Genomic DNA, 57,671 nt, shown 5'->3' on the forward strand with positions numbered 1-57,671 from the left:
ACGGCGGGATGCGTCTGCTCGCCGAGGTCGTCCTGCTCGACCACGACCCGGGCGAGACAGCTGAGGTAGAGCGACAGCCAGCCGATCACGTCGCCGCGATGCCGGCTCAGTGACTGGTTGCGCAGCTGCCGCAGCTCTTCCAGGTGCTCGAGACCTTCCTTGAACTCCGGCGGCTCGAGTCTGGACGTCAGCATCCCTCGGCGCTGGGCCGAGAACGGCCCGGTCCACAACAGGTATCCCAGCAAGGGATCCTCGCGGGTCCACGCCAGCTCACGCTGCACCAGGCCGGCCGAGAAGCAGCAGTTGTAGACCTGCAGTCCGCGGCATTCGTCGTACTGGTGCCAGACTCCGGGGCGGAGCAGGATGACGTCGCCGACCTCGAGTCGCTGGCGGCCGGCCAGGCTGTGGTGGACCCCTTCGCCACCGGTGATCAGCGCGATCTCGAAGAAGCTGTGGGTGTGCAGGGGATGCGTGTTCTCGTGCAGGTGCGGACCCGCGTGCACCAGCGTCCCTTCGACGAAGTGCAGCAGCGTTCCGGTATGGGTCACCGGCTCGTCGGCCATGCCTCACGATACGGGCCGAGGTGCGTTTTGTGCTACCACGAGTGCACATCGGGCTAGCCCCTGGCGATTGGCACCTTCAGGATCGGGGGACAGGCGAAACGTCCTCGCCGTCAATCCGGAACAGACCGAGGCCCTTCGTCACAGCAGCCAATGAATCGTTTCACACGCCGGTTGGAGTCTCATGTCGAACCTCGCCGCACCCACCCGTCTCCGCTTCGAGCACCGCACCGATTCCGGGCCCGTGCTGGGCATCGGTACCGCGACGCCCCGGCTGTCGTGGCAGATCCCGACCGCCGACGCCGGGTTCACGCAGACGGCGTACGAGGTGGGGATCCGGACCGGTACGGCGGAGCAGGTGTACACCGTCCAGTCCCCCGACCAGGTCCTCGTCCCCTGGCCGGGCGACCCGCTGACGTCGCGTCAGGCGGCCGAGGTCCGCGTCCGGGTCCGCGACACCGAGGACTGGAGCGATTGGAGTGAGCCCGCGACGGTCGAGGCCGGTCTGTTCAGCGCCTCCGACTGGACCGCGCGGTTCGTCAGCCCGCGGGACAACCGCAACGGCTCCCCCGCTCCCCTGATCGCCGGTCAGCTCGACCTTCCCGGTGACGTGGTGAAGGCCCGCCTCTACTCCACGGCCTACGGCATCTACTTCCCGGAGCTCAACGGCGAGCGCGTCGGCGACGAGGAGCTCGCCCCCGGCTGGACGGCGTACCAGGCGCGGCTGCGCTACCAGACGTACGACGTGACCGCGCTCGTCCGGTCCGGTGAGAACCGGCTCGAGTTCCTGGTCGGCAACGGCTGGTACCGCGGCCGGCTCGGCTTCCACGGCAAGAACGCCTTGTACGGCGAGCGCCTCGCCGTCCTCGCCCAGCTCGAGGTCACCACCGCCGACGGCCAGGTGCACACCTTCGGCAGCGACGACACCTGGACCGCCCGCGAGAGCGCCGTCACCGCCGACGACATCTACGACGGTCAGCGCACCGATCTCCGCCGGACGCCTGGTGAGGCCGTCGGAGTCGACGTACTCGACGCCGACCTGAGTGGGCTGGTCGCGCCGGACGGGCCGCCGGTGCGGATCACCGAGGTCGTGCCCGCGGTCGAGCTCAGTACGTCCCCGTCGGGGGGGACCCTGGTCGACTTCGGCCAGAACCTCGTCGGCCGGGTCCGGCTGAAGGTCCGCGGCGGCGCCGAGGGCGACGAGATCGTCCTGCGGCACGCCGAAGTGCTCGAGAACGGCGAGCTCGGCGTCCGCCCGCTGCGGACCGCCAAGGCGACCGACACCTACGTGCTCGCCGGGCCCGACGAGGTCACGCTCGACTCGCCGCTCACCTTCCACGGCTTCCGCTACGCCGAGGTGACCGGGGTCGACGACCTCCAACTCGCGGATCTCGAGGCCGTCGTGGTCGGCTCCGACCTGCGCCGGACCGGCTGGTTCGAGTCCTCGAGCGAACTGCTCAACCGCTTCCACGAGAACGTCGTGTGGGGCATGCGCGGCAACTTCGTCGACGTCCCCACGGACTGCCCGCAGCGCGACGAGCGGCTCGGCTGGACGGGTGACATCCAGGTCTTCTCCCCCACGGCGAGCTTCCTGTTCGACACCGCCGGGTTCCTGTCCAACTGGCTGGCCGACCTCGCGGTCGAGCAGCAGAAGGACGGCTCGGTGCCGTTCGTCGTCCCGGACATCCTCCGGCACAACGGGCCGGCCACGGCCGCCTGGGGTGACGCGGCAACGATCGTGCCGTGGGTGATCTACGAGCGCTCCGGTGACGCCGCCCTGCTCGCTCGGCAGCTGCCGAGTATGCGCGCCTGGGTGGACCGGATGGTCGAGCTGGCCGGCGACGACCTGCTGTGGTCCGGCGGGTTCCAATTCGGCGACTGGCTCGACCCGACGGCGCCGCCGGACAACCCGTTCCGCGCGAAGGCCGACCCGGACGTGCTCGCCACCGCGCACCTGGCCCGCTCGGCCGAGGTCGTCGCCAAGGCCGCGGAGGTCGTCGGTGACGCCGAGCTGGCGCGTGAGTACGGCGACCTGGCCGCCCGCGTCCGGCAGGCGTTCGCGGCCGAGTACACCACCGAGGGCGGTCGCGTATTGAGCGACGCGGCAACCAACTACGCCCTCGCCCTCCAGTGGGCGCTGCTGCCGGCCGAGAACCAGCGCAAGCGCGCCGCCGAACGCCTCGCCGACCTGGTCCGCACCGCCGGCTTCCGGATCAGCACCGGATTCGTCGGTACGCCGCTGATGGCCGACGCGCTGGCCGATTCCGGACATCCTGACCTCGCGTACCGGCTCCTGCTAGAGACAGGCTGCCCCTCCTGGCTGTACGCAGTGACCATGGGTGCCACGACGGTCTGGGAACGCTGGGACAGCATGCTGCCCGACGGCAGCATCAACCCCGGCCAGATGACGTCGTTCAACCACTACGCCCTCGGCGCGGTCGCGGACTGGATGCACCGCCGCGTCGCCGGCCTGGCCGCGGGCGACCCCAGCTACCGCACGATCGTGGTCCGACCGCTGTACACCGCGCACCTCACGAGCGCGTCGGCCAAGCACCTCACGCCGTACGGCGAAGCCGCGGTCTCGTGGAGCCGGTCCGGCGGACAGGTCCGGCTCAGCGTGACCGTGCCGGTCGGCGCGCGGGCGCAGGTCGACGTACCGGGTGCGGACGCGCCGGTCGAGGTCGGTCACGGGACGCACGAGTGGACCGCCGACGACCCGGCCGCGGAGACCCCGGCACTGCCGGCCGACCCGAGCATCCGGCAACTGATGGACCACGAAGCGAGCTGGGCCGAGATCGTTGCCGCCGCCAAGGACAACGACATCGTCGCCGACGACGCCGAGCTCGCGGCCAAGCTCGAACGACACCTCGACCGGCCGGCGAGCCGGCTGGTCGAAGCCGTCAGCCCGCGCGACTTCGGCCCCAGCGCCGAGGCCCTGCAGGCCAAGCTCGACGCACTCCTCGAGACCACCTGACCCGACCCACCGACCCCCGCCCCGCTGCAGATGCCCGGTAGAAACACCCCTTGGAGGTCATGATGACGTTCCGCCCAGGTAAGGGAGGACTGGCCGTCCTCGCGGTCTGTTCGCTCGCGCTGACCGCGTGCAGCGCGGGCAGCCTCGGTTCCAGTGACGACTCGGGCGGTGGCGGCTCGGTCGAGATCACCTACCTGATCGGCAATCAGGAGCAGGATCTCAAGGAGGCCCAGCAGCTCAGCAAGGATTTCACCGCCAAGAATCCGGGCATCACGATCAATCTGGAGACGCGGCCGGCCGGCAGCGAGGGCGACAACATCGTCAAGACCCGGCTGTCCACCGGCGACATGACCGACGTGTTCGCCTACAACACCGGGTCGCTGTTCCAGGCGATCGCCCCGGACAAGAACCTCACCTCGATCAACGACGAGCCGTACATCGGCGACCTGGACGAGAACTTCAAGAAGACGGTGACGTCGGGCGACAAGGTGTACGGCGTCCCGTCCGGCGGGTTCATGGGCGGCGCGGTCCTGTACAACATCCCGGTCTACACCAAGCTCGGGCTGCAGGTGCCGACGACCTGGGCCGAGTTCATGGCCAACAACGCCAAGATCAAGGCGGCCGGCGGCGGGGTGGCGCCGGTGATCCAGACGTACGGCGAGACCTGGACCTCGCAGCTGTTCGTCCTCGGCGACTTCCACAACGTGGCCGCCACCGAGCCGGACTTCGTCGACAAGTACACCAAGAACCAGGCGAAGTACGCGACCTCGCCGTCGGCGCTGAAGGGCTTCGAGCACACCCAGCAGGTGCACGACCTCGGTTACCAGAACAAGGACTTCGCCTCGGCGAAGCTGCCGGACGGCCTGAAGATGCTTGCCACCGGCAAGGGTGCGCACTACCCGATCCTGTCCGGGGTGGTCAACGACATGATCGCGACCAACCCGAACGCGGCCAAGGACGTCGGCCTGTTCGCGCTGCCTGGTGACGACGCGAGCAAGAACGGCCTGACCGTCTGGACGCCGGGTGGCATCTACATCCCGAACACCACCACCGGCGACAAGCTGGAGGCGGCGAAGAAGTTCCTGGCCTTCGTGGCCAGCCCCGACGGCTGCAAGTCGCTCGCCAGCGCGGGCGTGCCCACCGGGCCGTACGCCGTCGAGGGGTGCGAGCTGCCGGCCGACGTACCGCAGTCGATCAAGGACATGCAGCCGTACCTGGACAAGGAGGGTGGCTCGAGCCTGGCGCTGGAGTTCCTGTCGCCGGTCAAGGGCCCGTCGCTGGAGCAGATCACCGTCGAGGTCGGCTCCGGCATCCGCAAGGCCAAGGACGGCGCGGCCCGCTACGACGAGGACGTGAAGAAGCAGGCGCAGCAACTGGGACTGGCGGGCTGGTGAGGTCCAGTGACCATTACCTCGGCTCGGCCGAAGTCCCGGAGTGACTCGACCCCGGCCGCGCAGGCGGCCGGGAAGAGGTTCTACACGCCGTACTCGTTCTGGTTCTACCTGCCCACGGCGCTGCTCTACAGCGTGCTGTTCCTGATCCCGACGTTCGCGTCCTTCTACTACAGCCTGACCCGGTGGACGCTGTTCGACTCGAAGTTCATCGGGTTCGACAACTTCGTGATGTTCTTCCAGGAGCCGGCGCTGGTCAAGGGCTTCACGAACACGCTGATCTTCGCCGTGGTGACGTCGGGGTCGAAGGTGGTCCTCGGGCTGCTGCTCGCCGTCCTGCTGACCTCGCGGATCGTCGGCCGCGGGTACCTGCGGTCGGTGGTGTTCTTCCCGGTGCTGGTCAGCACGATCGGGGTCGGCATCACCTTCACCGTGCTGATGAATCCCGACCGCGGCATCATCAACGGCGCGCTCGCCGTGTTCGGCATCGACGGTCCCGGGTGGCTGACCGACCCGCAGTGGGCGCTGATGTCGATCGCGCTGGTCGACGTCTGGAAGGGCGTCGGGCTGGCGACGCTGATCTACATCGCCGGCATCGTCTCGATCCCGCGCGAGTACATGGAGGCCGCGCGCGTGGACGGCGCGGGCGCCTGGGAGTCGTTCCGGCGGATCGTGCTGCCGCTGTGCAAACCGGCCACCGTCACCGTCGTCATCCTGTCGCTGATCGGCGGCCTGCGGTCGTTCGAGCTGATCTGGGCGATGACGCGCGGCGGTCCCGGGTTCACCTCGGACGTGATCGCGTCGGTGATCTACAAGCAGTACCAGGCCGGGTTCTACGGCCTGTCGACCGCCGGCAACGTGATCCTGTTCCTGGTGGTCACCGCGATCGTCCTGCCGCTGAACTGGTTCCTGAACCGCAAGGAGGTGGACCTGTGAGCACCGCGGAGCTCGTCAACCACAAGCCGGGCCGCAGCTACCTGCTGAGCGCGGTCGCGATCGTCTCCTCGATCGTGGTGTTCGTCATCCCGTTCGCCTTCATCGCACTGACGGCGGTGAAGGACCGGCAGCAGGCGGCCGACCTCGACTTCTCCTGGCCGCACCAGTTCCGGATCGTGCAGAACTTCATCGAGGTGCTCGAGGCCCGCGACTACATGCTGGTGATCGCCTTCATCAACAGCACGATCCTGACCGTGGCCAGTGTGACCGGCATGGTCGTCCTGGCGGCGATGGCCGGGTTCGTCCTGCAACGGCGCAAGAGCCGGTGGAACCCGTTCATCAACTTCCTGGTGCTGTCCGGGCTGATCATCCCGCCGGCCGTTGTACCGACGATCTGGGTGCTGCAGAAGCTCGGACTGTTCCGGACGATGCCGGGGTTGATCCTGATCGAGATCGCGTTCGGGTTGTCGTTCTGCATCCTGCTGTTCCGGGCGTTCGTCGCGACCATCCCCCGCGAGCTCGACGAGGCCGCGATCATCGACGGGGCCGGGCCGTTGCGGTTGTTCTTCCGGGTGATCTTCCCGCTGCTCAGATCGGTGATCATCACCGTCGTGGTGGTGCAGTCGGTGAACGTGTTCAACGACTTCGTGAACCCGCTGTACTTCCTGCCGGGAGACAAGAACGCAACCGTCCAGCTGACCTTGTACAACTTCCAGAGTCAGTTCAGCACGCAGTACAACCTGCTGTTCATGAACATCCTGCTGATCACGATCCCGCCGCTGATCATGTTCCTGTTCTTCAACCGGCAGATCGTCGCCGGGATGACGTCCGGAGCCGTCAAGGGCTGACCCCACCGGGGTCCTCGCACTCCCGCGAGGACCCCGGTCCCGGGTCAGACGTTCGCGTAGTACGCCTCGACCGCCTCGTGGTCGACCGAGCTGTCGGGCTTGATGCCGAGCGCCTCGTAGTGCTTGCGCCGGGCCCGCATGTCCGCGAGCAGGATGGCCCGGGCGTGTACGGCGACCTCGTCGGCGACCTCGGCGGGTACGACGATCACGCCGTCGTCGTCGCAGCCGACCATGTCGCCGGGGTTCACCTGGGTGCCGCCGCAGGAGATCGTGGTCTGGGTCTCGACCACCTTGATCCGGCCCGGGATGATCGTGCGGCCGCGCGACCGCGAGCAGATCGGCGTCCGCTGGGCGACGATCTCGGCGGTGTCGCGGCAGTACCCGTCGGTGATGATCCCGGACGCGCCGGCCTTGACCGCGCCCATCCCGTTCTCCGAGCCCCAGAAGCCGACCTCGCGGCCGCCGCCCGCGTCCATCACCACGACGTGACCGGGCTCGAGGTCACCCGGCAACTTGACGTTGCCGGTCTCCTCGAACCAGATCCGGTGCGCCTCGACGATGTCCTGGGTGCTCTCCAGCTTCCACATCGGCCGGTTGGACGGCACCGCCCGGATGGTGGCCGCCTTGCCCCAGAACTTCATCCCGAGCCACAGTGGCCGGACATCGGGCGACATCAGGCCGATGTCGAAGTACCCGATGCCGTCGAGTGCGTCGGCCACGTCCACCACGCGCAGATGCTGGTACAGGCTGGACAGGTCGTTCGGGTTCGCAGTTTCCGTCATCAGGTCTGACCCTTCGTTCGGTAGTAGTGAGCGGCGGTGCCTCCGAGCACCGCCGCGAGCTCGTCAGGCCCCGCCACGCTCCGCTCGACCGTCGAGCGGAGCGCCGACCAGGCCTCCTGGTACGACGCTTTCAGCAGGACCACCGGCCAGTTCGAGGCGAGCATCAGCCGGTCGGCGCCGAAGCACTCGACCGCCCAGCCGACATAGCGGCCGATGTCGTCCGGCCACGCCGGCAGCGCGGTGAGCAGGTCGATGCCGAGTGACACCTTCAGCGCCACCCGCGGGCAATCGGCCAGCCGGCGGAGTTGACTGGCCCACGGCTCCCATCCGCCGGTGTCGATCGGCGGCCGACCGAGGTGGTCGACCACGATCCGCAACTCCGGCACCGCCTCGGCGAGCGCGACGACAGCAGCCGTCTGCTCGGCCGTCACCGGTACGACGTCCCAGCTCATGCCGGCCGCCGCGAGGTCGGTGAACAACGCGATCGAGTCCGGCGTGTTCAGCCAGTCGAGCGGATCGCGTCCGACCAGGCACCGGACCCCGTTGAACCCGCTGCCGATCCGCTTCCACTCCGCCCTGGCCGCGGCGGCGTCCGGCAGCGGCAGCCAGCCGACGACCGCACCGACGTACGGCGCCTCGGCGGCGTACTGGAGCAGCCGGTCGTTCTCCGCCGGCTCGTCGACCGACTGGATCAGGACTGTCTGATCGACACCGGTGGCGGTCAACTCGGCGGCCAGGTCGTCCGGCGTGTAGTCGCGGGCGATCGCACCGTGCCGGTCGTCCCGCCACGGCTGCTCCTGCGCGGCCACCCGCCAGAAATGGTGGTGCGCGTCGACGACCGTCATCGTCCCTCCCACTCGGCTCGTTGTTTGTTCAGAAAGGCCGCCACACCCGCCTGGAAGTCGCGGCTCCCGTAGACGGTCGCGAGTACGTCGTCCGCCTCGGCGTCAGGTCCGTCCCGCAGGACCCGCCGCTCGATCTCCTTCAGCGACGCGAGCGTGAGCGGGGCGTTCGAGCAGATCCGCGCCAGCAGCTCGTCAACGTGCGCGTCGAGCGCGTCCCGTTCGACGACGTCGGCGACCAGACCCGCACTCGCCGCCTCCGTTGCCGAGAGCAAGCGAGCCGTCAGCAGCATGGCCATCGTCCGGCCGGCCCCGAGCCGCTGCTGCAGGCGAGCCAGGACCGCGGGCGGCAGCGTGTTGCCGAGAGTCCGCGCGACCGGTGCGCCGAAGACAGCGTCCGGAGTGGCGACCACGAGGTCGCTGCACGCGGCCAGCGCCAGCCCGGCGCCGACCGCGGGTCCTTCGACGACCGCGACCACCGGCACCCGGATCCGCAGCAGCGAGCCGATCACCCGGCCGACGCGATGCTCGTACTCGACGCCCTGCTCGCCGGTGGTGAAGTCGGTGAACTGCCGGATGTCGGTGCCGGCCGCGAACGCCTCGCCGCCGGCACCCCGGAGTACCACGACCCGGATCCCCGGGGCCCCGGCGACCGTCGGCTCGATCTGCTGCAAGGCGTCGTACATCGGCCAGGTGATCGCGTTCCGCCGACCAGGGTTGGACAGGGTCAGGCGTAGGATTGCGCCGTCACGTTCGACCGCCAGCGAACTCATTCGCCGAGGACCTCCTCGGTGTGCTCGCCGAGCAGAGGTGGGTGCCGCCGGATCCGGGCCGGCGTGCCGCTCATCCGCACCGGCGAGCCGAGCACGCGGACCCGGCCCTCGACCGGGTGGTCGACCTCCTGCACCATGCCGCGGGCGCGGACGTGCGGATCCTCGTCCAGCACGTACCGGTAGTCGCGGATCGGGCCGGCCGGGACACCGGCGCCGAGCAGCAGGGCCACCCACTCGTCGGTGGTCGCGGTCGCCAGCCGCGCCTCCAGTTCGGCGGCGAGGTCGTCGCGGTTCGTCATCCGGTCCGAGTTCGTGACGAAGCGGGGATCGGTCAGCAGGTCGGTGACCTCCAGGGCCGCGCACAGTCGTTGCCATAGGCGCTCGTTGTTCGCGCCCAGGGTCAGGTAGCCGTCCTTGGTCCGCAGCGCCTGGTAGGGCGCCGACATCCGGTTCGCCGAGCCGAGCGGCTGCGGCACGTTCCCGGTCGCCCAGTACTCCGTGGACTCCCACACCGACATCGCCAGGGCGGCCTCGAACAGCGACGTCTCGACGTACTGTCCCTCCCCCGTCCGCTCGCGGGCGTGCACGGCCGAGACGATGCCGAGGGCGCAGAACATGCCGGCGCCGAGATCGCCGACCGGCAGACCACACTTCACCGGCGTGCCGTCCGGCGTACCGGTGATGCTCATGACGCCGGACATGGCCTGCGCGATCAGGTCGTAGCCGGGGCGCTCGGCGTACGGGCCGGTCTGGCCGAAGCCGGAGACGCTGGCGTAGATCAGCCGCGGGTTGCGCGCGGCGAGGGTGTCGTAGTCCACGCCGAGCCGCTTGGTCACGCCGGGGCGGAAGTTCTCCACCACGACGTCGGCGGTCTCGGCCAGCCGGAGGAACGCGGCCAGGTCGTCCGGGTCCTTCAGGTCGAGGCAGACGCTGCGCTTGTTCCGGTTGAGCGCGAGGAAGGCGCGGCTGTCCTCGCCGTGGACGGCGTACCCCCAGGACCGCCGGGTCTGGTCGCCGGTGTGCGGGTTCTCGATCTTGATCACGTCGGCGCCCAGGTCGGCCAGCAGCATGGTGCAGAACGGGCCGGCCATCACCTGGGTGAGGTCGAGCACCCGCAGTCCGTCCAGGGCACCGGTCGTGCCGGCCATCAGCCGCCCAGCCCCGCGTTCGCCTCGGTGAAGAACGACTCGACCGCCTGCTCGACCGTCTTCTTGCCGAACGCGATCTCCTCGTAGGACCGGGTGAAGGTGGACTCGAAGGTCGCCTGGTAGCCCGGCGGGTAGAGGATCGTCGGCGGCTTCTTCGCCACGATCTGCTGGTACAGCGCCAGTTCGCGCTTCTTCAGGTCCGGCAGCTCCGGGTCGTCCAGCTGGGCCTGCAGCACCTTCTGGTTGGTGGCGGCCCCGTTGTCGGACTTGAACACCGCACCGGCCTCCGGATCGTTGGTGAAGAAGTCGATGAAGGCGGCCGCCGTCGGCACGTTGTCACAGTTGGTCGGGATCGCGAACCCCGAGGTGAACATGGCGTTCCCGCCGCCGGACGGGCCGGACGGCATCGGCAGCGTGGTCAGCTTCTGGCCGCCGCCCTTGGTGGCCAGCGTGCCGGAGGCCGGCGTCAGCGCGTTGCCGGGGATGCTGTCGGTCAGCAGCTTGCCCTGGGCGATGAAGCCCTGCTCGGCGCCCTCGGGCTCGTCGGCCTGGGCGTCCGCGCCCATGGTGGTGCCGGCCTTGCGCAGCTTCTCCCACATCGTCCAGTACTCGGCCAGCGACTCCTTGGTGAAGCCGAGCTTGCCGTCGTCGGTGAACAGCTGCTTGCCGTTGGCCAGCTGATAGGCGATGAAGAAGTTCGGCAGGCCGCCCCGCGACCCGGCCGCGAACGTGCCCTGCGGCAGCTTGGCCGAGGCGCGCGTCATCCAGTCCGTGTACTGCGCCCAGGTGTAGTCCTCCGGGGGCAGCCCGACCCCGGCCTGGGTCGCCAGCGTCTCGTTCACGCCGACGGCGTCGTACGCGGCGCCGTACGGGAGGAAGTACAGCTTGCCGTCCGGGCCGCGGCCGGTGTCGACGACCTCCTTCGGGATGTCATCGACCTTGATCGCGCCGGACTCGATCATCGGGTCGAGCGGCAGCAGCACCTTGCGCTTGGTGTAGTCGTTCAGCTGGCGGCCCTGCAGCTGCATGACGCAGGGCAGGGTCTTGCTGGACGCCTGGATGTTCAGCTTGTTGAAGTAGTTGCCGAAGTCCGCGTTCTGCCGGTCGATGGTGACGCCGGCGTGCTCCTTGACGAACAGGTCCGCGACCGCGTTCGTCTTCGCGGCCCGGTTCGCGCCGCCCCAGAAGGTCAGCTGCAGCTCGCCGGTGACCTCGCCCTTGCCGTCCTGGCCCGTACCGCCGCCGGCGGTGTCGTCGGTCACCGAGGTGCCGTTGCACCCGGCCACCACCAGCAGGGCCGCGCAGGCCAGGGCCGTCGTACCGAATCGTGTTCTCATCAGGATCTCCACAGGGTTACTTGAGGCCGGTGGTCGCGACGCCCTCGATCAGCAGCTTCTGGGCGACCAGGAAGAAGCCGACGATCGGTGCCAGCGCGAGGGTGGACATGGCGAACAGCGAGCCGTACGCCGACTCCCCGGTGACGTCGAGGAAGGAGTTCAGCCCGAGCGAGACGGTCCACAGCTCGGGGCGGTTCAGGTACAGCAGCGGGCCGAGGAAGTCGTTCCAGCTGTTGATGAAGGTGAACAGCGCGGTCGTGCCGATCGCGGGCAATGACAGCGGGATGATGATCCGGTAGAAGGTCCGCCAGTGCCCGCAGCCGTCGATCCGGGCGGCGTCGTCGAGCTCGCGTGGCAGCGTGCGGATGAACTGGACCATCAGGAAGATGAAGAACGCCTCCGCACCCAGCCACTTCGGCACCACCAGCGGCAGGTAGGTGTTCATCCAGGCCAGCTCGTTGAACAGGATGTACTGCGGCACCAGCGTCACGTGGTACGGCAGCAGCATCGTGCCGAGCAGCAGCCCGAACAGCACCCGCTTCAGCGGGAACTCCAGCCGGGCGAAGGCGTACGCCGTCAGCGAGCAGGCGAACAGGTTCCCGGCGATCGACAACGCGGTGATCGCGACCGAGTTCAGGAAGTACCGAGAGAAGTCGAGCTGGCCGGCGCTCCAGCCGTTGCGGTAGTTGTCGAACGTGTAGTTCCGGCTCAGCAGGCCGAGGCTGTTCATCACCTCGGCGGTCGGCCGGAACGACGCGGCCACCATCCACACCACCGGGTACAGCATGACCACCAGCACGGCGATCAGTACGGCGTGCCGGACGATGCCGATCACCAGCGGGTTGCGGGTACGACGCCGGCCGAGCAGCGGGCGGGCGATCGACGCTGTCGTGGTCGTCATCGTTCGTCTCCGTAGTAGACCCAGCGTTTCGCGGTCAGGAAGAGGAAGCCGGTGAAGGCGGCCAGCACGATCACCAGCGCCCAGGCCATCGCGGAGGCGTAGCCCATCTTCAGCTCGGCGAAGCCCTGCTGGTACAGGTACAGCGTGTAGAACAGCGTGGAGTCGGCCGGGCCGCCGGAGCCGCGGCTGACCACGAACGCGCCGGTGAACGCCTGGAACGCGTGGATCGTGTCCAGCAGCAGGTTGAAGAAGATGAGTGGCGTCATCAGCGGCAGGGTGACGCTGAAGAACCGGCGGATCGGGCCGGCGCCGTCGACCGCGGCCGCCTCGTGCAGCTCGGCCGGCACCTGCCGGAGCCCGGCCAGGAAGATGATCATCGTCGCGCCGAAGGCCCACAGGTTCAGGGTCACGATCGTCCACAGCGCCGTCCCCGGGCTGCCGACCCAGCTGCCGTGCTCGATCCCGAACACCCCGAGCACCTGGTTCACCAGACCGGTGCCACCGAACATCTGCCGCCACAGGACCGCGATCGCGACACTCGCGCCCATCAGCGAGGGCAGGTAGAACAGCGCGCGGTAGCCGGACAGGAAGCGGATGCCCTTGTTCAGCAGGAGTGCGAGGGCCATCGACACGATCAGGAGCAGCGGGACGGACACGGCGACGTACACGAGAGTCACCCGGACCGACGACAGATAGCGCGGGTCCGCGGTGAACATCCGGCGGAAGTTGTCCAGCCCGATCCAGCGCGGGGCGCTGAGCAGGTCGTAGCTGGTGAACGCGAGGTAGGCGGAGTACAGCATCGGGCCGAGCGTGAGCAGCACGATCCCGATCAGCCAGGGGCTGAGGAACACGTAGGCGGTCAGGCCTTCGCGACCGGTGCGGGACTTCACGACACCTCTCCCTTCCGGGCGTGCGCCTCGACCTTCTCCGCCAGGTGCTGGGCGAGCAGACCGGCCACTGGGACCTGGACGTCACAGTCGCGGGCTGCCGCGACGACGTCCCAGAGGTCCTTGCTCCACGGCCGGTCCTTCACCGGCGTGCCGGCCGAGTCGTACGCCGCCGCAACACGGTCGAAGAAGCCCCAGTTCCGGGTGATCCACGAATCGCCGGTGCTGGTCGACACGGCTTCGAGCACGGTCTGCTCGTTGACGTCGTACGCCGCCGCCAACTCCAGCGCCTCCTGGGCGCCGGCGAGAGCCGCGAACATCATCAACTGGTTCGCCAGCTTCACCGCGGCACCCGCACCGGACGGCCCGACGTGCAGAACCGTCTCGGCGACCGCGTCGAGCACAGGCCGCGCCCGCTCGAGTACGTCGCCCCGCCCGCCGGCCATCACGGTCAGCGAACCGGTCAATGCCCGCTCCGCTCCCCCACTGACCGGTACGTCGAGCAACGCCAGACCCCGTGATTCCACCTTCTGCGCAAGGCGTTTCGCCGTCCCCGGAAGGATCGTGCTGTGGACCAGGAAGATCGAGTCCGCCGCCAGCCGGGGAGTCAGGTCGTCCACCCAGGCGGTCACTGCCTCGTCGTCCGGCACCGCCAGCGCCACGACCCGGCAGTCCGCCAGGTCCTCCGGGCCGGTGGCCACCTCGGCCTCCAACTCGTCGGCGCGACTGCTGTCCCGGTCGTGAACCTTGAGCCGCCATCCCGCACCGAGCAGGGCCTTGGCCATCGGGTGCCCCAGGTTGCCGAGGCCGATCAAGGCCACCGGCGACGAACGATTGCTGTCATCGGCCACGGATGCCTCCAGTTCACCGACCTGTCGTCTATGAACTATTGTCTACAATAGATAATCGACGCTGACAAGATCGCAGGGTGAGAATGAGCGCTATGACAGAACAGTTGCGGTCGCCGAGTCTCGTGCAGCTTGCGGTCGACGCGATCCGGCGGATGATCCTGGCGGGTGAGCTGGCCGAGGGCGAGCGGCTGATCGAGGACCGGCTGACCGAGCAGCTCGGGATCAGCCGCCCTCCCCTGCGCGAGGCGTTGCGCATCCTCGAGCAGGAAGGCCTGATCGTCACCCGGCCACGGCGCGGGTCGACGGTCGCCACCCTGACCGACCAGGACGTCTTCGAGATCCTCACGCTGCGGACCGCCCTCGAGCGGCTGGCGATCGAGCTCGGCGTACCGGTCCGCGACCCTGGCCGGTTCAAGGACGCGCAGGAGGCGCTGGCCGAGATGGAGCGCTGCGCGGACGCCGAGGATCGCGGCAGCCTCGTCCAGGCCGGTCACCGCTTCCACTCCGCGCTCGTCGCGCTCGCCGGTCACCGCCGGCTGATCGAAGCGTACGCGTCAGTGCAGCAGCAGCTGCTCCTGTGCATGGCGCGCAACCTCTACGCCCGCGAGCACTACTACGAAGACCTGCACGAGCACGTCGCCCGGCACCGCAAGCTGCTCGACCTGGTCGAGGCCGGCGACCCGGACGCGGTCCTCGCCGAGTTGGCGGTGCACGGCGAGCGGTCGTTCAGCGAGCGTCAGAGCACCCCGGGCAGCCGCTCGGCCAGCAACTCGTAGTCCCGGAGGCTGTTGTAGGCGTGCGCCGACAGGCGAATGAAGCCACGGCCGTCGAAGCCGGTCAGCGTGATCTCCGCCTTCAGCTCCCGGGACACCCGCTGCTTGAACGCCTCACCCGCCGTCAGGTCGACGGTGGACGGAACCTCGACCAGTCGCATCGTCGCGGCCGGACGGGCCACTCCGGCGACCCCGGTCCCCAGCGCCTTCGCGACCACCCGCGCGCCTTCCTCGACGAGGGCGGTCAACTGCGAACGCCGTACCGGCCACTGCAGGTCGTGCAGCACGCGCAGGGACTCCGGCGCGGCGATCCACGGAACGTAGTCGTACGTGCCCTGCATGTCGAAGCGCTCCGGCAGGCGCTCGTCGTACTCCGACCAGGACACGATCAGCGGGAGGGTCGCCGTCCGCCACTTCTCCGCGACGACGAGCCCGGCCGTCGCCCGCGGGGCGGCCGGCCACTTGTGGAAGTTGCCCGTCCAGAAGTCGGCACCGTCGGCGGCCGGCGCGTCGATCAGGCCGGGCGCGTGCGCGCCGTCCACGACGACCGCGATCCCCCGCGCGTGGCACTCGGCGACCAGCGCCGCGATCGGAAAGACCATCGCGGTGGCCGAGCTGATCTGGTCCACGACCAGGACGGATGCCTGGTCGAGCGCGGCCGAGACGATGGCCACCACGCTCTCGTCGTCAGCCTCCAGGGGTACGTCGACCACGACCACCTCGGCCTGGCGGGCGCGGGCGGCCCGCTCGGCGGCGTACCGGACCGCGCCGTACGCGTGGTTGGTGAGGACGATCCGGCTGCCGGCCGGGATCGGCAGTGTGGCCAGCGCGGCGGTGACGCCGGCGCTCGCGTTCGGCACCAGCGCGAAGCCAGCCGGGTCGGTCTCCAGGTACGACGCCAGCTCGAGCCGGCTCGCGGTCAGCCGGTCGGCGACCGAGCGGAACCACAGCATCGGGTTCGCCTCGGTCTCGGCGCGCAGGGCGGCCATCAGGTCCTGGGTCCGGCGCGGCACACCGCCGTACGAACCGTGATTCAGGTGCAGGACATCGGGGTCGAGGGTCCACAGGTCGGGGCGGGGGCTGAGTACCGTCACCACCCAAACGGTACATACTTGCCGACGTGTACCCCTATCTCGACCATGTCGGGCCGATCGCGATGGCCCACCGTGGCGGCGCGCTGCACCCGGACAACCTCGGCTACGAGAACTCCCTGCGCGCCTTCGAGCACGCCGTCAAACTCGGCTACCGGTACCTCGAGACCGATCTGCACGCGACCAGCGACGGGGTCGTCATCGCCTTCCACGACCGCCGGCTGGACCGGGTCACCGACCGGACCGGCGTGGTCGCCGAGCTGCCCTGGTCCGAGGTCAGCAAGGCCAAGATCAACGGGCACGAGCCCATCCCCCGGCTGGACGAGTTGCTCGAGCAGTTCCCGGAGACGAGGTTCAACCTCGACATCAAGGCCGACAACGGGCTGCGGCCGGCGGCCGACGTACTGCGCGCCGCGAACGCGATCGACCGCGTCTGCGTCTCCTCCTTCTCCCAGGCTCGCGTCCGCCGCATCCGCCGGGAGCTGGGCCCGAGTCTGTGCACCGGGTACGGCGACTGGGAGACGGGACTGATCCGCTTCCTTCCGTTCCCTTTGCCGACCCGCGGCGCCTGCCTGCAGATCCCGGAGCGCTACGGCCCGCTCCGCGTCCTCACCCCCGGCCTGCTCGCCCGTGCTCATTGCGCGGGTAAGCAGGTCCATGCCTGGACCATCGACGACCCGGCCACCATGCACCGCATGCTCGACGCCGGCGTCGACGGCATCATCACCGACCGCACCGACGTACTCCGCGACGTCCTGATCGAACGCGACGCCTGGCACTGAAAGCACGGTGAAAGGGCCGACGGCTTCGATAGGCGGACACGAACCGCCGATCGAGGAGATGCAGGATGCGAAGAAGATGGTTCCGTCTGGCGACCGCGGCGACGCTCGTCGCGGGCCTCGCGTCCGTCGCCCTGCACGCCACCCCGGCGAACGCCGAGCTGACCCGCCCGCTGACCCTCGGCAACCCGGGCGACGTTCCGCTCGCCGCCGACTGGGACCACGACGGCGATGACGAGCCTGGCGTCTACCGGCCGAGAACCAGCACGTTCTACCGGGCGGACGGCGTCGGATTCCCGTACGGGAACACCGGCGACGTGCCGATCATCGGCGACTGGGACGGCAACCGTCTCGACGAGATCGGGGTCTACCGACCGCACGAGCGCACGTTCCACCGCCCCGGCCGGAGTCCCGTGACGTACGGGAATCTCGGTGACGTGCCCATCGTCGGCGACTGGAACGGCGACGGCCGCGACGACCTCGGCGTCTACCGGCCGAGCACCAGCACCTTCCACCGACTGGGCTACGCGGCGATCGCGTACGGAAACGCCGGCGACGTGCCGATCATCGGCGACTGGACCGGCGACGGCGCCGACAACATCGGCGTGTACCGGCCCGGCATCAGCGCCTTCTTCCGGGTCGGCATGACAACCGGCATCCGCTTCGGCAACGCCGGGGACAAGCCGGTGATCGGCGACTGGGACGGTGACGGCCGCGACGACCCGGGCGTCTACCGGCCGCGGAACCGGACCTTCTATCCGTGGACCTGACCGGCGGCTGAAGTGTTATCCGCGGGTACGCCGTTTCGTCCCGGCGACCTGACACACTTCCGCGCATGGGACTTCTCTCCGCCCCGGCGGCGGTCGACAAGCGCGAGTACTGGGGGTTCAGCCTCTACGACTGGGCGAACTCGGGCTACGTCACGACCACGGGCACGGTGCTGTTCGCGCCGTACCTGACCTCGGTCGCCGAGACCGCCGCCTGCGGGTACGTCGGGACGACGGACCGGGCGTGCGACACCAACCTCGACGTCCTCGGCCTCGGCATCTCCCCCGGTTCGCTCGCCTTCTACGTCGTCACCGTCGCCACGCTCGTGTCCGCGCTGTTCCTGCCCGTGGTCGGGGCGATCGCGGACCGGCTGGAGCGCAAGAAGCTGCTGATGTGCGGCTTCGCCTGGACCGGTGCGCTCGCCGCGTCCTGCATGGTGTTCGTCGGCGGCGGCCGGTGGGAGCTCGGGGCCTTGCTGCTGTTCATCGGCAACCTGTGCCTCGGGTCGTCGCTCGTGGTCTACGACTCGATCCTGATCGACATCACCGGCCCGGACGACCGGGACGACGTCTCGTCCCGCGCGTGGGCGTTCGGGTACCTCGGCGGCTTCATCCTGCTGACGATCAACCTGGCGGTCGTCACCGCCCACGACGCGCTCGGCCTCAGCCAGGGGGCCGCGGTCCGCCTCAGCCTGCTGTCCGCCGGGCTCTGGTGGGGCGCGTTCACGTTCATCCCGTTCGTCAAGCTGCGCAACCGGCCGCCGACGCACGTCGTCCCGGTGCGCAGCGGCAGCCTGGTCCGGCAGAGCTTCGGCCAGCTGGCCGCGACCCTGCGGCACATGCGCACCTACCCGATGACGCTGCTGTTCCTGGTCGCGTACCTGTTCTTCAACGACGGCATCCAGACGGTCATCTCGGTCTCCTCGACGTACGGCGAGAAGCAACTCGGCTTCGAGACCCAGGTGCTGATCGCGACCATCCTGCTGGTGCAGTTCGTGGCGTTCTTCGGGGCGCTCGCGTTCGGCCGGTTCGCGCGCCGGTTCGGCACCAAGCGGACGATCATGGGCGGGCTGGTGTTCTGGATGGTGATCGTGGTTGCCGGCTTCCTGCTGCCGGAGCGGCAGCTCGTCCCGTTCCTCACCATGGGCGTGGCGATCGGCGTCGTCCTCGGTGGTACCCAGGCGCTGTCCCGGTCCGCCTTCAGCCAGCTGATCCCGGCGGGCCGCGAGGCGGAGTACTTCTCCCTCTACCAGGCCGGCGAGCGCGGTACCTCCTGGCTCGGCACGCTCGTCTTCGGCCTGGTCCACCAGCTCACCGGCTCGTACCGCCCCGCCATCGTTGCCCTCGGCCTCTTCTTCCTCGTCGGCCTGGTGCTCCTCTCCCGCGTCGACATGCGCCGCGGCATCACCGAAGCCGGCAACGCCCAGCCCACCCTCGTCTGACCCGCCGCTGCGGCGTTACCTCGTCGGATTGTCGACAATCCCCGGGCGTGAGTCGCGACACAGCGTGATCCGTGAACGGCCGATGACAAGGCGTCACGACGGTCTGTCAGGTGCGTACATACGGCTCGGGCATGCCAAAATGGGAATGATCCGGGCCGGCCGACCGTTGGCACGGATGACGATCTCGGAGGTTTGACATGTCTAATCGCGTACTACGTGGTTCGGGGCTGGGTGGGGTCAGCTTCGAGGATGACCGCGGTGTGGAGTTCGCGCCGCGCCAGATGATCACGTACGACTGCCCCCGCGGCCACGTGGTCGAGGTCACCATGGCGCACGACGCCGAGGTGCCCGCGGTCTGGGAGTGCCCGCACTGCGGCAGCGAGGCCGCCCGCTCCACCGGTGAGAAGCCGGAGCCGAAGCAGGAGAAGCCGGCCCGTACGCACTGGGACATGCTGCGCGAGCGCCGCAGCATCTCCGAGCTGGAGGAGCTCCTGGCCGAGCGCGTCGAGCTGCTCCGCAAGGGCGAGATCGGCCCGGCTCACCTGCACCGCACCAAGCGCACCGCCTGACAGACCCCCGAACGGGCCCTTCACCGCAACGACGCGGCGAAGGGCCCGTTCGCTGTGTCCGGTTAACTAGGCGCGTGCACAACTGGATCACGACGCCGATCACGGCCGACCTCGTGCGAGGAGCCGTCGAGCTGGAGCCGACGGAGACCGGCGTACTGCCGCACCGGCTGCCCGCGTGGGTGCGGAGGCAGTACGACGATCCGCAGCTGGAGATGGTGGAATCACAGCCGGCGGGAGTGCGGCTGGCGTTCGGCACCCGCGCGACCGCGGTCGAGCTGGACACGCGGCCGACCAAGCGGGTCTACACCGGCGCACCGCCACCACCCGACGGGGTGTACGACGTACTCGTCGACGGCCAACTGGTCGACCAGGCCACGGTGACCGGCGGCAACGTCCTCACGATCGATCTCGCCACCGGAGCGACCGCACGACAGGACGGCCCGGCCGGGACCGTCCGGGTCGCCGGGCTCCCGGACGTGTCGAAGACCGTCGAGATCTGGCTGCCGCACACCGAGACCACCGAACTCGTTGCCCTTCGCACCGATGCGCCGGTCGAGCCGGCCGCCGACCAGGGGCGACGTACCTGGCTGCACCACGGCAGCTCGATCAGCCACGGCTCGAACGCGACCAGCCCGACCACCACCTGGGTCAGCCGCGCCGCGTCGCTCGCCGGCGTGGACGTGATCAACCTCGGCTTCGGCGGCAGCGCGCTCCTGCAACCGTTCATCGCCCGGACGATGCGGGACACGCCTGCCGACCTGATCAGCGTGAAGCTCGGCATCAACGTGGTGAACGCCGACGCGATGCGCCGCCGCGCGTTCGTGCCCGCGGTGCACGGCTTCCTCGACACCATCCGCGAAGGCCACCCCACCACCCCGCTGCTGGTCGTCTCCCCCGTCCTCTGCCCGATGCACGAGGACACGCCCGGGCCGACCATGTGGGACCTGGACGCCCTCGCCCGCGGCGAGCTCCGCTTCCAGGCGACCGGCGACCCGGCCGACATCCCCGCGGGCAAACTCACCCTCAACCTCATCCGCGAGGACCTCGCTCGCATCGTCGCCGACCGCGCCGACCCCAACCTCCACTACCTCGACGGCCGCGAGCTGTACGGCGCAGGCGACAACACCGAACACCCCCTCCCCGACGACCTGCACCCCGACGCCGAGACCCACCAACTCATGGCCGACCGCTTCACCAAACTGGCCTTCGACGGCGCCTTCGCAAGCTGACCTCAGCAGCGCCGTGGAGGCCGTCGCCTGAGTCGACGGCCTCCACGTCCTGCCGGTTCACCGGTGCTGCGCGGCCAACTCGGTCAGGTCGTCGGCGTACTTACGCGCGTCGAGGGCGTCAAGAACCAGGAGCCGGGCGTTGTCGGCGGCCCAGGTCGCCAGGTCGATCGCCGATGCGGCGTCGGCTTCCGCCCACTCCGCGTCCGACGTGGCCGCCTCGGCGTTCCGCTCCTTGCGGCGTTGTTCCATCTTCGCCTTCACGTCGGACATCTTGGCGGACGCGTCCGCCTTGACCTGATCCCACGTGCTGTCCAGTTGGCTGCTCACCTGGTCGAGCCGGTCCCGGCCCTGGTTCAGCATCGACTGGACGTCGTTCTGGTTCTTGTCGATGCGGGCCGCGAGCTGCTCGTGGTCCTCCGCCGCGGCCAGCCGGACCTCGTCGACGGTGTCGTCGACGCGCCGCTGCAGGTTCTCCAGTTGCTCGGTGTAGTTCATGGTCTGCTCCTTGTCGGATCGGTAGGGGTCAGGAGACGGCGTCGGCGACGCGCCGGGGCGGGTGGGTCAGCCGGCGGACGTCGCCGGCGGTCACCACCGTGCTGATGCCGTAGAAGATGCTGAAGAGGCCGAAGACGGTCGCCAGGGACAGGGCGCCGAGGTCGGGCCGGATGAACAGCGCCAGGGCGAAGGCGATCGAGAGCAGGCCGCTGAGGATCAGCCAGGCGCGCTCACCGGCCCGGCGGCCGCTGGTGAAGACCAACGCGATCTCCACCACGCCGGTGAAGAGGGCCCAGTAGCCCACGATCAGTGTCAGGACCAGGGCTGTCGGCCCCGGCCAGACCAGCGCGACGACACCGGCCGCCAGCGACAGGACCGCCAGCAGGAGGCGGCCGGCGACCGACCACCCGCGGTCACTGGTGAACGCGCGGACCGCGTCCAGGACGGCGGCGACGAACGCGTACACCGCGAAGAGGATGACGAACGCGCCGACGGTGACGTCCGGCCAGATGAGCGAGACGACGCCGATCGCGATCGCCAACAGGCCGCGCCAGAGGAGGGACTTGGGGATCGTCCCGGTCTCGTCTCCGGTGAGTGTTCCTTCCGTTGTCATGGTGAGCTCCCTGCTCCCGTAGGTTGTGCGGCGTCGGACGATGCCGCTCCTCCGAGGCTCGCGATCCGGGCGCCCGATCGGACCAGGGTTCAACCCTGGCCACGCTCCTGGTCCGGCGCTCAACCACTGGTGGGCGGCCCGCTCAGGCGCCACAGCGGGCGTACGGCGAGGAACAGCGCCGTACTGGTCACCCGGGTGGCGTCGGGAAGCTTCCCGCAGGGTGTTCACCCACCGCTGCGTTGGCGCTGAACGACCGCCGCGACCCGCCGCGGAGCCAGCTGACGGCAGGGCTTACTTCTTGTCGGGGTCGATGACCTCGCCCTGGATGACGTCGTCGGAGGCTCGTGGAGGCGTGGCGCCTGGGTGGGTAGGACCTGGGTGAGTCGGGCCTGGGCGGGTGGGACCGGCGCCGGGAATGAAGCCGGTGAAGCCTGCCGGCCCGCCGGTGGTCATCCGGGTGGTCAGGCGGCGGCCGAGAAAGGCGGAGAGGCCTCGGCGGGCGAGCGGGCGGGTGAAGGGGAGCACGAAGAAGAAGCCGGCGATGTCGGTGACGAAGCCGGGCGTGAGCAGCAGGGTGCCGCCGATCAGGACGAGGGCGGCGTCGGCGAGCTCGCGTCCGGGCATCTTCGCGGTCTGCAGCGAGTTCTGCAGGGCGTTCCAGGCCCGGCGGCCCTCACGCTTGATCAGCCAGGCACCGAGGGCGCTCTCCACCAGCAGCAACCCGACGGTCGGCCAGCCGCCGATCACCTGGCCGACCTGGATGATCACGTAGATCTCCAAAATCGGCACCACCAGCAGCGCGAGAGCCACGAACCAAGGCATGTCCTACCCCTTCTTCACCAGACTTCGGAGCTGACGTGCCCGGTGGCCCAGGCCCCACCGGCCGACCCGGGCCATCGCCTCGACGACGATCGCCCGCGACATCTTGGACTGGCCACGTTCCCGCTCCACGAACGTGATCGGTACTTCGACCACCCGGAAGCCGGCCTTGACCGCCCGCCACGCCAGATCGACCTGGAAGCAGTAGCCCGCGGAGGCGACCTCGTCCAACCCGATTCCCTCCAGTGTTGCGCGCCGGAACGCTCGATACCCACCGGTGGCGTCCTTGAGCGGGACACCGAGCGCCAGCCGGGTGTAGATGTTGCCGCCGCGGCTGAGGATCTCCCGCGACTTCGGCCAGTTCCGCACCTCGCCGCCCGGTACGTACCGCGAGCCCAGCACGAGGTCGGCGTCCCGCAGCGCGGTCAGCAGCCGCGGCAGCTGTTCGGGCTGGTGCGACCCGTCCGCGTCGTGCTCGACGAGTACGCCGTACCCGCGCTCGAGGCCCCAGCGGAAGCCGGCGATGTACGCCGCGCCGAGGCCTTCCTTGCCCTGGCGGTGCAGGACGTGGACGTGGTCGTCGTTCGCGGCGAGCTTGTCGGCCAGGTCGCCGGTGCCGTCGGGCGAGTTGTCGTCGGCGACCAGGACATCGGCCTCCGGTACGGCGTCGCGCAGCCGGCTCACGATCGGCTCGACGTTCTCGGCCTCGTTGTACGTCGGGACGATGACCAGGATCCGGCCGAGATCCGCGTACGGCGTAGTGCTCACAGTGCTCCTGCCTCCGGCGACGGCTCTGTCACCGGCTCCGAGCCGGCCTGAGGGATCAGGCCGGGACCTTTTCGCGGCTGCGTGTGGGCGCCGGCGGGGCCTCGGGACCGCTGGGCGCCTGCCTGCGGCGCGCGACCAGCGCGAGGACCACTCCCAGGAGCCCCAGGCCGGTCAGGATCCACTGCGGCCAGCCGCCGAGTGTGGTGGCCAGAGTATGGGCGTCGCGGACCGGAACCGAGGCGACATACACGTCCGGCACGAACTGTGACGACTTGTGCTCGACCGTGCCGTCCGGCCGGACCACCCCGGAGATGCCGCTGGTGGACGCGATCAGCACGGTCCGGCCGGTCTCGATCGCGCGCATCCGGGTGATCGCGAACTGCTGCTCGGGCTGCCCGGTCCCGCCGTACGTCGCGTTGTTGGTCTGCACCACGAGGATCTGGGCGTCGCGCTTCATCACGTCCCGGACGACGTCGTCGTACGCGACCTCGAAGCAGATCACGTCGCCGTACGTCACTCCCCCGATCGGGAGTACGCCGGGCGTCGTCCCGGGCGCGGTCTGCCGGCCGACCATCTCCAGCCGCTTGATGTAGGGCAGCAACTGCTCGCGGAACGGGATGTACTCACCGAACGGCACCGGGTGCCGCTTCGCGTAGACCTGGCCGGGCCCGGTCTCCGGGTCCCAGACGACGCCGGTGGTCTGCCGCTCGTTCGGGCCGGGGCCTTCGAGGACGGCGCCGACCAGGATCGGGACGCCGACGGCCTCGACCGCCTGCTCGATGTCGGCCCGGGTCTCGGCGTCCTTGAACGGGTCGATGTCGGTCGAGTTCTCCGGCCAGATGACGATGTCCGGCTTGTCCTCCGAGCCCTCCTGGACCCGCTTCTGCAGGTCGAGGGTCGCGTTCAGGTGGTTCCGGGTGACGGTCCGGGCGCGGCCGAGGAACTCCAGCCCCTTGCCGGGCACGTTGCCCTGCACCATGGCCGCGTTCACGACCTTGCCGTTGCCCTCGGTCGACAGGTCGATCAGCGCGCTGCCGCCGACGATCGCGATGCCGGCGGCCACCGCGACGATCCGGATCCGGAGCGCGCTCTTCGGCCGCAGGACGGCGTACACGAGCACGCCGATCAGGGCGACGGCGAAGCTCAGGCCGGGGATGCCGACCAGGGAGGCCAGCTTGCCCAGCGGCGAGTCGGAGAACGCCCAGGCCAGCCGGCCCCACGGGAAGCCGCCGAACGGGACCGAGGCGGTCGCGAACTCGGTCGCCACCCACAGGCTCGGGATCCACAGCGGCCACCACTTCAGCTTGAGCACCTGCGGAGCGAAGGCGCCGAAGACCGCGTAGAACAGGCCCTCGAGGATCGCCAGCGCGATCGCGGCGTCGCCGCCGATCACGCTCAGCCACGGGACCAGGACCAGGTAGTAGGTGATGCCGAAGCCGGCGCCGATCAGGAACCCGCCCTTGGCCGAGGCGCCGGTGAGCGCGGCCAGGAACAGCGGTACGGCGACGATCGTCAGCCAAGGGAAGTCGTGCGGTTCGAAGGCGAAGCCGAGCAGCGCGCCCGCCACGACGGCGACCGCCACCCGCGGCAGGAGGCGTCCCAGAGCCTTCAACCGGTCCACGCGGCACCCCTTGTCCTCACTGTTCCCGGCGGACGCCGGTCGCACGACCGTACAACGTCCCGGACACGCAAATGTATCCGGTCAGTAGCCATTCGGCACCGATCGCGGAAAGTGAAGGAGAATCGACTGAGAGCGAGGAAGTGAATCGGCCTCAGCCGTTGGTCCCCGGACAACTCCTCGACAAAGAGGAAAGAGGCTCGGCGTGCCTTCGGACCAACCGTCGATGCGCTGGCTGCGAACCGTCCGGCTGTTGTCTACTGGCCGCCGAGCCTCTTCCACCTCTGCCCCGCGGGGGGCTAACCGCCGGCGATCTCAGCCCCCGTCGACTCAAGCCTGGCACTGGCCTGGTCAGCGTCGCGGGATCATCCGGTGGCCGAACTTCGTGTGACCGTTGATAAAACGGGATATGACGACTCCCAAAACGATGCTCGCTGACGGCGATGGTGTCAACCTCTCCACCGGCTCCTTGAGGCCGTTGTAACACTTTCGCCTGCCCTACCTGGAAAAACGAGCACGGCCGGCCGGAGTCACGTTACAGAGCCGTCTCGGCACTCCACGTGATCGTTACCGAGGGCAACTAATCGTCACGCGACCGGTACGACGACGGTCCCGGTTGCGCGCGTGATCACAAGCGGTTCGGCCAGCACCTCGGCGGCCGACTCGGACCGGTCCGGCCGGCCCCGGCAGACCACGGCCGCGGTGAACCCGAGCTCCCGGCTGCGGTTGCCGACCCGCGTGATCGTCGCCGTCACCTCCACCACGTCACCGGCCCGCAACGGCTGCATGAACTGCACGTCGGAGTACGACGCGAACAGGCCCTCGTCACCGTCGGCCTGGATGCACACCTCGGTCGCGACGTCGCCGAACAGGCCGAGCACGTACGCGCCGTCGACCAGGTTCCCGGCGTAGTGCGCGTGGCTGTACGGCACGTACCGCCGGTGCGTCACCGTCAGCCCGACAGTTGCCTTCGACACCTATGCGCTCCTCTTGCTCGGCGTGTGTGTCCGTCTCGTCACGAGTGCGTCCACCAGATAGCTGGCCACCTCACCCGGGGTGGTGCCGCGGCCGAAGACCCGGTCGACGCCGAGTTCGCCGGCCATCTGCTCGGTGAAACGGGGGCCGCCGGCAACCAGGACCGGCCGGGCGTCCTCGGCGTACGCCTCCCGGAACGCGGCCGACATCTCCTTGGTATTCAGCACGTGCGCCTCCCGCTGGGTCACCACCTGCGACACCAGGATCGCGTCCGCCTTCTCCGCCTTCGCCCGCCGGACCAGCTCGGGTACGGCGACCTGGGCGCCGAGGTTGACCACCTTGAGCTCCCGGTAGTACTCCAGGCCCTTCTCCCCCGCGAACCCCTTGATGTTCATGATCGCGTCGATGCCGACCGTGTGCGCGTCGGTGCCGATGCAGGCGCCGACGACGGTCAGCCGGCGGCGCAGGGTCTTGCGGATCGCGAGGTTGACCTCCTTCGGCGACAGCAGCGGGTAGTCGCGCTCGACCACCTCGACCTTGCTGGTGTCGACCAGGTGGTTCACCGGGCCGTAGACCACGAAGAAGGTGAAGTCCGGCCCCATCGCCTTCGCGTGCACGACCAGGGCCGGGTCCATGCCCATCTTGTTGGCCAGCTGGACCGCGGCACCCTCGGCCCGCTTGTCGTGCGGGATCGGCAACGTGAACGACAGCTGCACCATGCCGTCGCCCGTCGTGTCGCCGTACGGCCGGATGATGCTCATCGCGTGCCCTCCTCGAGCAACTCGATCGCCGGGTTGTAGTACTCCGGCGAGCGCTTGGCGACGCCGTCGAGGCCGCGGCCGGCGTCCTGGGGACGCCTCATCAGGCCGAAGGTGCCGTCGCCGATAGCGTTCAGCAGACCGTCGTCGACGATCTCGTCGAGCAGCTCCACGGACTCGGCCAGCACCTGGCGGGCCCGGCTCGCGATGAAACCGTTCGGCTCCGGCCGGAAGTCCTCGTGCAGGTTGCCGGCGGCCCCCATCACGTAGCGGACGTTCTGCAGGGCGAGGTCGCGGTCGGAGATCCACGGCGTGACCACCGCCTCGGTCATCATTCCGACCAGCAGGATGCCCTGCCCGGTCATCGCCCCGACCAGGTTGAAGAAGCCGTCGAGCAGGTAGCCCCGGAACACGTCACCGGTCATGTGCCGGGTCGGCGGCATCCATTTCAGCGGCGCGTCCGGGAACAGCTGCCGGGCCAGCAGCGCGTGCGCGAGCTCGAGCCGGAACGAGTCCGGCAGGTCCGGGTTGATCTCGAACGCATGCCCGAGGCCGAGCTGCCAGTCCTCGAGCCCGGCCTCCTTGGCGAAGTACTCGTTCAGCAGTTGCGACACGGTCACCGTGTGCGCGGCCTCGACCGCGTCCGCGGTGGTCAGGTAGTTGTCCTCGCCGGTGTTGATGATGATCCCGGCGCGGGCGTGGATCTGCCGGCTGAACCGCTGGTCGACGAAGGTCCGGATCGGGTTGATGTCGCGGAACAGGATCCCGTACATCGAGTCGTTCAGCATCATGTCGAGCCGCTCGAGCCCGGCCAGCGTGGCGATCTCCGGCATGCACAGACCGGACGCGTAGTTGGTCAGCCGGACGTACCGGCCGAGCTCGCGGGACGACTCGTCCAGCGCGGCCCGCATCAGCCGGAAGTTCTCCTGGGTCGCGTACGTGCCCGCGAACCCCTCGCGCGTCGGGCCTTCGGGGACGTAGTCGAGCAGCGACTGCCCGGTGGACCGGATCACCGCGATGATGTCCGCGCCCTCACGCGCGGCCGCCTGCGCCTGCGGGATGTCCTCGTAGATGTCGCCGGTGGCAACGATCAGGTAGATCCACGGCCGCTGCTCGGGATCCCCGTGCCGCTTGATCAGCCGGTCGCGTTCGCGCCGCCGCGCGTCGATCCGCTTCAGCCCGGCTGCCGCGGCCTTCCGCGAGGCGGCCCGGGCGCGGACGGCGTCCCGCCCCTCCGGCACCCGGAAGGTCACCGACCCCGACGCGGCCTTCTGGGCGAGTACGCCGAGATCCTCGGCCTCGCCGCGGACCAGCGCGTCCCACACCGGCAGGGCGAACCCGTGCTCCAGCCCGACATCCGCACGGACCGTGTCCGCGAGCCGGTTCACCCACGGGATGCCCTCGGTGTCCGCGCCGGTCAGCCCGGCCAACCGCAGTACCGCCCGCTCGACCGAGACCGTCGTGTGCTGCCGCGCCAGGTTGACGATCGGCCGCCCGGCCTTCCGCGCCAGGCTGCGGGCCTTCCGGACGGTGACCGGATCAAGGTCGAGCTTCTTCACTGTGACCACTCCTGGGACCATCCTTCAGCTTCGTAGATGACACGACCCCCGACGGCCGTCCGGACGCACGTAGGGATGCCCGCGGTCAGATCCGGAAGCACTGGCACGCCGGCCCGCGGATCCGTCGACCAGGCCGCGACCCGCGAGTCGGGTGTCTGGACGACCAGTTCTGCATCGCTCTCCCAGATCGCGTACCTCGCCGCAGTGCTGGGCGCGAGGACGCCGGCGTCATCGATCCCGGCCGCCCGCCAGCCACCCCGGGTGTGCGCCTGGAACGCGGCCCGGACGGTGATCCGCTCACTCTGCTCGTGGTGGAACGCAGCCGCCCGCACAGCCTCCCAGCCACCGAGCTCCGTCACCGGTGAGTCCGAGCCGAACGCCAGTACGACGCCCGCCCGGGCGAGCGAGCCGAACGGGTTCATGCCCTGCCACCGGTCGCCCACCCGCTCGGCGTACATGTCGTCGGGCCCACCCCAGAGCGCGTCGAACATCGGCTGCACGCTGGCGACGACACCACAGCGGGCCAGGGTCGCGATCGCGTCCGCGCTGGGCATCTCGACGTGCTCGAGCCTGTGCCGCGCGGCCACCAGAGCCTGGACGCCGACCTTCTCGGCCGCGAGCTCGAAACCGCGCGCGATGTTGTCGAGCGCCTGGTCGCCGATGCAGTGGAAACCGGCCTGCACGTTCCGCTCGGTGCACGCGATCACGTGCTCGGCGATCTCCTCGGGCGTGAGGTACGCGTGGCCGCGGTGGTCCGTGCGATCGGCGTACGTCTCGCGCAGCGCCGCCGTCCGGGAGCCCAGTGCACCGTCGGCATTGAGGTCACCGGCGAGACCCGCCAGGCCGTAGGTGTCCACGTGCTCGAAGACTCCCGGCTGACCCCAGTAGAGCGTCGCCGCCAGGCCGAGCTCGTCGGCGGTCTCGCGGACGATCGGCAGCTCCCACAACGGCCCGATGTGCGGTGCGGCCATCTCGTGGAATGCCCCGATGCCCTTGGCCGCCATCGCCTGCAACGCAGCCTTCACGTCGGCGCGTCGCTGGTCCGGACCGATCAGCTCGCTCAACGCGTCCCGAACGGCGTGATGCGCATCGCGCTCGACCCGGCCGGTCGCATCGAGACCGTCGCCTTGGGCAACGGACACCAGCGCGGACGAGATCACGCCGGAATGGCCGTCGACGCGCGACAGGTAGACCCGGCGGCCGTCGGCGGCCCGGTCGAGCTCCTCCGCGGTCGGCGGTCGGCCCTCCGGCCATTTCGTCTCGTCCCAGCCGGCACCGTCGATCACCGCGTCGGCCGGCAGTCGCGCCGCGAACGCCGACAGCTTGTCGAGCGCCTCGGCGAGGGACGTCGTACCGGCGAGATCGAGTCCGGTGAGCAAGGCGCCGGTCTGCGCGGTGTGGACGTGGGCGTCGACGAACGCCGGCGTGACCAGCTTGCCGTCGAGGTCGATCACCTCGTCCGCGCCGTCGGCGTACGACGAGGCACTGGTGTCGTCACCGATCCAGGTGACCACACCGTCGTCGAACGCGATCGCGGTCGCGTGCGGGTCGGCGGGAGAGTAGACGGAACCGTTCGTCAGAAGTGTGCGCACGGCTCAATCCTCCGCCAGCCTGCTCTCGAACAGTTCGCGGACACCCGCCTCGGTGCGCAACAGCTCCAGCGCGTACTCCGCATGGCCGGGCACATACCCGTTGCCGACCAGCATGGTGACGTCCGCGGCCAGGCCCTCGGCACCCAACGCGGCGGCCGAGAACGAGGTCGCCATCGAGAAGAAGATCACCGTGCCGCCGGCCGCCGTCGAGAGGACGGCGCCGTGCTCACACCCGGGTACGTCGACGCACACCACGGTGATGTCCGCCGGTCCCCCGGCCTGCTCGACCGCCTCCGCCAGCGCCACCGGATCGCGCGCATCGGCCAGCGCGACCACGTCGGCGAGCCCTGCTGCGGTGAGCTTCTCGGCCTCGGCCTCGACCGGCACGACGCCGATGGTCCGCGCGGCACCCGCGTGCCGCGCCGCGGCCAGGGACAGCGACCCACTTTTACCTGCGCCGCCAATTACTGACACGACAGGCTTTGTGCCTTTGTCGACATACTCGCGCACCACCCGCGCGGTCAGCGCGGGCGCACCGCAGACGTCCATGACGGCCAGGGAGAGCTCCGGCTGCAGGTCGTCCGGCAGCTTCGCCACGATCGAGCGGGCGAACAGGATCGCGTGGCCCTCCGCCGGCACCTGCTCGCTCCGGCCGTCCCAGCGGGCGAGGCCGTCGGTGATCCGCAGCGGCGTGAGCGTCAGCGAGACCAGGGTGGCGACCCGGTCACCGGGCATGACCCCGAGCGGCGACTCCGGCCCGACCTCGTCGACCACGCCGACGAGCATGCCGCCGGAACCGGTGACCGGGTTCTGCATCTTGCCTCGGGCCTCGACGATGTCGAGCACGGCCCGGCGGACCGCCGTACCGTCGCCGCCGTGCGCCTCGGCCAGTTGGCGGTACGACGCGGCGTCCAAGTTCAGCCGCTCGACCGCGATCCGGACCTCGTCCGGCCAGATCTCCGGACGTGCGTCCAGCTTCTCCGCCGCCTGCGGCAACACGCCGGACGGGGCGATCACGCGGTGCAGTCCTACCGGGTCCGACGACACGGAGCCTCCTTCGGGGTCAGGCAAAATACTACTCAGAACCCGCCGTGACGAGAATTCTTGCGGCGTACTGTTGGATCTGAGGGAAGTTCTATCGCTATCCTCACATCAGACCGTATCGCCCCTGAAGCCCCGGAGGCCTTCGTGACCGACCTCGTCAGCCCGGACCTCGCCGTACCGCAGCCGCGCGACCTCGCCGGCCAGCCGTACGCGTACCAGCGGGTCGAGCTGGTGGAGCCCGACTGGACCCGGATCCCGGGCTGGAAGGACGTCACGGCCGAGGAGTGGCGGTCTGTGCAGTGGCAGCGCGCGCACTGCGTGAAGAACGTCAAGCAGTTGCGCGAGGTGATGGGCGACCTGCTCGAGGAGCGGTTCTACGAGGACCTGACCCGCGACCAGGCCGAGCGGGCGACGATGTCGATGCTGCTCCCGCCGCAGATGCTGAACACGATCGTCCCGCAGGGCGCCCCGAACTACACCGAGGCGTTCTACGCGGACCCGGTCCGCCGCTACATGCTTCCGGTGTTCAGTGACCGCCGTTCGGACTGGCCGTCGCACCCGCACGCCACTCGGGACTCGCTGCACGAGCACGAGATGTGGGCCACGGAGGGGTTGACCCACCGCTACCCGACGAAGGTGCTGGCCGAGGTGCTGCCGACCTGTCCGCAGTACTGCGGTCACTGCACCCGGATGGACCTGGTCGGCAACTCGACGCCGGTGATCGACAAGCTGAAGTTCGTCGCGAAGCCGCAGACCCGGCTCGACGACATGCTCGACTACCTGCGCCGTACGCCGGGAGTCCGCGACGTCGTCGTGTCCGGGGGCGACGTGGCGAACATGCCATGGCCGCGGCTGGAGGCGTTCCTCGCCAGCCTGCTGGAGATCGAGAACATCCGCGACATCCGGCTGGCCACCAAGGCACTGATGGGGATGCCGCAGCACTGGCTGTCGGACGACGTCCGGGCCGGCGTCGAGCGGGTCAGCCGGACGGCTCGCGAGCGCGGCGTGATGATGGCGATCCACACCCACGTGAACGCGGCCCAGTCGGTGACGCCGCTGGTGGCCGAGGCGACGAAGGCGATGTTCGAGGCGGGCATCCGCGACGTCCGCAACCAGGGCGTGCTGATGCGTGGCGTGAACGACTCGGTGCCGCAGTTGCTCGACCTCTGCTTCGCGCTGCTCGACGGTGCGACCATCACGCCGTACTACTTCTACATGTGCGACATGATCCCGTTCTCCGAGCACTGGCGGGTTTCGGTCCGGGACGCACAGCATCTGCAGCACGGGATGCTCGGCTACCTGCCCGGGTTCGCGACCCCGCGGATCGTCTGCGACGTCCCGTACGTCGGCAAGCGGTGGGTGCACCAGCTGTCCGAGTACGACGAGGTCCGCGGCATCTCGTACTGGAAGAAGAACTACCGCACCGGCATCGAGCAACAGGACCCCGAGGCCCTCAACCGCACCTACGAGTACTACGACCCGATCGACACCCTCCCCACCGAGGGCCAGAACTGGTGGAAGCAGCACGCCGGCACCTCCCTCGCCGAAGCCGAAAAACAAGCCGCCACCTCCCGCCAAACCGCCGAATCCCAAAAACTCCTCCCCCTCACCTGATCCCACCTCCGGTGCCACCAATGCAGGGGGCGGCACCGGAGGTGTCGCACGGCAGGCGCTCGACGTGGCCTAAATGGTGCGACCGAGGTAGGCGGCCAGGCGGTCCAGTGCCGGCGCATCCACAGGAACGGTCGTCGCATGGGCGAACGAGCCGCCTTCGGTGCGGGGCAAGGAGTCGTAGATCTCCCGGACGACCGGCAGGGCGCGTTCGGCCAGGTCGTCGACGCCGGTGAACGGTCTGCCGAGGGCGCGGGACAGGTCCCAGCCATGGGCCAGCATCTCGATGAGAAGTTGTTCCACCAGGCGGAAGCCGGGAGCCGGACCGTAGCGCTGGTCGAGCATGCCCGGCCGGCCGAACGCGAGCAGCGTCCGGTCGGCGGCCGTACGGAAGGCTTCGACGTGGTCGTCACCCAGGTGGTCGGCGCCGAAGTCCGAGCGGGGCTCGCCGTTCGCGAGGCCGGCCCAGAGCAGGTTCTCCCAGACCAGGTGGTCGACGAGCGCCCGGACATCCCAGTCAGCACACGGCGTCGGCCGGTCGAAGTCGTTCCGCTCCACCGTCTCCACGAGCCCGCCGACCGCTGTGAGGACTCGCTCACACGCCTCGATGATGCCGTCCGGTCGCCAGGCTTCGTCACCGGCGTCGTACAAGTCGGCGAGCTTCGACTCACGGGCTCTCGGCTCGGGATTCGTGCGCAGGGCCGTCGTGAGCCAGCGCCCCTCGGCCGCGATGCTCGGCCGCACCGGCCAGCCGTTGATCGTGCACACGAGCTGCCAGTAGCGCTCCATCAACCGGTCCGACGCCACCTCGAGCTGCTCCAGCAGGAGTCGCCGGGCTTCGGGGCCGTCGGCCGTCAGCCCTTGGGTCGGCAGCCAGATGGTCACGACCGCCGACACCACAGCGTCGGCCGACGGCGAGTCGGCGGCGAGACCGCCGGTCATCGCCTCGCGCACCGCTGTGAGCCACTCGTCGGTCGTCTGCTCGACCGTCGCGCCGGCGTCCGGACCGGGCCGCTCGTGCTCGGCGGCGTACGACGCGAACCGGCGAAGGGCGGCCCGTGAGGCCGGGTCCCGGACCAGTTCACCCAACTCGATCCACGCATCGATCTGCTCGCCCGTAGGATCCACTGGCAGCTCCGGAGTCGCCGCGAGCAGCGCCTGCCGGTACGCGGGCGCGTCCAGCTCCCCGACCGCGTCGGTCACGAACTCCTGGATCACGGCCCGGCGCTCGGCCGCGGACATCCGCGCCAGGTCGGCGGCCGCCACGAGATCGGCCGCACCCCGCCGTACGACGGAACGCAGTACCGCTTGATGCCAGCGCAGCAGCCGGATCTGCACCTCGAGTACGTCGACGTGCGTCGAGGCGACCTGGGACAACGTGTCCTCGTGGTCCAACACGTCCCGGATCGTCGCGAGCCCTACTCCGAGCTCTCGCAACGTCCGGGCCAGTTCCAGGCGGATCACCGCCCCGTCGTCGTACACCCGGTAGCCGGCCGCGGTCCGTCGTACGGGGTGAACCAGACCACTGTCGGACCAGTGGCGGATCACTTTGACGGTCAGTCCGGTCTTGCGGGCCAGGTCCCCGATACTCCATTCAGGCTGCACGGCCACCACTGTCACGTCTCCCACGATGGGAGGGTCAAGCCGGTCTTCCGAGGAGGCCCGGAAGCTCTGTGAAGGAGGTGATGGTGGGGCCGGGCCAGGTGGGGGCGCTGTCTGAGTGTTCGGTGGTGCGGATGGCGTGGATGCCGAGGGCGGTGGCTCCGGGGAGTTCGCCGTCGTTGCCGTCGCCTAGGAAGTAGCACTCGGTCGGTGGGACACCGAGGGCTTCGCACGCCGTCAGGTAGATCTTGGGTTCGGGCTTGGCCGCGCCCACCTCCGCGGAAAAGGCCGTGGTGTCGAAGTACGGCGGGAGCGGACTCTCGCGCCACTGGAGCTGGGTCTCCGACGTGATGTTGCTGACCAGGCCGATCCGCCAGCCGGCCGACCGCAGCTCGGCCAGCGCAGCCAGGGTCCCGGGCGGGACGGCGTTGAGGAGCCGGCGGGACAGCTCGCGACGCATGGTTGTTGCCTCGTGCACCTGTCCGTCGGTCGGCTCGGCTCCGGTGCGCCGGGCGATGACCCGGAGCGTGTTCGGCAGGTCGCCGTATGCCCCGGTGAAACGCTCGTACGACGCCGCCGCGAACTCCCGCGTGAACGCCTCGGGGTCGACTCCGAGGACCGCGCACATCCGCTGGTTGACCACCTCCCGCTCGGCCTCCCCACCGGGAACGAGCGTGCTGAACAGGTCGACCAACAGGGCTCGGCGCACAGCGCGACCTTATCGGGTACCGACGGACAGGAGGTGGTGGGTTCAGCGCGCCGACCGGGCCGCTGCCTGAGCGTGCGAGTCGTACTGGGCGGCGAGTACCTCCTGTCGTTCCGTCCCCTACAGGGCCGGAGGGCGGCGCTCGTACGGCGTGCTGAGGACGATCGTGGTGGTGGTGGAGACGTTGGCGCGGGCACGGATGACGGCCAGGAGGTTCTCCAAAGCGGCCGGGGAGGCGACCCGGACGACCAGGATGTAGCTGGAGTCGCCTGCGACCGAGTAGCAGGACTCGATCTCGCGGACCTCGCGGAGGCGTTCGGGCGAGTCGTCCGGCTGGGACGGGTCGATCGGGCGGATCGCGATCAGCGCGGTCAGCGGCAAGTCGAGCGCGGTGTGATCGACCGTTGCCGCGTACCCCTGGATGATGCCCCGCTGCTCGAGCCGCTTGACCCGCTGGTGCACCGCCGACGTGGACAGGCCGGTGGCCTTGCCGAGGTCGGTGAAACTCATCCTGCCATCGGTCGCCAGCAGTCCGACGATCTTGCGGTCGAGGTCCTCCACGTGAGTGACCCTACTGCCGTGGCGCCCCGGCATGAAAGCATCACCCCATGGCTGAGACTGCGCAGCGGCTGATGCTGCTCGACACCGCGTCGCTGTACTTCCGCGCGTTCTTCGGGGTGCCGGACACGATGAAGGCGGCCGACGGTACGCCGACCAACGCGATCCGCGGCCTGCTGGACTTCATCGCCCGGCTGACCGAGAACCACCGGCCGACCCACCTGGTCGCCTGCTGGGACGACAACTGGCGGCCGTCGTGGCGGGTCGCGCTGATCCCGTCGTACAAGGCGCAGCGGGTCGAGTTCGTCACCCCGAAGGGCGAGCAGGTCGAGGACGTGCCGGACCGGCTCGAGGTCCAGGTGCCGTACATCCGCGCCTGCCTGGAGGCCCTCGGCATCGCCGTCGTCGGCGCGCCCGACCACGAGGCGGACGACGTCATCGGGACGCTGTCGCACCGGGCGACCATGCCGGTGGACGTCGTCACCGGCGACCGCGACCTGTTCCAGCTGATCGACGACAGCCGCGGGATCCGGGTCGTCTACACCGCCGCCCGCGGCGTCGGCCGGGCCGACGTGTACGACGAGAAGGCGCTGCTCGCCAAGTACGAGGTGCCGGCCAACCGGTACGCCGACTTCGCCACGCTGCGCGGGGACGCCTCCGACGGCCTGCCCGGCGTGAAGGGCGTCGGCGAGAAGACGGCCGCCTCGCTCGTCACGGCGTACGGCGACCTGGACGCGATCCGCGCCGCGGCCGCCGACCCGAGCACGCCGATGGCGGCCGGGGTGAAGCGGAAGATCCTGGACGCGAGCGACTACCTCGACGTCGCGCCGAAGGTGGTCGCGGTCGCCAAGGACGCGCCGGTCGGGCGGTTCGACGCGACCCTGCCGAGCGAGGTCAAGGACCCCGAGCGCTGGCTCGACCTGGTCGAGCTGCTCGAGCTCGGCAGCAGCGCCCAGCGCGTGATGTCCGCCCTCAAGCTCGGCCCGACGGCATGACGCGTACGGTCGAGCTGGCCGAGGGGTTCCGCGACGAGATCGTCACCCTTCGCCGGGCGCTCCACCAGGTCCCGGAGTACGACCTCGCGCTCCCGAAGACGCAGCAGCTGGTCCTGGACGCGCTCGAAGGGCTTCCGCTGGAGATCACGCTCGGCAAGGAGCTCTCGTCGGTGACCGCGGTACTGCGCGGCGGACGCGGACCCGGCCCGGTCGTGCTGCTCCGGGGTGATATGGACGCGCTCCCGGTCACCGAGCGGGTCGACGTACCGTACGTCTCCCAGCATCCCGGGATGATGCATGCCTGCGGCCACGATCTGCACGTCGCCGGCCTCGTCGGCGCGGCGAAGGTGCTGTCCGCGCTGCAGGCCGAGCTGCCCGGTGACGTGGTGTTCATGTTCCAGCCGGGTGAGGAGACCAGCGGCGGCGCGCCGATCATGATCCGCGAGGGTGTGCTCGAGGCCGCCGGTCGCCGCGCGGACGCGGCGTACGGTCTGCACGTCGGGTCCGCTGGCCAGCCGTTGGGAATGTGGAGCAGCAAACCCGGCTCCTTCATGGCGGCGGCCGACCAGTTGCACGTGCGCGTCGTCGGCGAGGGTACGCACGGATCCATCCCGCACCGCGGCAAGGACCCGATCCCGGTCGCGTGCGAGATCGTCGGGGCGCTGCAGACGATGGTCACGCGGCAGTTCGACGTGTTCGACCCGGTCGTGCTGACGGTCGGCCGGATCGCGGGCGGGACGAAGGAGAACATCATCCCGGACGACGTGTTCTTCGACGCGACCGTCCGGACCTTCTCCGAGGAGACCCGCGCGAAGATCCAGCGGTCCTCGGTCCAGCTCGTCGAGTCGCTCGCCGCCGCGCACGGACTGACGGCCGAGGTGACGTACCAGATCGGCTACCCGGTCACGGTCAACAATCCCGATGAGTACCTGTTCGCCCGGGACACGATCGTCGACGTCTTCGGCCCCGACCGCTTCCGTGAGCGCCCGCATCCGAGGTGCGGGGCCGAGGACATGTCCTACGTCCTCAACGAGGTGCCCGGCGTCTACCTGAACATCAGCGCCTGCGCGTCCCACGATCCCGACGCGGCCGCCGACAACCACTCCCCCTTGGCCGCCTTCGACGACTCGATCCTCCCCGACGCCGCGGGTCTGCTCGCCGAGCTCGCCGTACGGCGCCTCGCCCGGGGAGCCGCCTGACTCAGCGACCCTGGCCCCGTCAGCGGACACCGGCCCCGTCAGCGGACACCGGCCCCGTCAGCGGCCGAGGCCGGCGTCGCGGGCTCGGATGATGGCTTCGGCGCGGTCGGCGACGTGGAGTTTGGCGAAGATGTTGGACACGTTGTTGCGGACGGTCTTCGGCGACAGGAAGAGCTCGGACGCGATCTGCGCGTTGGAACGCCCGGCCGCCACCAGAGCGAGAATCTCGTGCTCGCGGGCCGTGAGCTGCGGAAACGCGCTGCCCGCACTCACCGTTGGCGTCGTGGCGAAGAACTCGGCCACGCGGCGGGCGATCACCGGCCCGAAGATCGCCTCACCCTCGGCGACCGCGGTGATCGCCCGGACGATCTCGGCCTGGTTCGCGCCCTTCAGCAGATAGCCGCGCGCCCCGGCCCGCATCGCCGCGAACAGCGTCTGGTCCTCCTCGGCCATGGTCAGTACGACGACGCCGATGTGCGGACTGTCCGCGGTGATCGCCCGGGTCGCCTCGATCCCGTCCAGCCGCGGCATCTGCACGTCCATCACCACGACGTCGGGCTGCAACTCGCGCGCGCCGTCCACGGCCTCCACCCCGTCGGCCGCCGTACCGACGACCTCGACGCCGTTGAGCGAGCCGAGCAGCGCGGCCAGTCCGTCGCGGTAGACCGGATGGTCGTCGGCCAGCAGCACTCGCACGGTCTCACCCATGAACAACCTCCGGTACAGCGTCCAGCGGCAACCTCACGCGGACGACGGTGCCCCCGTCCGCCGGGCAGGTAACACTGCAGACTCCCCCGAGCTCGGCGGCCCGCTCCCGCACCGACAGCATGCCCACGCCCGCCGTCACCTCCTCGCCGATCCCGATCCCGTCGTCGCGCACCGACAGGTCGAGCGCCGTCGCATCCACCGCCAAGGTGATGTCGCACCGGCTGGCCTCGGCGTGCCGGGCGACGTTCGTGAGCGCCTCCGACGCGATCCGGTACGCCGCCACCTCGACGCCGGCCGGCAACGGGCCGATCGCGTCGGCCTCGACCGACACCGCCAGCCCGCCCAGGCGGAACCGTTCCGCCTGCTGCTCGATCGCCCGTACCAGTCCGAGTTCGTCCAGCGCGGGCGGCCGGAGGTCGTGGACCAGTCGCCGTACGTCGGCCAGCGCGGCCGCGACCTCAGTGGTCGCCTGCTCGAGCATGCGGTCGGACTCGGCCGGGTTCGACTTCGCCAGGTTCCGCGCAGTCTCGATCCGTAGTGCGACCGCGCCGAGACTCGGCCCGAGGCTGTCGTGCAGGTCCCGGCGGATCCGGCGGCGTTCCTCCTCGCGGGCCGCGACCAATCGGCTCCGGCCCTGCTGCAGCTCCGCGCTCAGCTCACTCGCCCGGGCGGCCGCGGCTGCCTGCCGAACCAGGTCGCCCAGCAACCGCTGATCCCGCTCGGACAGCGCCGTACCGTCACCAGGGCTGAACACCAGCCGCCCGACCGATTCACCGCGATAACCGACCGGCAGCGCGTGGGTCGGAGCCGACTCCCGGCCGTGCTCGACGATCGCGAGCTGCCCGCCGGGGCGCTCGATCTCCACGCGTACGTACGGCAGCCGGAACGCGTCGGCCAGCGTGCGAGCGACCGCGCGCAGTTGCTCGTCCGGATCCGCGGCCGACTCGAGCCGTTCGGCCAGCGTGGACATCGTGGCGTACGGGTCCTCACGCGAGCCGCGGACGACGCGCCGTACCCAACGCCAGAGCCGGCTGCGCAGCGGGGCGTAGACCACGGCGACGACCGCGATCGCGACCAGCGCGGCGTCCCGCTCGCCGAGCACGCCGCCCGCGATCGCGAACACGGCCAGGTCGACCCCGACCACGAGGACCGCGAGGACGCCGTACAGGAAGGTGGCCGAGAGCAACCGGTCGACGTCGTACAGGCGGTGCTTGGTGACGGCGACCACGATCGCCGCCGAGGTGAGCGCGATCGCCAGGCCGAACAGGATCGCCGGCACCGCGGGCGGGTTCTCCAACGGGACGATCAGCACGAGCATGGCGACCAGCGCGGCCCACATCAGCCAGCGGATCTGCGCCCGCCGCTCCCGCGTCGCCGCCCGGTAGCGGTGCACGGTGACGGCGAACGGTACGACGAGGCTCACCAGGACGGCCGTGTAGGCGACCCGGAGGACCGGCTCCCAGACGCCGTACGGCAGGTCGATGCCGAACGGGTCGAGCGACAATCGCGCGATCTCCGGCGGGAGCGAGGCGTTGTGGTAGCGCTGCATCACGTCGAGCGGCGCGACCAACAGCAGGAGCGGGAGCAGCACGGTGAGCGCCAGGCTGACGATCGACAGCCACCGCCAGAGCCGCGCGGTCGGCAGCCTCCCGTCCGGGAAGAGCAGGATCAGCAGCGGCAACCCGAGCAGCAGGAACGCGCCGAAGCGGGAGTAGAACCAGTACGCCGCCGACGCGCCGGGGAGCCCTGGTGACGTGTAGATCGCGTACGTCGCCCAGCTCGACGCGAACCCGTCGACGATCCACAGCAACCCGGATCCGGTCAGGATCCACGCGATCGGGTGCCGCGGCAGGCGCTGGAGGAGCAGGAGGCCCGGGACCAGCTGCGCGAGCCCTGAGAGTGCGGCCGTCCAGCCGGCGTCGAGCTCGGCCGCCTCCGGAACGTCGGTGCCGTTTCGGAGGTCCAGGACCACCGTGACCGCGACCAGCAGGAGCGCGGCTGCCCCGAGTGCAGCCGGCCCCCATCCCCTTCGCGTGTCCTCCCCCACGGCTGCATTGTCACCCAGAGTGTGTCCCGCCGTCGCGGGTCAGGTGTCCCGTCTCGACTCGGGACATCGCGGAGGACCGCAGCACCTGCCGCCCGGGACGCCCACTCCCGGACAGTCGTTGCCATGACAACCTCAGGGGGAGGAACCGCAATGACTACGACACCTGCCAGAGTTCGCACCGACGTCGCGCCGACGCTGCACACCGCGACCGGGCCGGCAGAAAGCACCATCCGGCGACTGGGTCTCGGACTGACCGCGGGCACGCTGGCGTGGGCGGCGAGCATCTTCGCCTTCAGCACCGTGAACGACGGCGTGCCGGAGCGGGTCGGGGACCTGACCGGGCTCGCGTTCCAGCTCGGCGTGTTCTGCCTGCTGGCGATCCAGTTCCGCACCCGGGCGACCGGGCTGAGCCGCGGATCCGTCGTACTGCTGAAGGTCGAGGCCGTGATCCTCGGGATCGCGAGCGTGTGGTCGCTGCTGCACGGCGTCCTGCCGTCGCCGCACCAGGACGCGGCCTGGCTGGTCCCGCTGGACATCTGCTGGCCGCTGTCGATGCTCGGCATGGCCGTGATCTCGGTCAAGCTCGCCTTCGCCGGCCGCTGGCGCGGCATCCTGCGCTGGTGGCCCCTGATCGCCGAGAGCTGGGCCGTCGTCACCGTCCCGTCCATGATCATCTTCGGCGACCAGGCCTCCCGCTGGGTAGGCGGCACCCACCTACTCCTCGGCTACGCCACCCTCGGCGTACTCCTGGCCCTCAAACCCCACCTGACCCACCCGAAGAACTGAACCCGCTGAGGGCGTCATCCACACCGGATGGCGCCCTCAGCTCAGCGCTGCCTCGAGCCAGGACATGAAGGCGCTGTAGTCGGCGCTGACCGACATGACGATCTCCGTGCCGTCATCGCCGCGACTCATCCGCGCCAACGGATCGAGTACGACGCGTTCGCGAGCGAACCGGATTCCTGGCCAGAGCATGGCGGCCGCGAGGGTGAGGCCATCGTGCTGCATGGAGCCGGGGAGGCGTTCCATCCAGCGATCGAAATGCGCAACCAGCACACTCGCCCACGGCGGCGCGCCCTGTTCGGACCAGCGCTTGTAGATCGGTGAGTCGGCCGTGATCTCCATCGCCGGGTTGAAGGTGACGTCGGACACGACGAGCGTCGGCAGACCGCGCTCGAGCACCGGCAGCATCCGGATCACGGCCTGCGGATCCATCCGGAAGTTGTGTTCGGCACGCGACGGGTCCCGGTACACGATCGCACCGCCCATCTGCGTCACGACCATCCGGTCAACGAGCTCGGGTCGCGCCGCGTGCAGCGCCGCGAGGTTCGACAGTGGTCCCATCCCCACCCAGCGGACCGGACCCGACGTCGACGCGCACACGGTCTCGATCGCCTGGACGACATCGGCGCCCTGGCGTGGTAGGTCGTCCGGGAACAGGCCGTCGACGCAGTACAGCCGGCTGTTCCCGAGATCGGAGCCGGCGACCACCGGCACCTCCGGCCGGCCCGCCAGATCGAGCAGGTAGCGGACGAAGCGCGCCCGCTCACCGCCGTACTCGTCGCTCGTGATCACCAGCGCGAGCTCCGGCACCTTCCGCGCCGCGACCACGACGGCAACCGTGTCGTCGGGATCGCCACCGATGTCGGTGTCGATGATCATCGGCGCACGCGTGATCGCCGCGCGCCCCGCAGCCGGGGGCAAACCGCCCGCCTTCAGCGAGTCGGCCTGCTCCCCGAACTCCTCAAAGCTCTCGCCCATCCCGACGAGAGCCACCCAGTCCCCACCGGGATCCTCGCCCCGCCCACTGCCGCCCATCCGCACCTCCACCTACCTGCACCGAGCCGAGAATATTCTGAACGAACACTCGTTTGTCGTCGTCGCCGCCACAGCGGTCGTAGGCAGCCCAGATCGCAGCGCTCTCACGGGGCGTCACCTGCGCGGTGATCAGTGCGCGATCGAGCTGCTCCACGTGCTGCTTGTCAGTTCTATGGACGAAGGAGTCGAGAAACTCCTTCAGCCGCGGATCCGTCTCTCCGCCGGCGATCCATGCCCGGATCTCGGCCCGGTACCGCCGGGCCCCGGACTCCAGCCACGGTCGGTACTCGGCGCCCGCGTCCCGCAGCGCCGCCGCGTCCCGCGCGCAGTCCGCGACGGCAAGCAGATTCACCACCTTCACGCCCTCGCGCACCCGCAGCCCCTCCAGCCGTGGAGAGATCCGCCCTCGACTGAGACCGGTCAACAGAGCGGGCTCGTTGCGCTGACCGGTCTGCGCCGGCCCGTCGGCGCCGATTCGCACCGGAGTCGTCATCGGGCCGTCGAGCAACTCCTCGACACTGTTGATCGCGAGCTGGTGCGCGAAGGTCTTCGACTCGTCGTCAGGGAGGACGTAGAAGGGTCGCCCCTGCCGGGACTGGGAGGCGGGGAGATGAACCTCGTAGCCCTTCTTGCTGCCGGGATGCGGATCGTACGGCGACTCGCCGTGGAACGCGTACCGACCAGTCAAGGTGGTCTCCGGGTAGACGGCCGACAGAAGCTCCTGCACCGTTCCCTTGAAGCTCGTGTCGAACACGGTGACCCTGCTCCCCGGCCTGCCTACCGGCACCCGGTGCGCCTGCAGGTAGTCGCTGAGCACCCTGAACCCACCGACGGTGTCCGCCGGGTCCACCCGGGAGGCAACCCGCCGAAAGCCATGGACCTGAGGAAATTCCAGGCCGAGGTGGCTCTCCAGATCTTGCAAGGCGTTCTCGACCAGCGCACGCGACAGCACGACGTTCGAGACGTGGCGGCGGACGAACCGGCGGTCCAGCCCGGCCATCGCGATGGCGAGGCTGTGACCGTCGCGTCCGAGGGCGACGACGCGGTCCGTACGGCGCGAGCCGACGTCCTCCCGAAGGTCCGCGAGCATGTCGTCGGCGATCCTCACCATCAGCGGCGCCGGGAACTCGTACGCCACCAGGTACGCGTCCCGCAAGGTCCGGAGGTTCGCCGGGTCCGCGATTCCCAACTTCGCGGCAACCCGGTGGGCAGCGGCAGCGCTGCGGTGGTGGGCGGTTCCTGCCGGGTCGGTCGCCATGGCTCAAGTAATTCATAGTCGGCGACGACGCGTCGGGAGTTATCCACATGGATGATGTGCTTGCCGGCCGGGTGACCCAGTTATCCACCGTCACCCCGAGCGGGGTTGACTTTTGCCTGATCTGTCTTTGGCCGGCGAGCTGCACGCACCGGCCGGACGGAACGTGACCTGATAGGAGCCTGTCTCAGAGGCCCGTCCATGTGCTGTCCGCCCAGCCGGCGGTGCGTGCCGTCCGTACCGGTTCGCAGATGGAAAGGACGGCTGTCTCTACGATGACAGACCCGATCAGCACTACCCACTTCGCCGTCACCGACATCGCGGGGCCAGGTCAGGTTGTCGGCGGGGTCGACACCCACCTGGATACCCACACCGCGGCGTGTGTGGATCATCTCGGCCGGCTGCTGGCCCATGCCCAGTTCCCGGCCACCACCGCCGGAGAGAAGCGGCTGCTGGCCTGGTTGGGCGGCCATGGCGAGCTAGCTGCGGTGGGGGTGGAGGGCACCGGCAGCTACGGCGCCTCACTGGCGCGGCTGCTGACCGCCGAACACGTGCAGGTGGTGGAGGTGTCGCGGCCGAACCGGCAGACCCGCCGCCAGCGCGGCAAGTCCGACCCGATCGACGCCGAGGCCGCGGCCCGCGCGGTCTTGGCCGGCACCGCGACCGGCGCGCCGAAGACCCGCACCGGTGTGGTGGAATCCATCCGCGTCCTGCGGGCCACGCGCTCCGGCGCGGTCAAGGCCAGAACCGCCGCGACCAACACGCTCAAGCACCTGGTCGTCACCGCCCCCGAGCCGCTGCGCAGCCAACTCGCCAGCCTGCCCACCGACCAACTCCTCGAGCACGCCATCGCGCTCCGCCCGGCGACCGATCCGGCCGACCCGGTCCAGGCCACCAAGACCGCACTGCGCCGCCTCGCCCGCCGCTGCCAGCACCTCACCGAGGAAATCACCGACGCCGACACCCAACTCCGCGCCCTGACCCGCCACACCGCACCCGCGCTGCTCGAGCGCTGCGGCGTCGGCCCCGAAACCGCCGGCCAGCTGCTGACCACCGCCGGCGACAACCCCCACCGCCTCCACAGCAACGCCGCCTTCGCCGCGCTCTGCGGAACCTCCCCCGTTGCCGTCGCCTCCGGCCGCACCCACCGCGTCCGCCTCAACCGCGGCGGCGACCGCCACGCCAACTCAGCCCTGCACACCATCGTCTTGGTCCGCATGCGCCACCACGAACCCACCCGCGCCTACGTCACCCGACGACGCGCCGAAGGCAAAACCACCAAAGAAATCATGCGCTGTCTCAAACGCGCCCTGTGCCGAGAACTCCTACCCCTCATCACCCAAGCCCTCACCCCGAACTTGACACCCGGCGCTCTATAGGAGCATCAGGGGCGCCACCGGTGGGTGGCGCCCCTGTGCTGTTTACCTGGCTGGGGCTCCGGCGGTGGGTGGGGTGGGGATTGCGGGGGCTTCTTCGTCGATGTCTACTACGGCGCCGCTGAACTGGGCGTTGTAGAGGCGGGCGTAGGCGCCGTCGACGGCGAGCAGCTCCTGGTGGTTGCCTTGTTCGACGATGGCGCCGTTCTCCATGACGAGGATCAGGTCCGCGTCGCGGATCGTGGACAGGCGGTGGGCGATGACGAAGCTGGTCCGGTCCGAGCGGAGGGCGGCCATCGCGCGCTGGACGAGGACCTCGGTGCGGGTGTCGACCGAGCTGGTCGCCTCGTCCAGGATCAGCAGCTGCGGATCGGCCAGGAACGCCCGGGCGATGGTCAGCAGCTGCTTCTCGCCCGCACTGACGTTGCTGCCCTCCTCGTCGATCACCGTGTCGTACCCGTCCGGCAGGCTGTGCACGAACCGGTCGACGTACGTCGCCTTGGCCGCGGCCAGCATGTCCTCCTCGGACGCGTTCAGGTTGCCGTAGCGGATGTTGTCCCGGATCGTGCCGCCGAACAGCCAGGTGTCCTGCAGCACCATGCCGATGCGCGAGCGCAGGTCGTGCCGGGTCAGCTCGGTGATGTCGACCCCGTCGAGGGTGATCCGGCCGCCGTTCAGCTCGTAGAACCGCATGATCAGGTTGACCAGCGTCGTCTTGCCGGCCCCGGTCGGGCCGACGATCGCGACCGTCTGACCCGGCTCGGCGATCAGGCTCAAGTCGGTGATCAGCGGCTTGTCCGGGTCGTACGAGAACGACACGTGCTCGAACTCGACCCGCCCGCGCGCCTCCGTCACCTTCGCCGGCGTCTTGTCGTCCGGCACCTGCTCCTCGGCGTCCAGCACCTCGAACACCCGCTCGGCCGACGCGACGCCGGACTGCAGCAGGTTCGCCATCGACGCGATCTGGGTCAGCGGCTGGGTGAACTGGCGCGAGTACTGGATGAACGCCTGGACGTCGCCGAGCGACATCGTCCCGGACGCGACCCGCAGCCCGCCGACCACCGCGATCACCACGTAGTTCACGTTCCCGATGAACATCATCAGTGGCATGATCAGGCCGGAGATGAACTGCGCGCCGAACGCCGCGTGGTACAGCTCCTCGTTCTTCTTGGCGAACTCCGCCTCGATCTCCTTCTGCCGGCCGAAGACCTTCACGAGCTCGTGCCCGGTGAATGCCTCCTCGATCTGACCGTTGAGCGCGCCGGTGTGCCGCCACTGGGCGACGAACCGGGTCTGCGACCGCTTGGCGATCGCCGCCGTCAGGATCATCGACACCGGGACGGTGACCAGCGCGATCAGCGCCAGCAGCGGCGAGATCACGAACATCATCGTGACCACGCCGATCACCGTCAGCAGCGACGTCAGCAGCTGGCTCAGCGTCTGCTGCAGGCTGGTGGAGATGTTGTCGATGTCGTTCGTCACCCGGCTGAGCAGCTCACCGCGGGGCGCGCCGTCGAAGTAGCTGAGCGGCAGCCGGTTCAGCTTGTCCTCGACCTCGGAGCGCAGGTCGAAGATGGTCTGCTGGACCACGCCGTTCAGGATGTAGCCCTGCATCCAGGAGAGCAGGAACGCGCCGGCGTACAGACCGAGGACCAGCAGCAGGACGTTGCGCAGGGCATCGAAGTCGATGCCGACGCCCGGGATCAGGTCGATCCCCTGCAGCAGGTCGGCGAGCCGGCCGTTGCCGACGGCCCGGGTCTGCTCGATCACCTGCTCCTTGCTCAGCCCGCTGGGCAACTGCTTGCCGATCGCGCCGGCGAAGATGATGTCGGTCGCCCGGCCGAGGATCTTCGGGCCGAGCACGGACAGCCCGACGCTGAAGATCCCGAGCAGGATCACGCCGAGCACCTGGGTCCGGTGCGGGCGCAGCCGGCGCAGCAGCCGCTTGCCCGACGGGACGAAGTTCATCGACTTGTCCCCCGGGATGCCGCCGGGCGGCCCGAACGCCCGTCCGGTCGTCGGCCGCTCGGTCGCCTTCACCGTCGCCGACCCAGCCGACCCGCTCGGCCCGGCCGACCCAGCCGACCCCGGACCACTCGCCGCACCCTGACCGTTCGGTGACGACTTCTGCTCCTCGCTCATGCCGCCTCCTCCGCGGACCGCTGGGACTCGACGATCTCGACGTACGTCGGGCAGGTCTCGAGCAGCTCCTCGTGCCGGCCCTTGCCGACGATCGCGCCGTCCTCGATCACGACGATCTGGTCGGCGTCGACGATCGTCGACACCCGCTGGGCGACGATCACCAGGCACGCGTCCGCCGTCACCGGCCGCAGCGCCGCCCGCAACCGGGCGTCGGTGGACAGGTCGAGCGCGGAGAACGAGTCGTCGAACAGATAGATCTCCGGCTTGCGCACCAGCGCCCGCGCGATCGCCAGCCGCTGCCGCTGACCGCCGGACACGTTCGTGCCGCCCTGGGCGATCGGGGCCTCCAGGCCCTCCGGCATCGCCTCGACGAAGTCCTTGCCCTGAGCAATCTCCAGCGCCGCCCAGAGCTCCTCGTCGGTGGCGTCCGGGTTACCGTAGCGCAGGTTGCTGGCGACCGTCCCGGAGAACAGGTACGGGCGTTGTGGCACCAGGCCGATGCGCTCCCACAAGGCCTCGGGCTCGATCTCGCGGACGTCGATGCCGTCGACGAGCACCCGGCCCGCGGTCGCGTCGAACAACCGCGGAACCAGCGACAGCAGCGTGGTCTTGCCGGCACCGGTGCTGCCGATGATCGCCGTCGTCTGCCCCGGCGAGGCAACGAAGCTGATGTCCCGCAGCACCGGCTCGGCGGCGCCCGGGTACTGGAACGAGGCGTTCTCGAACACCAGCTCGCCGCGGCCGGTGAACTCGCGGATCGGGGTGACCGGCGGCCGGACCGAGGACTCGGTGTCGAGCACCTCGGCGATCCGGTCCGCGCAGACCGAGGCCCGCGGCACCATGATCATCACGAACGTCGCCATCATCACCGAGAACAGGATCTGGATCAGGTAGCTGAGGAACGCGGTCAGCGCACCGACCTCCATTGTCCCGTTCTCCACCCGGGAGGCACCGAACCACAGCACCGCGACGCTGGACAGGTTCAGGATCAGCATGACCACCGGGAACACCAGGGCCATCAGCCGCCCGGCCCGGACGGCGGTGTCGGTCAGGTCCTGGTTGGCGTCGCCGAAGCGTTCGACCTCGTGCGGCTCGCGGACGAACGCCCGTACCACCCGGATGCCGGTGATCTGCTCACGCAGCACCCGGTTGACGCCGTCGATGTTCGTCTGCATCTTCCGGAACTGCGGGACCATCCGGCTGGCGATGAGGCCGATGGAGGCCGCCAGCAGCGGTACGGCGACGGCCACGAGCCAGGACAGGCCGACGTCCTCGCGGACCGCCATCACCACTCCGCCGACCATCGTGATCGGCGCGGCCACCAGCATCGTGCAGGTGGTCACCACCAGCATCTGGATCTGGGTGACGTCGTTCGTGCTCCGGGAGATCAGCGTCGGCGCGCCGAACTGGTTCACCTCCCGGGCCGAGAACTCGCCGACCCGGTGGAACACGGCCGACCGGACGTCCCGGCCGAACAAGGCCGCCGTCTTGGCGCCGAAGTACACGGCGACGATCGTGCAGATGATCTGCACCAGGCTGACGCCGAGCATCCAGCCGCCGGTCTCCATGATGTAGCCGGTGTCACCCTTGGCGACCCCGTTGTCGATGATGTCGGCGTTCAGGCTGGGCAGGTAGAGGGAGGCGATCGTCCCGATCAGCTGCAGGACGACCACCAGGGACAGGTTTCCCGCGTACGGCCGTAGGTGCGTACGCAAGACGCGAACTAACATCAGGCATCCCCAGAGTCGTGGTTACCGGGACCGCCGAGCGCGAACTCGGCGATCTCCTGGGCGGCCGGCTGCCGGCTGTCACGCTGCCGGACACCGTCGAGGGCGAAGTCGACGATCTCCGCGGCGGACAGCACCTGGCCGCCCGAAATCAGTGGGTGGGTGGCGGAGAAGGTGATCAGCCCGATCCGGCGGACCACCTCCTCGGGCGGGAACCGCAGCTGGTCCGCGTCCGGCCGGAGCAGGTCGGCGAACGCGGCGTTGGCCAGATCGGACTCGCGCTTGCGACGGGCCTCGTCCATCGCCGAGGACTTGAAGTCCGGCGGCTTGCGCATCCGCAGCGCGACCATCAGGCGGAAGACGCCGCGCAGTCGCTGCTGGGCGACCTCGACCGCGGCGATCATCCGCTCCCGCAGCGGCAGCGAGCGGTCGACCCGCTCCAGCGCCCGGATCAGGTCGGTGGTGTCCATGGCCGCGGCGAACGCGGCGTCGATCAGCGCGTCCTTGCTGCCGAACGCGCGGAAGATCGTGCCCTCGGCGATCCCGGCCGCCTCAGCGATCTGCTTGGTGCTGACCTCGGTGCCGTGCTCCTCCAGCAGCGGCAGGGTGGCCCGGACGATGGCGGCACGCCGTTCGTCGGGTGGCAGTGGGGCAGCGCGAGGTGGCATGCCCTGAGACTAACTGAGTGAGTACTCACTCACAAACACATTTACTCTTTCGGTCCGGACCGGATCTCCACCAGCGAGGATACGCCGTCCAGCAGCCGTTCGAGACCGTATTCGAACGCGTGATCGGCGTCGTACGGGGCGTCGAACTCACTCCCGACCGCGGTCCCGACCCGGGAGGCGAGCGGGAAGTTCTGCGCATCGCCGATCTTGTCCAGGTGCGGCACGTGCGCCAGCCACCACTCCTTGTCCGTGATCCCGGACCGCTGGATCACCTGCCGGGCCTCGACCGCGGTCCGGACGGCGCCGTGGACGTACCCGTTGACCAGGGCGACGGTCGCGTCCATCTCGAGATCGGTCAGCCCGATCCCCTCGACCGCGGCCAGCTCGTACTCGTACTTCGCCATCACGTGCGGCCCGAGTGGCGGCCGGCTGACCGCGACGTGCAGCATCCACGGGTGCCGCAGGTACAGCTCGCGGTTCTCCCTCGCGACCTCGTCGAGCCGGGCCCGCCAGCCACCGTCCACGGCGCGTCGCGGCAGCTCGCCGTACACGGTGTCGAGCATGACGTCGAGGAGCTCGCCCTTGCCCGGGACATAGCGGTACAGCGTCATTGCGCCGACGCCGAGCTCGTCGGCGACCCGGCGCATCGACAGCCCGCCGATCCCGTCGGCGTCGGCGATCCGCAGGGCCGCCTCGACGATGCCCTCGACGGTGAGCGCCGGCTTCGGGCCGCGGGTGGGTTGCGGACGGCGGCGCCAGAGCAGCTCGAGGCTCTTCGCGGGGTCGCCGCTGCCGCTGTACTCCTGGTTCATGTGCGCGATTCTCCCGGAGTGGCTACACTGCTGGAGCTACTTCGTACAGTGTACTCAGTTAGGGGCTGGGATTGACCTCAAGGTGTGTTGAGGTTCTACGGTCGGAAACTGTCGGTGGTCTGCGCGATCATCGTCTCCTCCTCGACCACCGAACTGCCGGAGCCGTGCCGTGAGTATGGAAATGACCGCGTGGACGTCGATGTACCACGCGATGCACAGACAGGACGAGAAGCGTCCGTTCTCGAAGGCCACGCTGAAACGCATCCTGGCCTTCGCGCGACCGCACCGGCGCGCGCTGATCGCGTTCCTGGCGCTCAGTGTCGGCGCCGCGGTGCTCGCGGTCGCGACGCCGGTGCTGGCCGGGCGGGTGGTCGACGCGATCGTCGGCGGGAAGCCGTTCAGCACCGTGCTGCAGCTCGCTGTGCTGATCGCAGTCATCGCCGTGGCCGAAGCCGGGCTCGGCCTGCTCACCCGCTGGCTGTCCGCGCGGATCGGCGAGGGGCTGATCCTCGACCTGCGGACGGCCGTGTTCGACCACATCCAGCGGATGCCGATCGCGTTCTTCACCCGGACACGGACCGGCGCGCTGGTCTCCCGGCTGAACAACGACGTCATCGGCGCGCAGCGGGCGTTCAGCGACACGCTCTCGGGCGTGGTCAGCAACCTCGTGATGCTCGTGCTGACGCTCGTCGTCATGCTCCGGGTCTCCTGGCAGATCACCCTGCTCGCGCTCGTGATCCTGCCGATCTTCGTCATCCCGGCGCGCCGGATCGGCAACCGGCTGGCCGCGCTCGAGCGGGAGGCTGCCGACTACAACGCCACCATGAGTACGCAGATGACCGAGCGGTTCTCGGCGCCGGGCGCGACGCTGGTCAAGCTGTTCGGCCGGCCGGCGCGGGAGTCGGCCGAGTTCGCGGTCCGGGCGCGGCGCGTGCGCGACATCGGTGTCCGGACGGCGATGGTGCAGTGGGTGTTCGTCACCTCGCTGACCCTGGTGTCGGCGCTGGCGCTGGCCGTCGTCTACGGGCTCGGCGGCTTCTACGCGCTGCGCGACCAACTCGACGCGGGTGCCGTCGTCGCGATGGCGCTGCTGCTCACCCGGTTGTACTCGCCGCTGACCGCGCTGGCGAGTGCCCGGCTCGAGGTGATGACCGCTCTGGTCAGCTTCGAGCGGGTCTTCGAGGTGCTGGATCTGGAGCCGCTGATCAAGGACAAGCCGGACGCCGGGACGGTGCCCCCGGGTCCGGTGTCGGTCGAGTTCTCGCACGTCACGTTCGCGTACCCGTCGGCCGACAAGGTCTCGCTGGCCTCGCTGGAGGAAGTGGCGAAGCTCGACACCCGCGGCGGGGTCGAGGTGCTGCACGACCTGTCCTTCCGAGCCGAGCCCGGTCAGGTGGTCGCCCTCGTGGGCTCGTCCGGCGCCGGCAAGTCGACGATCGCGCAGCTCATCCCCAGGCTGTACGACGTCGACTCGGGCTCGGTGAAGCTGGCGGGCGTCGACGTCCGCGACGTGAGCGCTGAGTCGTTGCGGGACACGCTCGGCATGGTCACGCAGGACGGGCATCTGTTCCACGACAGCATCCGGGAGAACCTGCTGCTCGCCCGGCCGGAAGCCTCCGAGGACGACCTGTGGGACGCGCTCACGCGAGCGCGGCTGGGCACGCTCATCCGGTCGCTGCCCGATCAGCTGGACACGGTCGTCGGCGAGCGCGGTTATCGGTTGTCCGGTGGTGAGCGTCAGCGGCTGACGATCGCCCGGCTGCTGCTGGCTCAGCCGCGGGTCGTGATCCTCGACGAGGCGACGGCGGCGCTCGACTCCACGAACGAGGCCGCGGTGCAGGCCGCGCTGACGGAGGCGCTGGAAGGGCGGACGGCGGTGGTGATCGCCCACCGGCTGTCCACCATCCGTGCCGCCGACCAGATCCTCGTGATCGAGGACGGCCGGATCGTCGAGCAGGGCAAGCATGCCGACCTCCTGGCCGCGGGCGGTCGCTACGAGGAGCTGTACCGGACGCAGTTCGACCAGCCGGGCGCCGGGCCCACGGAGGCGGAGGTGCTCAAGGTCTGAGGCTCAGTGGCGGATGGTCGTTGGTCGGGGGTGGTTGCCTAGGAGGGCGTTGGGTTGGCGGGTACGGCGTTGCAGGAGCTCGCGGGGTGTGCGGTGGTTTTCCGGCCGGCGGACCCGCCGCGGGACGGGCGGGTGTGTTTCTGGGAGCCGGACGGTGCTGAGCTGCCGCTCGGCGTCGGCGAGCAGTCGCGACTCGAGTTGGTCGTCGACTCGGAGCTGGTGAGCGTCCGCGCGATCGAGCTCCCGGTGGCCGACGCCGTACCTCTGCTCGGCCGTGCCCGCCAGACTCCCGGTGCGCACCCCTCGGCTGCCTTCTGGGGCGCCGCGTCGCTGGCCGCCCTCCAACTGGTCGCCCGCGGCAAGCTGCTTCCGGGTGTCTCCCCCGCCGGCCACGACGCCTGGCGTGTGGGCCCCTTGGACGAGCAGGACATCAACCGCCTCCTCTCCCTGGCCGAAGCCATGCCGCCGGCCGCGCGCGCACTGCCCCTGTCCGACGAGCCGTCCGCCGAGGTGCGGTTGCCGGTGGCCGAAGAGTTGATCCGGGGGTTCCTGGACGCGGTTGCAGATGGGATGCCGAGGTCGCCGGCCGCGGCGAAGGCTCATCGGACCAACCTGTTCACCGCCGTGAAACCACAGCGGGCCGAGGGGTTGCGGTCGTGGGCGGACGAGGTGTCGGTGGGGCTCGACACCGGGGTGCGGATCTCGCTGCGGATCGAGTTGCCGGAGTCGATGGCGTTCGGGGCGGTCGTGCAGCTGCACAGCCTGCAGGATCCGACGCTCGTGCGGGACGCGACCGACGTGTGGGCCGAGGACGTTCCGGGGTTCGGTCCGCGGGCCCGGATCGACGCCACGCTGGCGATTCGGCGGGCAAGCCGCGTGTGGGCGCCACTCGGTCGTCTGCTCGACTCCGCCGTACCGGACCGGATGGAGCTGTCCGACGAGGAGGTCGGTGACCTGCTCGCGGGTAGTGGGCAGCGACTCGCGGCCGCGGGCGTCGACCTGCACTGGCCGCGCAGCCTCGGGCGATCGCTCACCGCACGGGCGGCGATCACGAAGTCGGACGGACCGCCGAGCGACCTGCCCAGCTTCTTCGGCGGCGACGCGACCCTCGACTTCAGCTGGCAGGTTGCGCTCGGCAACGACCCGCTGACGGAAGCCGAGCTGGATCAGCTGGCCGAGGCGACCCGGCCGGTGGTCCGGCTGCGCGACCAGTGGATGCTGATCGACCCCGAGCTGGCGCGCAAGGCCCGCGAGCGGATCCTCAAACCGGTCACCGCGATCGACGCCCTGGGCGCGGCGCTCACCGGGACCACCGAGGTCGACGGCCGCCAGATTCCAGTGAAGCCGGCCGAGTGGCTCGACGACCTCCGCGCCCGGATCGCCGACCCCGACCGCGCCGACGAGCCGATCGACGCACCGCGCGAGCTGCAGGCGACCCTGCGCGACTACCAACTGCGCGGGCTGCGCTGGCTCGCGCGGATGACGTCGCTCGGTCTCGGCGGATGCCTCGCCGACGACATGGGCCTCGGCAAGACGATCACGCTCATCTCTCTGCACCTCCACCGCCAGACCTCTCCCGCGACCGCCGGCCCGACGCTCGTGGTCTGCCCGGCGTCGCTGCTCGGCAACTGGGAGCGCGAGGTCCAGCGGTTCGCCCCGGGGACGCCGGTCCGCCGCTTCCACGGCTCGGCGCGATCCCTCGACGGAGCCGAGGACGGCTTCGTGCTGACGACGTACGGGACGTTGCGGCGGGACGCCGTACGGCTGGCCGGGCATCGGTGGGCGCTGGTCGTCGCGGACGAGGCGCAGCACGTGAAGAATCCGTCGTCGGGTACGGCGAAGGCGTTGCGGACCGTGCCGTCGCAGGCCCGGGTCGCCCTGACCGGTACGCCGGTGGAGAACAACCTCTCCGAGTTGTGGGCGATCCTCGACTGGACGACGCCCGGGCTGCTCGGCCGACTCGGCACGTTCCGGACCCAGTGGGCGACGCCGATCGAGGCGGACAAGGACGAAGAGGTCGCCGAACGGCTCGCCACGCTGGTCCGGCCGTTCCTGCTCCGGCGGCGCAAGTCGGATCCGGGGATCGCGCCGGAGCTGCCACCGAAGACGGAGACGGATCAGCCGGTGTCGCTGACCCGCGAACAGGCCGTGCTCTACGAGGCGACCGTCCGAGAGCTGATGGCCGAGGTGAAGGACAGCGACCGGATGGCGCGGCGAGGGCTGATCGTCAAGCTGCTGACCGGGCTCAAGCAGATCTGCAACCACCCGGCGCAGTATCTGAAGGAGAGTGATGCGGCCCGGCTGACCGGGCGGTCCGGCAAGCTCGAGCTGCTCGACGAGTTGCTCGAGACGATTCTCGCGGAGGACGGTGCCGTCCTCGTCTTCACGCAGTACGTCGCGATGGCACGGCTGCTCGAGCGACATCTCGCCGAGCGTGGCATCGGCTCTCAGTTGCTGCACGGTGGGACGCCGGTGCCGAAACGCGAGGAGCTGGTCGATCGGTTCCAGGCCGGCGACGTCCCGGTCTTCCTGCTGTCGCTGAAGGCGGCCGGGACGGGGCTCAACCTGACGCGGGCCGATCACGTCGTGCACTACGACCGGTGGTGGAATCCGGCGGTGGAGGATCAGGCGACCGACCGGGCGTACCGGATCGGGCAGACGAAACCGGTTCAGGTGCACCGGTTGATTGCCGAGGGCACCATCGAGGACCGGATCGCGGCCATGCTCGCCGGCAAGCGCGAGCTCGCCGAAGCCGTGCTCGCCGGCGGCGAGGCAGCCCTCACCGAGCTGTCCGACGCCGAGCTGGCCGACCTGGTCGAGCTGCGAGGTGGCCCCCGATGAGGACGACGGTGGATGTCGGGCTGGTCGGCCTGGTTGCGGTCGGGGGTGGGCTGCGGTGACGGAGGCGCGAGGGTTTCCGGCGTTCGAGGCGCAGCGGCGCAGTACGCGTGGCCGGTCGTGGTGGGCGCGCGCCTGGGTGCAGGCCTTGGAGGATACGTCGCTGGACTCCGACCAGTTGCGCAAGGGCCGCCGCTACGCGAACTCCGGGCAGGTCGGGACGATCACGATCAGCCCGGGGCGGATCGCGGCGACCGTGTACGCACCAGAGGACACGTACGAGGCGGTCATCCGGGTCGACCAGCTGACCGAGGCCGACTGGGACCGGTTCCTCGACCAGGTCGCGGCGCGCGCCGGGCACATCGCCGCGCTGCTGGAAGGCGAGATGCCGCACGACCTGGTCGAAGCCGCGGCCGACGCCGGCGTCCCGCTGCTCCCCCAGATCGGAGACCTCGACCCCAGCTGCACCTGCGACGGCTGGGAGCTTCCCTGCCAGCACGCCGCCGGGCTCTGCTACCAGGTCGCCTGGCTGCTCGACTCCGACCCGTTCGTGCTGCTGCTCCTGCGCGGTCGTTCGCGCGAGGAGCTGCTCGACCAACTGCAGAGCCGCCAGGTCCGGGGCGACGCTCAAGCCCCTGTGCGGCCCGCTGAGACGGGCGTGGCGATGACCGAGGTGCTGGCCGCCGCGGTCGCGGACCTGCCCGACGTACCGGAGTTGCCGGGCAAGGTGACGGCGGACGAGCTGGCGGTGAGCGGGATCGAGCCTCCACAGGGGTTCGCCCCGGCGACGCTGCCGTTGCTGGTGCTGGACGCGTCGCGCCGGGCCCGCGCGCTCCTGAGCGCGCTGCTGCACGGGACGCCGGAGCCGCAGCCGCTCGACGAGTGGCAGGACGCCGTACGCCTGGCCGCCGACTTCCCCGAGCTCACCGAGCCCCTCGGTGGTGGCGGCGAAGACTTTGCCCGCGGCATCCAAGCTTGGAGGTACGGCGGCGCGCCCGGCCTCGACGTCCTCGACCACACCTGGACGCCGGATCCCGCGGAGCTGGCCCGCGCCCGGACCGAACTCGCCGCGGCCGAGTTCACGGTCGAGATCACCGACAACCGGATCACCGTCGGTGGGGATACCCAACTCCGCCTGGACCGCCGCGGCCGCTGGCACCCCTACCGGCGCATCGACAACACCTGGACCCCCACCGCGCCAGCCACCACCGATCCACTGAGCGCACTCACGACCGACTGGTAGCCGCGCACAGCTGACTGGTGGCCGACCCGCGCCGGTAAATCCGGCGCGCCCGGCCTAAGTGTGTCGGTAGGGTGTCGATGACTTCGGAGCGTGGAGGAGGTGAGTTGATGACCGCGTCAGTGGGTGCTGTCGCCTGCGCGGCAGCCATTCCGGTCAGCCAACTCACCGCGGGGCCCGCCTGACGCGGAGCCCCTCGACCCGAAAGGGTTCCCCCGTTGTCCAGCATCACCTGGAAGACCCGCGCCGAGACGAGCGCGGACATCGAAACCATCCGTGAGGTCACCCGCCAGGCGTTCGGGCGCCAGTTCGAGGTCGACTTCCTCGACGCGCTCCGGGCCGACCCGGTCGCCTGGCTCGACGGGTTGTCGTACGTCGCGACCGTCGACGACCGGCTGGTGGCGCATGCCCTGCTCACGCGGTGTCATGTCGGCGACACCCCGGTCCTGTCCCTCGGGCCGGTCGCCGTCCTCCCGGCGTACCAGCGCAAAGGCGCCGGCGGCGCGGCCGTCCGCGCCGTGCTGGACACAGCGCGTGCACGCGGTGAGCGATCCGTCGTCGTGCTCGGTCACGCCGAGTACTACCCGCGGTTCGGTTTCCGACAGGCGACTGCGTTCGGCATCCGTCATCCAGAGTTCGACGGACCCAACCTGATGGCCCTCTCCCTCACCGGCGACGTCCTCCCGCGGGGCGAGCTCCGCTATCCCGTGACGACCTGAACCGGGTCGTAAAAGGTTCATCCGAACTCGCCGATTCACTTGCGCACGTGCCTTGTATACATGAAACAGTCGACGAGACCGCCTACTCAGGAGCACGTGATGACTACTCGACTTCCGTCCTTACTGAACCGCTCCAGTTCCGCGCTCGCCGGAGTTGCCGCCGGGGTGATCGCGCTGGCGCTGATCGGCACGGCCTGCTCCCCGGTCGAGCCGGCCGGGAGCGAGGGCGGCGACAGCAGTCAGCAGACCGGCGGCGGGCAGGACGTGTTCGGCGACCCGGCGGACCCGGGGCAGGTGAAGCCCGGCGGCACGCTGACCGTTGCCCTGTCCGCCGATCCGGACAAGCTGGACCCGTCGCTGTCGCGCAGCCTCTACTCGCGGTACGTCTTCCACACGATGTGCGAGAAGCTGTACGACCTCGGCCCGGACGCGAAGATCGTCCCGCAGCTCGCCACCGCGCT

51 protein-coding genes (2 of these 51 running past the window's edge) are annotated in these 57,671 nt (G+C 69.8%); 20 read left to right on the forward strand and 31 right to left on the reverse strand.

What is annotated here, in order from left to right; translation table 11 throughout:
• Positions 1–563 carry the 5' portion of an AraC family transcriptional regulator gene (locus ACQPYZ_RS18425; protein ID WP_433157208.1) on the reverse strand. Its footprint begins 334 nt before the window's first position, so the window shows 563 of its 897 coding nt (coding positions 1–563); it begins with the start codon at positions 561–563; its stop codon lies off the left edge, out of view.
• A 181-nt stretch (positions 564–744) separates the two neighbouring features.
• On the opposite strand from ACQPYZ_RS18425, the gene ACQPYZ_RS18430 reads away from it, so the two are divergent.
• From ACQPYZ_RS18430 to ACQPYZ_RS18445, 4 genes are all read left to right on the forward strand, one after another.
• Positions 745–3,534, forward strand: a complete 2,790-nt coding sequence (locus tag ACQPYZ_RS18430) for a family 78 glycoside hydrolase catalytic domain (RefSeq protein ID WP_433157211.1) — start codon at positions 745–747, stop codon at positions 3,532–3,534.
• Between the two features lie 62 nt (positions 3,535–3,596).
• Positions 3,597–4,928, forward strand: coding sequence for an ABC transporter substrate-binding protein (locus tag ACQPYZ_RS18435; RefSeq protein WP_433157215.1), 1,332 nt, complete (start codon positions 3,597–3,599; stop codon positions 4,926–4,928).
• 6 nt (positions 4,929–4,934) lie between these two features.
• Complete coding sequence (locus ACQPYZ_RS18440) at positions 4,935–5,861, forward strand: carbohydrate ABC transporter permease (protein ID WP_433157217.1); 927 nt, start codon at positions 4,935–4,937, stop codon at positions 5,859–5,861.
• The gene (locus ACQPYZ_RS18445) at positions 5,858–6,709 is read left to right on the forward strand and encodes a carbohydrate ABC transporter permease (RefSeq protein ID WP_433157220.1); all 852 of its coding nucleotides are present in this window, start codon (positions 5,858–5,860) and stop codon (positions 6,707–6,709) included. Before ACQPYZ_RS18440 ends, ACQPYZ_RS18445 begins: the two co-directional genes overlap by 4 nt.
• A 44-nt stretch (positions 6,710–6,753) precedes the next feature.
• On the opposite strand, the gene ACQPYZ_RS18450 is transcribed toward ACQPYZ_RS18445, so the two are convergent.
• From ACQPYZ_RS18450 to ACQPYZ_RS18485, 8 genes are read right to left on the reverse strand one after another with little or no spacing between them, the layout of a single operon-like run.
• Positions 6,754–7,491: an RraA family protein gene (locus ACQPYZ_RS18450; protein ID WP_433157222.1), complete on the reverse strand. Its 738-nt coding sequence runs from the start codon at positions 7,489–7,491 to the stop codon at positions 6,754–6,756.
• Positions 7,491–8,336, reverse strand: a complete 846-nt coding sequence (locus ACQPYZ_RS18455; RefSeq protein ID WP_433157225.1) for an amidohydrolase family protein — start codon at positions 8,334–8,336, stop codon at positions 7,491–7,493. Before ACQPYZ_RS18455 ends, ACQPYZ_RS18450 begins: the two co-directional genes overlap by 1 nt.
• Positions 8,333–9,106, reverse strand: coding sequence for an enoyl-CoA hydratase (locus ACQPYZ_RS18460; RefSeq protein ID WP_433157227.1), 774 nt, complete (start codon positions 9,104–9,106; stop codon positions 8,333–8,335). The genes ACQPYZ_RS18455 and ACQPYZ_RS18460 overlap by 4 nt, the downstream gene beginning before the upstream one ends.
• Entirely contained in the window at positions 9,103–10,254 is a 1,152-nt protein-coding gene (locus ACQPYZ_RS18465; protein ID WP_433157230.1) for a CaiB/BaiF CoA transferase family protein, read from the reverse strand. The genes ACQPYZ_RS18460 and ACQPYZ_RS18465 overlap by 4 nt, the downstream gene beginning before the upstream one ends.
• A complete protein-coding gene (locus ACQPYZ_RS18470) occupies positions 10,254–11,591 on the reverse strand; it encodes an ABC transporter substrate-binding protein (RefSeq protein WP_433157232.1) in 1,338 nt (445 codons plus the stop codon). The genes ACQPYZ_RS18465 and ACQPYZ_RS18470 overlap by 1 nt, the downstream gene beginning before the upstream one ends.
• A gap of 16 nt (positions 11,592–11,607) precedes the next feature.
• Positions 11,608–12,492 carry a carbohydrate ABC transporter permease gene (locus ACQPYZ_RS18475; RefSeq protein WP_433157234.1) on the reverse strand — a complete coding sequence of 295 codons (885 nt, stop codon included), beginning with the start codon at positions 12,490–12,492 and terminating at the stop codon, positions 11,608–11,610.
• Positions 12,489–13,382 carry a carbohydrate ABC transporter permease gene (locus ACQPYZ_RS18480; RefSeq protein ID WP_433157236.1) on the reverse strand — a complete coding sequence of 298 codons (894 nt, stop codon included), beginning with the start codon at positions 13,380–13,382 and terminating at the stop codon, positions 12,489–12,491. Before ACQPYZ_RS18480 ends, ACQPYZ_RS18475 begins: the two co-directional genes overlap by 4 nt.
• Positions 13,379–14,230 carry an NAD(P)-dependent oxidoreductase gene (locus ACQPYZ_RS18485; protein ID WP_433157239.1) on the reverse strand — a complete coding sequence of 284 codons (852 nt, stop codon included), beginning with the start codon at positions 14,228–14,230 and terminating at the stop codon, positions 13,379–13,381. The genes ACQPYZ_RS18480 and ACQPYZ_RS18485 overlap by 4 nt, the downstream gene beginning before the upstream one ends.
• A 92-nt stretch (positions 14,231–14,322) precedes the next feature.
• Here ACQPYZ_RS18485 and ACQPYZ_RS18490 point away from each other — a divergent pair, with 92 nt between their 5' ends.
• Positions 14,323–15,006: a GntR family transcriptional regulator gene (locus ACQPYZ_RS18490; protein WP_433157242.1), complete on the forward strand. Its 684-nt coding sequence runs from the start codon at positions 14,323–14,325 to the stop codon at positions 15,004–15,006.
• On the opposite strand, the gene ACQPYZ_RS18495 is transcribed toward ACQPYZ_RS18490, so the two are convergent.
• Positions 14,967–16,097 (reverse strand): aminotransferase class V-fold PLP-dependent enzyme, encoded by a 1,131-nt coding sequence (locus tag ACQPYZ_RS18495; RefSeq protein WP_433157245.1) that lies wholly within the window; start codon positions 16,095–16,097, stop codon positions 14,967–14,969. The two genes, ACQPYZ_RS18490 and ACQPYZ_RS18495, sit on opposite strands and share 40 nt — an antisense overlap.
• A 26-nt stretch (positions 16,098–16,123) precedes the next feature.
• Here ACQPYZ_RS18495 and ACQPYZ_RS18500 point away from each other — a divergent pair, with 26 nt between their 5' ends.
• The 5 genes from ACQPYZ_RS18500 (at position 16,124) to ACQPYZ_RS18520 (ending at position 20,880) form a co-directional block, all read left to right on the forward strand.
• The gene (locus ACQPYZ_RS18500; protein ID WP_433157248.1) at positions 16,124–16,876 is read left to right on the forward strand and encodes a glycerophosphodiester phosphodiesterase; all 753 of its coding nucleotides are present in this window, start codon (positions 16,124–16,126) and stop codon (positions 16,874–16,876) included.
• A 65-nt stretch (positions 16,877–16,941) separates the two neighbouring features.
• Positions 16,942–17,643: a hypothetical protein gene (locus tag ACQPYZ_RS18505; protein WP_433157250.1), complete on the forward strand. Its 702-nt coding sequence runs from the start codon at positions 16,942–16,944 to the stop codon at positions 17,641–17,643.
• Between the two features lie 65 nt (positions 17,644–17,708).
• Complete coding sequence (locus tag ACQPYZ_RS18510) at positions 17,709–19,082, forward strand: MFS transporter (protein ID WP_433157252.1); 1,374 nt, start codon at positions 17,709–17,711, stop codon at positions 19,080–19,082.
• A 197-nt stretch (positions 19,083–19,279) separates the two neighbouring features.
• The gene (locus ACQPYZ_RS18515; protein ID WP_130448290.1) at positions 19,280–19,651 is read left to right on the forward strand and encodes an RNA polymerase-binding protein RbpA; all 372 of its coding nucleotides are present in this window, start codon (positions 19,280–19,282) and stop codon (positions 19,649–19,651) included.
• Between the two features lie 74 nt (positions 19,652–19,725).
• Entirely contained in the window at positions 19,726–20,880 is a 1,155-nt protein-coding gene (locus tag ACQPYZ_RS18520) for a GDSL-type esterase/lipase family protein (RefSeq protein WP_433157255.1), read from the forward strand.
• A 57-nt stretch (positions 20,881–20,937) separates the two neighbouring features.
• On the opposite strand, the gene ACQPYZ_RS18525 is transcribed toward ACQPYZ_RS18520, so the two are convergent.
• The 10 genes from ACQPYZ_RS18525 to ACQPYZ_RS18570 form a co-directional block, all read right to left on the reverse strand.
• A complete protein-coding gene (locus ACQPYZ_RS18525) occupies positions 20,938–21,375 on the reverse strand; it encodes a hypothetical protein (protein WP_433157257.1) in 438 nt (145 codons plus the stop codon).
• Between the two features lie 28 nt (positions 21,376–21,403).
• Complete coding sequence (locus ACQPYZ_RS18530) at positions 21,404–21,988, reverse strand: HdeD family acid-resistance protein (protein WP_433157260.1); 585 nt, start codon at positions 21,986–21,988, stop codon at positions 21,404–21,406.
• Positions 21,989–22,279: 291 nt separating this feature from the next.
• Positions 22,280–22,810: an FxsA family protein gene (locus tag ACQPYZ_RS18535; protein ID WP_433157262.1), complete on the reverse strand. Its 531-nt coding sequence runs from the start codon at positions 22,808–22,810 to the stop codon at positions 22,280–22,282.
• A 3-nt stretch (positions 22,811–22,813) separates the two neighbouring features.
• Positions 22,814–23,575: a polyprenol monophosphomannose synthase gene (locus ACQPYZ_RS18540; RefSeq protein WP_433157264.1), complete on the reverse strand. Its 762-nt coding sequence runs from the start codon at positions 23,573–23,575 to the stop codon at positions 22,814–22,816.
• Between the two features lie 55 nt (positions 23,576–23,630).
• Positions 23,631–25,196 carry an apolipoprotein N-acyltransferase gene (gene lnt / locus ACQPYZ_RS18545; protein ID WP_433157266.1) on the reverse strand — a complete coding sequence of 522 codons (1,566 nt, stop codon included), beginning with the start codon at positions 25,194–25,196 and terminating at the stop codon, positions 23,631–23,633.
• Positions 25,197–25,780: 584 nt separating this feature from the next.
• On the reverse strand, positions 25,781–26,170 hold the full coding sequence (locus ACQPYZ_RS18550; protein ID WP_433157269.1) for a hotdog domain-containing protein: 390 nt from the start codon (positions 26,168–26,170) through the stop codon (positions 25,781–25,783).
• The gene (locus tag ACQPYZ_RS18555) at positions 26,171–26,929 is read right to left on the reverse strand and encodes an OAM dimerization domain-containing protein (RefSeq protein WP_433157272.1); all 759 of its coding nucleotides are present in this window, start codon (positions 26,927–26,929) and stop codon (positions 26,171–26,173) included.
• Positions 26,926–28,485 (reverse strand): lysine 5,6-aminomutase subunit alpha, encoded by a 1,560-nt coding sequence (locus ACQPYZ_RS18560; protein WP_433157275.1) that lies wholly within the window; start codon positions 28,483–28,485, stop codon positions 26,926–26,928. The genes ACQPYZ_RS18555 and ACQPYZ_RS18560 overlap by 4 nt, the downstream gene beginning before the upstream one ends.
• Positions 28,482–30,077, reverse strand: coding sequence for an amidohydrolase (locus ACQPYZ_RS18565; protein ID WP_433157277.1), 1,596 nt, complete (start codon positions 30,075–30,077; stop codon positions 28,482–28,484). The genes ACQPYZ_RS18560 and ACQPYZ_RS18565 overlap by 4 nt, the downstream gene beginning before the upstream one ends.
• 3 nt (positions 30,078–30,080) lie before the next feature.
• On the reverse strand, positions 30,081–31,124 hold the full coding sequence (locus tag ACQPYZ_RS18570) for an L-erythro-3,5-diaminohexanoate dehydrogenase (RefSeq protein ID WP_433157279.1): 1,044 nt from the start codon (positions 31,122–31,124) through the stop codon (positions 30,081–30,083).
• A 141-nt stretch (positions 31,125–31,265) separates the two neighbouring features.
• On the opposite strand from ACQPYZ_RS18570, the gene ACQPYZ_RS18575 reads away from it, so the two are divergent.
• On the forward strand, positions 31,266–32,735 hold the full coding sequence (locus ACQPYZ_RS18575) for a KamA family radical SAM protein (protein ID WP_433157282.1): 1,470 nt from the start codon (positions 31,266–31,268) through the stop codon (positions 32,733–32,735).
• A 69-nt stretch (positions 32,736–32,804) separates the two neighbouring features.
• Here ACQPYZ_RS18575 and ACQPYZ_RS18580 read toward each other — a convergent pair whose 3' ends face one another.
• The 3 genes from ACQPYZ_RS18580 to ACQPYZ_RS18590 form a co-directional block, all read right to left on the reverse strand.
• On the reverse strand, positions 32,805–34,361 hold the full coding sequence (locus ACQPYZ_RS18580; protein ID WP_433157285.1) for a TIGR03086 family metal-binding protein: 1,557 nt from the start codon (positions 34,359–34,361) through the stop codon (positions 32,805–32,807).
• Between the two features lie 10 nt (positions 34,362–34,371).
• A complete protein-coding gene (locus tag ACQPYZ_RS18585) occupies positions 34,372–35,043 on the reverse strand; it encodes an HAD family hydrolase (RefSeq protein WP_433157288.1) in 672 nt (223 codons plus the stop codon).
• Between the two features lie 117 nt (positions 35,044–35,160).
• Positions 35,161–35,601 carry an Lrp/AsnC family transcriptional regulator gene (locus ACQPYZ_RS18590; protein ID WP_433157291.1) on the reverse strand — a complete coding sequence of 147 codons (441 nt, stop codon included), beginning with the start codon at positions 35,599–35,601 and terminating at the stop codon, positions 35,161–35,163.
• 71 nt (positions 35,602–35,672) lie between these two features.
• On the opposite strand from ACQPYZ_RS18590, the gene ACQPYZ_RS18595 reads away from it, so the two are divergent.
• Positions 35,673–36,593, forward strand: a complete 921-nt coding sequence (locus ACQPYZ_RS18595) for a 5'-3' exonuclease (protein WP_433169712.1) — start codon at positions 35,673–35,675, stop codon at positions 36,591–36,593.
• Positions 36,590–37,792, forward strand: a complete 1,203-nt coding sequence (locus ACQPYZ_RS18600; protein WP_433157293.1) for a M20 metallopeptidase family protein — start codon at positions 36,590–36,592, stop codon at positions 37,790–37,792. Before ACQPYZ_RS18595 ends, ACQPYZ_RS18600 begins: the two co-directional genes overlap by 4 nt.
• A 57-nt stretch (positions 37,793–37,849) precedes the next feature.
• Here ACQPYZ_RS18600 and ACQPYZ_RS18605 read toward each other — a convergent pair whose 3' ends face one another.
• Positions 37,850–38,500: a response regulator gene (locus ACQPYZ_RS18605; protein WP_433157295.1), complete on the reverse strand. Its 651-nt coding sequence runs from the start codon at positions 38,498–38,500 to the stop codon at positions 37,850–37,852.
• On the reverse strand, positions 38,493–40,547 hold the full coding sequence (locus ACQPYZ_RS18610) for a histidine kinase (RefSeq protein WP_433157297.1): 2,055 nt from the start codon (positions 40,545–40,547) through the stop codon (positions 38,493–38,495). Before ACQPYZ_RS18610 ends, ACQPYZ_RS18605 begins: the two co-directional genes overlap by 8 nt.
• A gap of 150 nt (positions 40,548–40,697) precedes the next feature.
• On the opposite strand from ACQPYZ_RS18610, the gene ACQPYZ_RS18615 reads away from it, so the two are divergent.
• Positions 40,698–41,333: a hypothetical protein gene (locus tag ACQPYZ_RS18615; RefSeq protein WP_433157299.1), complete on the forward strand. Its 636-nt coding sequence runs from the start codon at positions 40,698–40,700 to the stop codon at positions 41,331–41,333.
• A gap of 36 nt (positions 41,334–41,369) precedes the next feature.
• Here ACQPYZ_RS18615 and ACQPYZ_RS18620 read toward each other — a convergent pair whose 3' ends face one another.
• Positions 41,370–42,308: a nucleoside hydrolase gene (locus ACQPYZ_RS18620; RefSeq protein ID WP_433157302.1), complete on the reverse strand. Its 939-nt coding sequence runs from the start codon at positions 42,306–42,308 to the stop codon at positions 41,370–41,372.
• Positions 42,292–43,623 (reverse strand): hypothetical protein, encoded by a 1,332-nt coding sequence (locus ACQPYZ_RS18625; RefSeq protein WP_433157305.1) that lies wholly within the window; start codon positions 43,621–43,623, stop codon positions 42,292–42,294. The genes ACQPYZ_RS18620 and ACQPYZ_RS18625 overlap by 17 nt, the downstream gene beginning before the upstream one ends.
• Before the next feature lie 200 nt (positions 43,624–43,823).
• On the opposite strand from ACQPYZ_RS18625, the gene ACQPYZ_RS18630 reads away from it, so the two are divergent.
• Positions 43,824–44,999, forward strand: a complete 1,176-nt coding sequence (locus ACQPYZ_RS18630; protein WP_433157307.1) for an IS110 family transposase — start codon at positions 43,824–43,826, stop codon at positions 44,997–44,999.
• Between the two features lie 42 nt (positions 45,000–45,041).
• Here the strand turns inward: ACQPYZ_RS18630 and ACQPYZ_RS18635 are convergent, their stop codons facing one another.
• The 4 genes from ACQPYZ_RS18635 to ACQPYZ_RS18650 are packed head-to-tail and all read right to left on the reverse strand — an operon-like array spanning position 45,042 to position 50,345.
• Positions 45,042–47,138 (reverse strand): ABC transporter ATP-binding protein, encoded by a 2,097-nt coding sequence (locus tag ACQPYZ_RS18635; protein ID WP_433157310.1) that lies wholly within the window; start codon positions 47,136–47,138, stop codon positions 45,042–45,044.
• Positions 47,135–48,868 carry an ABC transporter ATP-binding protein gene (locus ACQPYZ_RS18640; RefSeq protein WP_433157313.1) on the reverse strand — a complete coding sequence of 578 codons (1,734 nt, stop codon included), beginning with the start codon at positions 48,866–48,868 and terminating at the stop codon, positions 47,135–47,137. Before ACQPYZ_RS18640 ends, ACQPYZ_RS18635 begins: the two co-directional genes overlap by 4 nt.
• Entirely contained in the window at positions 48,868–49,533 is a 666-nt protein-coding gene (locus tag ACQPYZ_RS18645; RefSeq protein WP_433157316.1) for a TetR/AcrR family transcriptional regulator, read from the reverse strand. The genes ACQPYZ_RS18640 and ACQPYZ_RS18645 overlap by 1 nt, the downstream gene beginning before the upstream one ends.
• Positions 49,534–49,574: 41 nt before the next feature.
• A complete protein-coding gene (locus tag ACQPYZ_RS18650) occupies positions 49,575–50,345 on the reverse strand; it encodes a TetR/AcrR family transcriptional regulator (RefSeq protein ID WP_433157319.1) in 771 nt (256 codons plus the stop codon).
• 181 nt (positions 50,346–50,526) lie between these two features.
• Here ACQPYZ_RS18650 and ACQPYZ_RS18655 point away from each other — a divergent pair, with 181 nt between their 5' ends.
• The 5 genes from ACQPYZ_RS18655 to ACQPYZ_RS18675 form a co-directional block, all read left to right on the forward strand.
• Positions 50,527–52,413: an ABC transporter ATP-binding protein gene (locus tag ACQPYZ_RS18655; RefSeq protein WP_433169714.1), complete on the forward strand. Its 1,887-nt coding sequence runs from the start codon at positions 50,527–50,529 to the stop codon at positions 52,411–52,413.
• Between the two features lie 459 nt (positions 52,414–52,872).
• Positions 52,873–55,254 carry a DEAD/DEAH box helicase gene (locus ACQPYZ_RS18660; RefSeq protein ID WP_433169716.1) on the forward strand — a complete coding sequence of 794 codons (2,382 nt, stop codon included), beginning with the start codon at positions 52,873–52,875 and terminating at the stop codon, positions 55,252–55,254.
• 55 nt (positions 55,255–55,309) lie between these two features.
• Entirely contained in the window at positions 55,310–56,494 is a 1,185-nt protein-coding gene (locus ACQPYZ_RS18665) for a hypothetical protein (protein ID WP_433157321.1), read from the forward strand.
• A gap of 215 nt (positions 56,495–56,709) precedes the next feature.
• Positions 56,710–57,210 (forward strand): GNAT family N-acetyltransferase, encoded by a 501-nt coding sequence (locus ACQPYZ_RS18670; protein ID WP_433157323.1) that lies wholly within the window; start codon positions 56,710–56,712, stop codon positions 57,208–57,210.
• A 99-nt stretch (positions 57,211–57,309) separates the two neighbouring features.
• Positions 57,310–57,671, forward strand: partial view of an ABC transporter substrate-binding protein gene (locus tag ACQPYZ_RS18675; protein ID WP_433157325.1) — the 5' portion only. It continues 1,318 nt past the right edge of the window; 362 of the gene's 1,680 nt are visible here — the first part of the coding sequence; its start codon is at positions 57,310–57,312; its stop codon lies beyond the right edge, outside the window.

The sequence above is a fragment of the Kribbella sp. CA-247076 genome (assembly GCF_050942445.1).
GTDB lineage: Bacteria > Actinomycetota > Actinomycetes > Propionibacteriales > Kribbellaceae > Kribbella.

Coding starts and splice junctions, on each gene's coding strand:
- ACQPYZ_RS18430 (WP_433157211.1), top strand. CDS start 745: ATGTCGAACCTCGCCGCACCCACCCGTCTCCGCTTCGAGCACCGCACC.
- ACQPYZ_RS18435 (WP_433157215.1), top strand. CDS start 3,597: ATGACGTTCCGCCCAGGTAAGGGAGGACTGGCCGTCCTCGCGGTCTGT.
- ACQPYZ_RS18450 (WP_433157222.1), bottom strand. CDS start 7,491: ATGACGGAAACTGCGAACCCGAACGACCTGTCCAGCCTGTACCAGCAT.
- ACQPYZ_RS18455 (WP_433157225.1), bottom strand. CDS start 8,336: ATGACGGTCGTCGACGCGCACCACCATTTCTGGCGGGTGGCCGCGCAG.
- ACQPYZ_RS18460 (WP_433157227.1), bottom strand. CDS start 9,106: ATGAGTTCGCTGGCGGTCGAACGTGACGGCGCAATCCTACGCCTGACC.
- ACQPYZ_RS18465 (WP_433157230.1), bottom strand. CDS start 10,254: ATGGCCGGCACGACCGGTGCCCTGGACGGACTGCGGGTGCTCGACCTC.
- ACQPYZ_RS18470 (WP_433157232.1), bottom strand. CDS start 11,591: ATGAGAACACGATTCGGTACGACGGCCCTGGCCTGCGCGGCCCTGCTG.
- ACQPYZ_RS18475 (WP_433157234.1), bottom strand. CDS start 12,492: ATGACGACCACGACAGCGTCGATCGCCCGCCCGCTGCTCGGCCGGCGT.
- ACQPYZ_RS18490 (WP_433157242.1), top strand. CDS start 14,323: ATGACAGAACAGTTGCGGTCGCCGAGTCTCGTGCAGCTTGCGGTCGAC.
- ACQPYZ_RS18505 (WP_433157250.1), top strand. CDS start 16,942: ATGCGAAGAAGATGGTTCCGTCTGGCGACCGCGGCGACGCTCGTCGCG.
- ACQPYZ_RS18510 (WP_433157252.1), top strand. CDS start 17,709: ATGGGACTTCTCTCCGCCCCGGCGGCGGTCGACAAGCGCGAGTACTGG.
- ACQPYZ_RS18515 (WP_130448290.1), top strand. CDS start 19,280: ATGTCTAATCGCGTACTACGTGGTTCGGGGCTGGGTGGGGTCAGCTTC.
- ACQPYZ_RS18525 (WP_433157257.1), bottom strand. CDS start 21,375: ATGAACTACACCGAGCAACTGGAGAACCTGCAGCGGCGCGTCGACGAC.
- ACQPYZ_RS18530 (WP_433157260.1), bottom strand. CDS start 21,988: ATGACAACGGAAGGAACACTCACCGGAGACGAGACCGGGACGATCCCC.
- ACQPYZ_RS18535 (WP_433157262.1), bottom strand. CDS start 22,810: ATGCCTTGGTTCGTGGCTCTCGCGCTGCTGGTGGTGCCGATTTTGGAG.
- ACQPYZ_RS18555 (WP_433157272.1), bottom strand. CDS start 26,929: ATGAGCATCATCCGGCCGTACGGCGACACGACGGGCGACGGCATGGTG.
- ACQPYZ_RS18595 (WP_433169712.1), top strand. CDS start 35,673: ATGCTGCTCGACACCGCGTCGCTGTACTTCCGCGCGTTCTTCGGGGTG.
- ACQPYZ_RS18600 (WP_433157293.1), top strand. CDS start 36,590: ATGACGCGTACGGTCGAGCTGGCCGAGGGGTTCCGCGACGAGATCGTC.
- ACQPYZ_RS18605 (WP_433157295.1), bottom strand. CDS start 38,500: ATGGGTGAGACCGTGCGAGTGCTGCTGGCCGACGACCATCCGGTCTAC.
- ACQPYZ_RS18615 (WP_433157299.1), top strand. CDS start 40,698: ATGACTACGACACCTGCCAGAGTTCGCACCGACGTCGCGCCGACGCTG.
- ACQPYZ_RS18620 (WP_433157302.1), bottom strand. CDS start 42,308: ATGGGCGAGAGCTTTGAGGAGTTCGGGGAGCAGGCCGACTCGCTGAAG.
- ACQPYZ_RS18625 (WP_433157305.1), bottom strand. CDS start 43,623: ATGGCGACCGACCCGGCAGGAACCGCCCACCACCGCAGCGCTGCCGCT.
- ACQPYZ_RS18635 (WP_433157310.1), bottom strand. CDS start 47,138: ATGAGCGAGGAGCAGAAGTCGTCACCGAACGGTCAGGGTGCGGCGAGT.
- ACQPYZ_RS18640 (WP_433157313.1), bottom strand. CDS start 48,868: ATGTTAGTTCGCGTCTTGCGTACGCACCTACGGCCGTACGCGGGAAAC.
- ACQPYZ_RS18645 (WP_433157316.1), bottom strand. CDS start 49,533: ATGCCACCTCGCGCTGCCCCACTGCCACCCGACGAACGGCGTGCCGCC.
- ACQPYZ_RS18650 (WP_433157319.1), bottom strand. CDS start 50,345: ATGAACCAGGAGTACAGCGGCAGCGGCGACCCCGCGAAGAGCCTCGAG.
- ACQPYZ_RS18655 (WP_433169714.1), top strand. CDS start 50,527: ATGACCGCGTGGACGTCGATGTACCACGCGATGCACAGACAGGACGAG.
- ACQPYZ_RS18660 (WP_433169716.1), top strand. CDS start 52,873: ATGCCGCCGGCCGCGCGCGCACTGCCCCTGTCCGACGAGCCGTCCGCC.